Source organism: Streptomyces silvae (genome assembly GCF_016745505.1).
Classification (GTDB): Bacteria; Actinomycetota; Actinomycetes; order Streptomycetales; family Streptomycetaceae; genus Streptomyces; species Streptomyces silvae.
Window position 1 is genome coordinate 1 of the sequence record NZ_JAERUC010000145.1, and the last position, 57,083, is coordinate 57,083.

Here is a 57,083-nt window from a genome sequence, read left to right on the forward strand (position 1 = left end):
AAGCCCATCACGTACTCGATGTGCTGCCAGGCGCCGATCATCGTGGAACGGTTGCCGACCTTCGCGTTGCCCGCGACGGCGCCGATCCCCGGGTCGGCGAACGGCTGGACGAGCTGGTGCACCGCGTCGGGCTCGAAGACGGTGTCGCCGTCCATCATCACGACGATGTCGTGACGCGCCTGCCGCACCCCGTTGTTGAGCGCCGCCGGCTTGCCCGCGTTCTCCTGCCGGATCACCCGGACGTTGGGCAGGCCGAGCGATTCGGCGATCTCCGCGGTGCCGTCCGTCGAACCGTCGTCGACGACCACGATCTCGAGCGGATGCGTGCTCGCGGCCAGGGAGTTGAGGGTGGCGGCGATGCACTCCTTCTCGTTGTAGGCGGGAACGATCACACTCACCGGTCCGGTCACCTCAGGGCCCCAGGTGAATCTGCGCCGGTTCCGCTGCCGGTGGTGGCGCCGGGCCAGTACGAGCATCAGGCCGAAGCGGCCCAGGACCGCCACCCCGACGACCCCCAGCATCGTGGCGAGGCCCGGCACGGTCCACTCCGCGACCCTCACCGCGGCGAGCAGGGCGCGGCCCTCCCACAGGCTCGCGGTGTCCGCCGTGCGGTGGGCGGCCTGCGCCGGGTTGCTCCCCGTACCGCCGGCCTGCGCGGGGCCGGGCGGCACGGCACCGTCCACCGCGGCTTCGTCCTCCGAGGCCCCGTTCTTCGAGGCGGCGGCCGCGTCCTGCTGTTGCGCACCGCTGACGGTGGTGAAGGTGTAGCCCTTCGCCTTCATCTTCTTGATGTACTTCGGCAGCGCGGCCAGCGTCTCGGAGCGGTCGCCGCCCGCGTCGTGGAACAGCACCGAGGCCCCCTCGCCGTCCTCGGGGGTCGCCCACTTGATGATCTTGGAGACGCCCGGCTGCTGCCAGTCCTCACTGTCGGTGTCGATGAACACGCTGGTGTAGCCCATGGCGCCGAGACGTTCGTAGACGGGCCAGCTGTAGTCGTCGATCGCGTCGGTCTTCGAGGAGTACGGGGCGCGGAACAGCGTCGTCGTGATGCCGGCGGCGCCCGCCAGGGCGAGCTGCGTCTGGGCGATCTCCCGCTTGACGCGCGCCTCGCTCTGATAGGAGAGGTCGACATGGGTGAAGGTGTGGACCCCCACCTCGTTCCCCTCGTCGACCATCCTGCGGACGACGTCCGGATAGCGCGAGACCATCGAGCCGACGAGGAAGAAGGTGCCCGGGACGTCGTGCTCGTCCAGGATGTCCATCACCTTCCCGCTCCACTCGGGATCGGGGCCGTCGTCGAAGGTCAGCACGATGGTCTTGTCCGGCACGGACTGGGTACGGGCGGTGCCGCCGGGGAAGCTCAGGATCGGCCCGCCCTCCAGCACGTCGTCCGGCACCGAGTCCGCGGACGCGCCGGTACGGACCCGCTGGTCGTCACCGACCTCCGCGCGCAGATAGCCGTCGAGCAGCAGCATGCAGACGAGCCCCAGCAACAGCAGCAGGGCCATGATCACGCGGGGCCGGGGGACGGCCTGGCGCCCGACCCGGCCGATCCTGCCGGGCGTGGCGTGCCGGCGGCGGGACGAGGCCATCAGTTCGCCCCGCCCGACGCCGATGCGGAAGCCGGGGCCGACGCGGACGCCGAGGCCTGGCCGGACGGCGTCGCCCCGCCGGACGCCGGCGGTACGGGGGCGCCGCTCGGGGGCGCGGAACCGCTCGGCGGCACGCCGTACCCGGGGCGCATCCCGCCGCCCGGGCCGGCCTCGGCGGCCGGGCCGCCGTCGAACGGCAGCAGCTGGGAGGGGGTCAGGGAGATGCCGCCCATGAAGGCGAGCCCCAGCACGCCGGCGTAACCGACGCAGACGGCGCCCAGCAGCATCCCGGCGCGGCGCAGCAGCCTGGCCCGGCGCCCGGAGCTGTCCACGAAGACAGGCCCCTCCTCCTGCGGCCGGCCGGCCGGGCGGCGGCGCTCGGCCGAGCGGGCCGGGCCGGCGTGTGCCCGGCGTCGGCCGCGCGGCGCCGGGTCTTTCTCGATGACGGGGTCGGATTGCATGTGCGCATGGTGGCGAAGCTTGATGTGCGAAGTCTGGAGCTTTCCTGGCCGCACGCTGTGAAAGGGGCCCGAACCTGTCGGGCCGCTGAGAGTGCGCGGGGTTCCCCGGGCCCGCTCCGTACGCCTCGCACCGTCCGGAGCAGGGGAGTTGGCCACGGCCCACGGTGCCCGTCCCTCCCTCCCCATGAGTTTCCTGTGGCTTCGCGCAGGCTCCCGGTGTGAGAGGTTCATGGTGTCCCGGCAGCACCGGCTGCCGTTGCGGACCCTTTTCCCGAGAGCAGGTGCACACACGACATGCAAAGGCGCACACGGGTTTCCTCGGCCGTCGCCGGGCTGATCGCACTCGGCCTCGCCTGCTCGGCCTGCTCGACGGGCGGAGTCGCGGACCAGGCGAACGGGTCCGCGCCGCCTCCGCGGGAGGCCGCGCGGACCGCGTACACGCCGTACGTGAGCTCCACGACGGCCGCCGACACCGACAGCGCGGGGTCCCCCGACACGTACAACCTGGCCTTCGTCACCACCTCCGGCACGTCGGACTGCACCCCCCTGTGGGGCGGCACCACCGCGGTCGGCAGCGGCTCGGTCGCGGCCCGCGCCGACGCGCTCACGAAGACCGGGGCGGACCTCCGGGTGTCCTTCGGCGGCGCTGCGGGCACCGAGGCGGCACTGGCCTGCGACAGCGCCGAGGAACTGGCCGACGTCTATGCCCAGGCACTCGACGCGGTGGGCGCCACGAAGGCCGACTTCGACATCGAGGGCGACGCGCTCACCGACACCGCCTCCGTCACCCGGCGCAACGAGGCGCTCGCCCTGCTCCAGAAGAAGCGCGACCTCGACGTCACCTACACGCTGCCCGCCATGCCCGAAGGGCTGGAGGACACCGGGCTCGCCGTCCTCCAGGACGCCGTCGACCAGGGCGTCGACCTCTCGGCGGTCAACATCATGGCGATGAACTACAGCACCTCCCACGACGGCGACATGGGCGACTACGCGGAGCAGGCGGCTACCGCGGCCCACGGCCAGCTCGTGGACCTGCTCGGGCTGTCGCAGGACGAGGCGTGGAAAGCCCTGCACATCACCGTGATGGTCGGGGTCAACGACGTCGAGGGCGAGACCTTCACCCTCGACGACGCCGCGTCCCTGCGGTCCTTCGCCACCCGCCAGGGGGTCGGGGCGCTCTCCCTCTGGGCCGCCTTCCGCGACCAGGAGTGCGCCGCCGGCGAGGACGCGACCACGGCCTCGGACACCTGCAGCGGAGTCGACCAAGAGGCGGGCGCCTTCGCCGAGGCACTGAGCGGCTGAGCGCCACGCGCCGAGCACCCAGAGCTGAGTACCCAGTGCCGAGCGCCGCAAGCGCCGAGCGACCACAGCATCCAGGGGCCCAACTCAGCGCAGCGGTGCCTCGCGCACCAGCGTCATCAGCGCCTTCGCCCCCGGGCTCATGGCCTGGGCCGGCGGGAGCACCACGACGCTCTCGTAGACATGCGCCCCGTCCAGCTCCACCGCCACCAGGCCTCGTGCCTCCGGCTTACGCGCGAAGTGCTGCGGCACCACCGCGATCCCGAGGCCCTCGTGCACCAGCTCCAGCAGGCTGTGCACATCGCTGACCTCCAGCGCCACCGTGCGACGGGCCCCCGCCGAGGCGAACGCCCCGTCCGCCGCGCGCCTGGGCCCCCAGTCCGGGTGGAAGTCGATGAACGACTCGCCGCGCAGCTCCCCCCACGCCACCCGCGCGCCCTCCCGCGCCAGCCGGTGGCCGGGCGCGCACAGGAGGACCATGGGCTCCCGCGCGAGCGGCACCAGCTCGCCCCGCCACTCGGGCGGGTGCACCGTGGCGGCGAACGCGAGGTCCAGCCGGCCGCCGGCCACGCCCTCCAGCAGGCTGGACGTCCCCTCCTGCCGGAGCCTGATCTCCATGTGCGGATGCTCCCGGTGGAAGGCCGCGAGCAGCCGCGCCGTACTGACCCCGGCCACACACTGCTCCACCCCCAGCGTCAGCGTCCCCCGCAGCAGCCCCCGTACGGCGTCGACGGCGTCCCGTGCGGCCCTGGCCCCCGCCAGCGTGCGCTCCGCCTCCACCAGCAGGGCGGCCCCCGCCTCGGTGAGCCGCACCGTGCGCGTCGTACGGCTGAACAGCGGCGTCCTCAGCTCGTGCTCCAGCGCCCGCACGGACGCGGACAGCCCGGACTGGGACACGGCCAGCCGCTCGGCCGCACGGGTGAAGTGCTGCTCCTCGGCGACCGCGACGAAGTGCTCCAGCTGACGCAGTTCCATGATTGAGCAATCTAACCGATGAATCCCAGCGGAATCTCCTGTTGGACCGCTGGATCGATCTCCGCCAGTCTTGAGGACGCGCACCAGACCTGGCGCGCTACGCCGTGCCCCGTGGAGTGCCCGCATGTACCTTCCGTCCGCCGACCGCTACACCGCCATGCCCTACCGGCGCACCGGACGCAGCGGCCTGCTGCTCCCCGCGCTGTCGCTCGGGCTCTGGCACAACTTCGGAGGCGACCGGACCCCCGAGAGCCAGGGCGAGATCCTGCGCAGGGCCTTCGACCTCGGCATCACCCACTTCGACCTCGCCAACAACTACGGCCCGCCGCCCGGCTCCGCCGAGACCGCGATGGGCCGCGCGCTGAGGACGGACTTCGCCGGGCTCCGGGACGAGATCGTCATCTCCACCAAGGCCGGCTACCACATGTGGGAGGGGCCGTACGGGGAATGGGGCTCCCGCAAGAGCCTGCGCTCCTCGCTGGACCAGAGCCTGACGCGCCTCGGCCTCGACTACGTCGACATCTTCTACTCCCACCGCTTCGACCCCGACACCCCGCTCGAGGAGACGATGGGCGCCCTGGACACGGCGGTCCGCCAGGGCAAGGCCCTGTACGCCGGCGTCTCCAACTACTCGGCCGAGCAGACCCGTGAGGCCGCCCGCATCCTGAACGAGCTGGGCACCCCCCTCCTCATCCACCAGCCGCGCTACTCCATGCTCGACCGCTGGGTCGAGGACGGACTGCTGGACGCCCTGGACGAGCTCGGCACCGGCTCCATCGCCTACTCCCCGCTGGAGCAGGGCATCCTCTCCGACCGCTATCTGAACGGCATCCCGGAGGGGTCGCGCGCCGCCGGCAGCAGCCCGTTCCTGTCGGCCGAGGCCGTCACCCCGGACCTGGTGAGCCGGCTGGGCGCTCTGAACGAACTGGCCCGCGAGCGCGGCCAGTCCCTCGCCCAGCTGGCACTCGCCTGGGTGCTGCGCGGCGGCCGGGTCACCTCCGCCGTCGTCGGCGCGAGCAGCGTCGCCCAGCTGGAGAACAGCGTGGCGACGGTCGCGAACCTGGAGTTCACCAAGGACGAGCTCACGCGCATCGACGAGCTGGTCAAGGGCACGACCCGCCCCTGACCCCCGGGCCGTCCGCCGCCCGGCAGCCACGCGGCGGACGGCTTCACCGGACTGGACCAGTGACAGATCACGAAGGCTCTGGCCCGGTGCTGTCCCGGCGCGTACCGTGATGCGGCACGAAGATCCTCTTCCCGGTGACGGGCGGGGGAGCGACCGACCAGCGACAGGACCGCGCACGTGAAGATCCTCGTCAGTGCCGACATGGAGGGTGCCACCGGGGTGACCTGGCCGGCCGATGTGCTGCCCGGCACCCCGCAGTGGGAGCGGTGCCGGTCGTTCTTCACCTCCGACGTGAACGCCGCCGCCCTCGGCTTCTTCGACGGCGGCGCCGACGAGGTCCTCGTCAACGAGGCCCACTGGACCATGCGCAATCTGCTCCTGGAGCGGCTCGACGAGCGCGTCCAGATGCTCACCGGCAAGCACAAGTCCCTCTCCATGGTCGAGGGCATCCAGCACGGCGACGTCGACGCCGTCGCGTTCGTCGGGTACCACACGGGAGCCGGCACGGAGGGCGTGCTCGCCCACACCTACCTCGCCAACTCCATCACCGGGGTCTGGCTCAACGGCGTCCGCGCCAGCGAGGGCCTGCTCAACGCCCATGTCGCGGCGGAGTACGGCGTCCCCGTCATCCTGGTCACCGGCGACGACCTGACCTGTGAGGACGCGAAGGGCTACGCCCCCCGGGCGCGTACGGTGGCGGTGAAGGACCACGTCTCGCGGTACGCCGCCGTGTGCCGGACGCCGGCCCGTACCGCCGCCGACATCAGGGCGGCAGCGGCCGGGGCCACCGGGCTGGCCGGGCGCCTGGCACCCGTGACGAGCGGCTCGTACACGGTGGAGCTGGAGTTCGACGCCGAACATCTGGGGGCCGCCGCGACCGTGGTCCCCGGCGTGGCGCCCAGCGGCGAGCGGCGCGTCGTCTATACCAGCGGGACGATGTACGAAGGTATTCGCACATTCAAGGCGGTGACGACGATCGTGTCGGCCGCTGTGGAGGAGCAGTATGGCTGAGGCGAGCAACCCCACCGGACCGGTCGACGAGCGCGCGCTCGACGAGTCGGTGACGTTCACCTCCGAGCTGATCCGCATCGACACCACCAACCGCGGCGACGGCACCTGCCGGGAGCGCCCGGCCGCCGAGTACGTCGCCGAGCGGCTGGCGGACGCCGGACTCGAACCGGCCCTCCTGGAGCGCACACCGGGGCGGACCAACGTCGTCGCCCGGATCGCGGGCACCGACCCGTCGGCCGACGCCCTCCTCGTCCACGGTCATCTGGACGTGGTGCCCGCGGTGGCGGAGGACTGGACCGTCCACCCCTTCTCCGGCGAGGTGCGCGACGGCGTGGTCTGGGGGCGCGGGGCCATCGACATGAAGAACATGGACGCGATGGTCCTCGCCGTCGTCCGGGCCTGGGCGCGCGCCGGTGTGCGACCGCGCCGTGACATCGTCATCGCCTACACCGCCGACGAGGAGGCCAGCGCGCACGACGGCGCCGGTTTCCTCGCCGACCGGCACCCCGAGCTCTTCGAGGGCTGCACGGAGGGCATCAGCGAGTCCGGGGCGTTCACCTTCCACGCCGGACCCGGCATGTCGCTCTACCCCATCGCGGCGGGGGAGCGCGGGACGGGCTGGCTGAAGCTGACCGCCGAGGGCAAGGCCGGCCACGGCTCCAAGGTCAACCGGGCCAACGCCGTCAGCAGGCTCGCCGCCGCCGTCGCCCGGATCGGCGCGCACGAGTGGCCGGTACGGCTGACCCCGACGGTCCGGGCCGCGCTCGTCGAGATCGCCGCGCTCCATCACATCCGCGTCGACCCCGACGCCCCCGGATTCGACGTGGACGAGCTCCTCGGGAAGCTGGGCCCGGCCGCCGCGCTGATCGAGCCGACCGTGCGCAACAGCACCAACCCGACGATGCTGGACGCCGGTTACAAGGTCAACGTGATCCCGGGCCACGCCACCGCGCAGATCGACGGACGCATGGTGCCCGGCGGCGAGGACGAGTTCCACGCGACCCTGGACCGGCTGACCGGCCCCGGTGTCGACTGGGAGTTCCACCACCGCGAGATCGCCCTCGAAGCCCCCGTCGACTCACCGACGTACGCGAAGATGCGCGCGGCCATCGAGCTGTTCGACGCGGACGCCCATGTCGTCCCGTACTGCATGTCGGGCGGCACGGACGCCAAGCAGTTCTCGCGCCTGGGCATCACCGGGTACGGCTACTCGCCGCTGAAGCTGCCCGTCGGCTTCGACTACCAGGCGCTGTTCCACGGCGTCGACGAGCGGGTGCCGGTCGACGCCCTGCACTTCGGCGTCCGGGTCCTGGACCACTTCCTGCGCAGCGCCTGACACACGACCGCCCGACCGAAGAGGGGGAACCGACCATGGCGTCCACAGCGGCGTACGGCACATGGCCGTCACCGATCGACGCGGCACTGACCGCCTCGCACGACGGCCGGCCGGAGTTCGTCGGCACCGTCGGCGACGAGGTGTGGTGGACGGAGCCACGCCCGGCGGAGGGGGGCCGACGCGCCCTCGTACGCCGGCGGGCCGACGGCACCACCCGGTCGGTGCTCCCCGAGCCGTGGAACCCCCGCAGCCGTGTCATCGAGTACGGCGGGGTGCCGTGGGCCGGGGCGCCGCGCGAGGAGGGCGGACCGCTGGTCGTCTTCGTCCACTTCCCCGACCAGCGGCTGTACGCCTACGCGCCGGACGGTCCCGACGAGCCGTGGCCGCTCACCCCCGTGTCGGACCTCGGCGGCGGGCTGCGGTGGGTGGACCCTCAGCTGCACCTGGCGCGGGGTGAGGTCTGGTGCGTGCTGGAGGAGTTCACGGGGGAGTCGCCCACCGATGTGCGGCGGGTGATCGCCGCCGTGCCGCTGGACGGATCGGCGGCGGACGACCGGGGCGCCGTGCGCGAACTCACCGACGACCGGAACCGGTTCGTCACCGGGCCCCGGCTCTCGCACGACGGCCGCAGGGTGGCCTGGATCGCCTGGGACCATCCGCGGATGCCGTGGGACGGCACCGTCGTGAAGATGGCCGAGGTGACCGAGGAGGGCGACTTCACCGGGGTAAGGCCCCTGGTCGGTGACGTCGACGAGTCGGTCGTCCAGGTGGAGTGGGACCGCGACGGCTCGCTGGTCTTCGTCTCGGACGTCGGAGGGTGGTGGGAGCTCCAGCGGCTCAGGCCCGACGCCGTGGCCGGCGCGGTCGTGCCCAGCAGCCGGCTCTGCGGCGGCCGGAGCGAGGAGTTCGGCGGACCGCTGTGGAAGATCGGCCTGCGCTGGTTCCAGCTCCTGGACAACGGGCTGATCGCCGTCATCCACGGCCGGGGCACCACCGCGCTCGGTGTGCTCGACCCCGAGACCGGTGAACTCGTCGACGCCGTGGGCCCCTGGACCGCGTGGGCGGAGACCCTCGCCGTGCAGGACACCCGGGTCATCGGTGTCGCCGCGAGCCCCCACACGTCGTACGAGGTGGTGGAGCTGGACACCGCCACGGGGCACACCCGGACGATCGGCGTCCCGCACCAGGACGCGGTCGACCCCGCGTACCACCCCGAACCGCTGATCCGCACCTTCACCGGGCCGGCGGGCCGCGAGATCCACGCCCATGTGTACCCGCCGCGCCATCCCGAGCGCACCGGACCGGACGGTGAGCTGCCGCCGTACGTCATCTGGGCGCACGGCGGCCCCACCGGCCGTTCCCCGCTCGTACTCGACCTGGAGATCGCCTACTTCACCTCCCGGGGCATCGGCGTCGCGGAGGTCGACTACGGCGGCTCGACCGGCTACGGCCGCGCCTACCGCGAACGGCTCCGCGAACAGTGGGGCGTCGTCGACGTGGAGGACTGCGCGGCCGTCGCGCTCGGGCTGGCCGAGGAGGGCACGGCCGACCGGGACCGGCTCGCGATCCGGGGCGGCAGCGCCGGCGGCTGGACCACCGCCGCCTCGCTCACCCTGACCGATGTGTACGCCTGCGGCGCGATCAGCTACCCGATCCTCGACCTGGAGGGCTGGGCGACCGGCGAGACCCACGACTTCGAGTCGCAGTACCTGGAATCGCTCGTGGGCCCGTACGCCGAGGTGCCCGAGCGCTACCGGGAGCGCTCGCCCGTCCACCACACGGACCGGCTCACCGCGCCGTTCGTGCTGCTCCAGGGGCTCGACGACCCGATCTGCCCGCCGGTCCAGTGCGAGCGCTTCCTCGCCGCGATCGAGGGGAGAGGGATCCCGCACGCCTACCTCGCCTTCGAGGGGGAGGGCCACGGCTTCCGGCGCGCCGACACCGTGCGGCGCGCACTGGAGGCCGAACTCTCCCTGTACGCCCAGACGTTCGGCATCGACCGCCCCGACGTGCCCCGGCTGGAGCTGAAGCGGTGACCCTGGAGCCCCTCGCCCGCCCGGCCCGGCTGCGGCCCGGCGCCAGGGTCGCGGTCGTCGCCCCCAGCGGCCCCGTGCCGCCCGAGCGGCTGGAGCGCGGCCTCGACCTGCTGCGCGGCTGGGACCTCGACCCCGTCGTCGCCCCCCACGCGCTCGACACGCATCCTGAGCTGGACCATCTGGCCGGCACGGACGAGGACCGGGCCCGGGACCTCCAGGAGGCCTGGTGCGACCCGTCCGTGGACGCCGTGCTGTGCGCCAGGGGAGGGTACGGCGCCCACCGCATGGTCGATCTCCTGGACTGGTCCGCGATCCGCGCGGCCGGCCCCAAGGTGTTCGTCGGCTACAGCGACATCACCGTGCTGCACGAGGCGTTCGCCCTGCGGGCCGGATTCTCCACCCTGCACGGCCCGATGGTCGCCACCGAGGTCTTCCTGAAGGACGCGGCCACGCAACAGGCCCTGCGGTCCACCCTGTTCGAGCCCGAGACGGTGCGGACCCTGGGGCTGGACGGGGCGGTCGCCCTGGTCCCCGGCACCGCCCGGGGCATCACCTACGGCGGCTGCGTGAGCCTTCTGGCCGCCGACGCCGGCACCCCGCGCGCCCGGACCTCCGCCGAGGGCGGGCTGTTCGTGATCGAGGACACCGGGGAGGAGCCGTACCGGCTCGACGGCATCCTCACGCGGCTGCTGCGCATCGGCGCCCTGGACGGGATAGCCGGGGTGGTGTGCGGCTCCTGGGAGGCATGCGGGCCGTACGAAGGGGTGCGGGCCGTGCTCGCCGACCGGCTCGGCGGCCTCGGCGTCCCGGTGGTCGAGGAGCTGGGCTTCGGCCACGGCCCCACGACCCTGACCGTCCCGCTCGGTGTGCCCGCCGTGCTGGACGCGCCCGCCGACGGCGGCCGGTGCACCCTCACCTCCGAGGTGTCGGCGCTGCTCTGACGGAGCGTCAGGTCAGGTGCCGGTCCGTGCGTCACGCCGAAAACTCCGCTCCCGTACGTTGACAGCGGTATGACCTGTGTCACAGCATGGGCCTGGCCCGGTACTTACCGGTCGGTAATGTGTCCTCGGTGTGGAGGTCCATGTGTCGCGTGCTGTGCCCAGATTCCGCCGTCCACTCACCTTGCTCGCCGGGGCGGCGCTTCTCGCCCCGCTCGCCCTGACCGGAGTCCCTCAGGCGGCCGCGGCCGACCGGTACACCGTCACCCCGCTGGAGTTCACCGTGCGGGCCGGCGACCGGTCCTGCACGGTCGACGCCGACCTCTACCGCCCGGCGGGGGTCGACGCGCAGCACCCGGCCCCGGCCGTCCTGGCCACCAACGGCTTCGGCGGCAGCAAGTCCGACGGCTCCACCGACGCGATCGGCAAGGCTTTCGCCGAGCGCGGCTACGTCGGACTCGTCTACTCGGGCCTGGGTTTCGGCAGGTCGGGCTGTCTCATCACGCTCGACGACCCCGCGATCGACGGCAAGGCGGCCTCCGGGCTCGTCGACTTCCTCGCCGGGACCCGAGCCGCCGACGACGGCACCAAGGCCGACTTCGTCACCACCGACGCGCCGGGCGACCCGGTGGTCGGCATGATCGGCGGCTCGTACGGCGGAGCCATCCAGATGGCGACCGCCTCCGCCGACCACCGGGTGGACGCGCTCGTCCCGCTGATCACCTGGAACGACCTGGCGTACTCGCTCGCCCCCAACGCCACCGGAGCGGCCACCGGTGTCTCGTCGGACACGCCCGGTGTCTTCAAGTGGCAGTGGACCAACGGCTTCTACCTCATGGGCGAGGGCCAGCCGCTGCTGGTCCCGAGCCTCGACCCGTCGCGCATCGGCGGCGTCGGGTGTCTGCACTTCGCCGCGCAGGCCTGCGACACCATCCGTCTGCTGAACTCCGGCCGCTACCCGGCCGCCGCGACCAAGGACATGCTGACGTACGCCCGGAGCGTCTCGCCGGCCTCCTACCTGTCCGGTGTCACCGCGCCCACGCTGCTCGTCCAGGGCCAGGCCGACAGTCTGTTCAACCTCAACGAGGCCACCGCCACCTACCGGACGCTCAAGGCGCAGGGCACCACGACGAAGATGATCTGGCAGGCCTGGGGCCACAGCGGCGGCTCCGTCCCCGGTGAACTCGACCTCTCCTCGGGCAATCTGGAGACCAGTTACGTCGGGCAGCGCATCCTCGCCTGGTTCGACCGCTACCTCCACCACGACGAATCCACCGCCACCGGCCCCGAGTTCGCCTACTACCGCGACTGGGCGGACGGCTACGGCACCGCGGCCGCCGTCCCCGCGCTCTCCCGGACGATGTACCTCTCCGGGGACGGGGCGCTGGTGGACAGCAGCTCCAAGGTCACGCGGGGCAGCCGCCAGTACACCAACTGGCTCCTTCCGACCAGCCACTCCGAGAGCTCCCTCGCCGGGCTCATCGGGCTGCCCGACCCGGCGCCGTACGACACCAAGGGCACCTACCTCGGCTGGACCAGCGCCCCGCTGACCGCGCCGGTCGACGTCGTCGGGGCGCCGAAGGCCACCCTGAAGGTCGTCTCGCCGAAGGCGGAACGGGTCCAGAACAGCGGTGACGCCGCGGACAAGCTGGCCCTCTTCGCGAAGGTGTACGACGTGGCGCCCGACGGGACCCAGAAGCTGGTGAACCGCCTGGTCGCCCCGGTGCGCGTCCCCGACGTCACCCGCCCCTTCACCGTCGAGCTGCCGGGCATCGTGCACCGGTACGAGGCCGGGCACCGGCTGCGGTTCGTGATCGCCGCGAGCGACACGGCGTACGTCGGCAACCGGGGCCTCAAGCCGGTCACCGTGGTCAGCGCCCCGCAGGACACCGGCGTCCTGGAGCTCCCCGTGATCGGCTGACCGTCACCCGTACGGCCCTGCTCCACCGCTCCCCGGACCCGGGACCGAGCCATCCTGGGGTCCGGGGACCGCCGTTCCCGGCCCGCCACCAGGACCAGCGAAAGGGCCGCTCATGAGCCCCAAGGACGTATCCAGCGGCACCACGAGCGCCTTCACACCGGCCAGGATCGCCGTCACCGTACTGGCGGTGCTGGCGATCGTCTTCATCTGTGTGAACACCGCCGAGGTGACGATCCGCGTGATCATCCCCAAGGTCACCATGCCGCTCTGGGCGGCGCTGCTGGGGGTCTTCGTGGCGGGTGTCCTCGTCGGGGCCTACCTGTTCCGCCGGCGCCCGGCCCGCTAGAGCGCAGCCGCCGGACCGCCCCGCGGCTGCCTGAAAGGCGCCGCCGGGGGTACGTGCGTCCCAGCGCGCCTCGGAGCGCGGCAGGCGGCGGAGAGGATACGAGCGTGCGGACTGTCGGTGTCGAGGAAGAACTCCTGCTCGTCGACGCGGAGAGCGGGGATCCCAGGGCACTGTCGACGGCGGTGCTGGCCCTCGCGGAGCGCCGGGCCGAGGGGGAGGCCGTATTCGAGTCCGAACTGCACAACCAGCAGCTGGAGTTCGCCACCGAGCCACGCAGTGCGATGGGGGACCTGGCGGAGGAGATCCTGCGCTGGCGGGCGGAGGCGGCCCACAGCGCGGCCGAGGCGGGCGCGGCCGTCGCGGCCCTGGCGACCTCGCCGCTGCCGGTCAGTCCGTCCATCGGGGAGGGGGAACGCTACCGGTGGCTGGCGGAGCGGTTCGGCCTCACCGCGCAGGAGCAGCTGACCTGCGGCTGCCATGTGCATGTGTCGGTGGAGTCGGACGAGGAGGGCGTCGCCGTGCTGGACCGGGTGCGTCCCTGGCTCCCCGTGCTGCTGGCGCTGAGCGCGAACTCCCCCTTCTGGCAAGGACAGGACACCTCGTACGACAGTTACCGCAGCCGGGTGTGGGGCCGCTGGCCCTCGGCCGGCCCGGTGGAGATATTCGGCTCCGCGGACCGCTACCACGAGCAGGTGCGGACCCTGGTCGGCACAGGCGTCCTGCGCGACGAGGGGATGATCTACTTCGACGCACGGCTCTCGCACCGCTACCCCACCGTGGAGTTCAGGGTCGCGGACGTCTGCCTTGACCCGGCGGACCCCGTGCTGCTCGCCACGCTGGCGCGCGGTCTCGTCGAGACGGCGGCACGCGCCTGGCGGGCCGGTGAGCCGCCGGAGCCGGTCCCGGTGAGCGCGCTGCGCATGGCCGCCTGGCAGGCCGCCCGCTCGGGCACCGGGGGCCGGCTGCTCCACCCGCTCACCCTGCGCCCCGAACCGGCCGAGGACGTCCTCCACGCCCTGCTCGCCCATGTGCGCGACGCCCTGGAGGACAGCGGTGACCTCGCGTCGGCGGACAAGGCGCTGCGGGACGTGCTGACGCGGGGCACCGGGGCCCGGATCCAGCGGGAACTGCTCGCGGGCTCGGACAGCCTGCGGACCGTGGTGACCGAGTGCGCGGCCAGGACCCGCGGCTGACGACAGCCCGTCAGCCCTTGATGTCCGCCTCCGTGTCCACCACCGCCGCCAGCCGCCCCAGCATGGCGCGGTGCCTGATCTGCAGCACCGCCTCCAGGGCCACGTTGTGCAGGGCGCCGCCGAGCCCCTGCAGCGGGTGCTCGTCGATCAGGAGCAGCGTCTCCTCACCCCAGGGGCGGATGTCGAACGCGATGCGCGCGGTGCCCAGGAAGCCGCTGTCCACCTCGAGTTCGAGCGCCCTCGGCCGCTCCAGGCGGCGCACGGTGGTACGGCCCCGCACGTCCTTCGGACCGAGGCGCAGGGTGTATTCGATGGCGGACCCGACCTCGGGCCACTGCCCCGCGAGCAGGCGGGAGTCATGCGTCCCCACCACCCACTTCCCGTACTGCTCCGGTTGCTCCAGGACCGACCACAGGACCGAGGGCGGCTGATGGATGAGCTGATGGCGGATGGCCATGGACGCCTCCACGCAGGGGGTACGGCGACAGTGGACGGGTGGGCACGGCGGCGCGGTCACCAGCCATGCTACGCGGGACGCCCCGTACCGCCAGGCGGCCGGGAACCCGCCGGAAGGCCGCACCGGGATGTCACCCGAACGGCCCAACGGGGCCGGCCGGTCCCACCGGACCGCCAGGGCGCCCCGACGGCCCGGCAGCCCGGCGCTCCGCCGGAATCCGCTGTTCACGGTGCGGGCGGACGGGAGGTAGAACGGATGGGCAACCTGCGGGGCGACCGAACCCAGTCGGACGAGTGAGGAGAAGGCACATGCGCGCACTGACCTGGCAAGGGCGGCGGGACGTCCGGGTGGAGACGGTCCCCGACCCGGTGATCCAGGACCCGACGGACATCATCGTCAGGGTCACCTCCAGCGGTATCTGCGGATCGGACCTGCACCTGTACGAGGTGCTCGGCCCCTACCTCGAACCGGGCGACATCCTCGGCCACGAGCCGATGGGCGTGGTGGAGGAGACCGGACCGGACGTCACCGCCGTCAAGCGCGGCGACCGCGTGGTGGTCCCGTTCAACATCTCCTGCGGCGACTGCTTCATGTGCGACCAGGGACTCCAGTCGCAGTGCGAGACCGCCCAGGTCCGGAAGTACGGCAGCGGCGCCGCCCTGTTCGGCTACACCAAGCTGTACGGGCAGGTGCCCGGCGGGCAGGCCGAGCTGCTGCGCGTCCCCTTCGGGAACACCCTGCCGGTCAAGGTGCCCGACGGCCCGCCCGACGACCGGTTCGTCTATCTGTCGGACGTCCTGCCGACCGCCTGGCAGGCCGTCGAGTACGCGGCCGTACCCCCGGGCGGCAGCGTCACGGTCCTGGGACTCGGGCCGATCGGTGACATGGCCGCGCGGATCGCGCTGCACCGCGGCGCCGGTCTCGTGATCGGCGTCGACCTGGTCTCCGACCGCCTGTACCGCGCCTCCGTACGGGGTGTGAAGACCCTGGACCTGCGGGAGTACGGCAAGAACCTGGGGGACGCCGTACGCGACCTCACCGACGGCCGGGGCACCGACGCGGTGATCGACGCCGTCGGCATGGAGGCCCACGGCGCGTCCGTGGCCAAGGCGGGGCAGTGGGCCGTCGGCATGCTCCCCGACGCGGCGGCCCGCCCCCTGATGGAGCGGGCGGGCATCGACCGGCTCAGCGCCCTCCACGCGGCGATCGACCTGGTGCGCCGGGGCGGCACAGTCTCCGTCTCGGGTGTCTACGGCGGCGCCGTGGACCCGATGCCCCTGCTCAAGATGTTCGACAAGCAGATCCAGCTGCGGATGGGGCAGGCGAACGTCAGGAACTGGGTGCCGGCCATCCTGCCGCTGCTCGTCGACGAGGACCCGCTCGGCGTGGACGGCTTCGCCACCCACCACCTGCCGCTGGCCGACGCGCCCAAGGCGTACGAGACCTTCCAGAAGAAGGCGGACGGCATGGTGAAGACGCTGCTCAGGCCGTGACCGCCCCCAGGAGCCGGCGTCCGGCGGGCGGCCGTCGCACGGGACAGGAGAAGCGATGACGAACACAACCCGGGGCCTGCGCGTCGTGGTCACCGGCGCCACCGGGAACGTGGGGACCAGTGTCGTCCGGGCGCTGGCCGATGACCCCGCCGTGTCCTCGGTGCTCGGACTGGCGCGGCGACGTCCGGAGCTGACCGTACCCGGAGTGGAGTGGGGCACGGTGGACCTCGAACACGGGGACAGCCCGCGGCGCCTGGCGGAGCACCTCCCGGGCGCCGACGCCGTGATCCACCTGGCCTGGCGGTTCCAGCCCACGCACGACCCCGTCGTCACCTGGCGGAGCAATGTCGAGGGCTCGCTGCGGGTCTTCGGCGCGGTCCGGGACGCCGGCGTGCCGGTCCTGGTGCACGCCTCGTCGGTGGGGGCGTACTCGCCGGGGCCGAAGCAGGAGCCGGGGGTGGACGAGCAGTGGCCCACCCACGGGTGGCCGGATGCGGCGTACTGCCGGGAGAAGGCCTACCTGGAGCGCGTGCTCGACACCTTCGAGCTGCGGAATCCGCAGATCAGGGTGGTGCGCATGCGCCCGGGGTTTTTGTTCAAGAGGACGGCGGCCAGCGAACAGCGCCGGATCTTCGGCGGACGCCACCTGCCGGGCTTCCTGCTCCGTCCCGACCTGCTGCCGTTCGTCCCCGACCTCAAGGGGCTGCGCTTCCAGGTGCTGCACACCGACGACGCGGCCGAGGCGTACCGGCTCGCCGTCACCACCGACGTCCGGGGTGCCTTCAACCTGGCCGCGGACTCCGTGACCGACGCCCGGCAGCTCGCCGGACTGCTGGACGCCCGCGTCGTACCCGCCCCGGCGGCACTGGTGCGCACCGCCCTGGCCGCCGCCTGGCGCACCCACGCCGTACCCGCGTCCCCGCACCTGTTCGACGCCGTGCTGCGGCTCCCGGTCATGAACAGCGGCCGGGCCCGTGAGGAACTGGACTGGCGGCCCGCGTACTCGGCGACCGACGCTCTGCGCGCCTTCCTCCACGGCGTCTCCCACGGCGAGGGTGAGGACACCCCGCCGCTGGCCGGCCGGCAGTGGGGCTGAGCACGGCTGAACGGCCGGGGCTGAGCGGGCCTTCGGAGAATCATGGGGGCAACGGCCCGCCGCGGCGGTAAGGATGGGCCGCATGCGCACTCTCGTCGTCCTCGACGCCCCCTCGAACCTCGGGCTGCGGCCCCCCGCCCCCGGCACCGTCCCCGGCTGCTACAAACTGGCCGGCGCGCTCCGCGAGCAGCGCATCGTGCAGCGGCTCGGAGCGCTGGAGGGCGGTGTCGTCGTACCGCCCCGTTACGACCGCGGTGACTGGCAGGAGGGTGACGGGGTCTTCAACGCCGCCGCCCTCGCCCGCTACACCCGTACGCTCGCCGACCGCATCGAAGGGCACGTCAGGGCGGGCGAGTTCCCGGTCGTCCTCGGCGGCGACTGCTCCATCCAGCTCGGCGCCACCCTCGCCCTGCGCCGCATCGGCCGGTACGGGCTCGCCGCGATCGACGGCTCGGCGGACTTCCGGCACCCGGGCAACAGCGACCGGATCGGTGCGGCGGGCGGCGAGGAACTGGCGCTGTCCACCGGACGCGGGCAGGCGGACCTCACCGACCTGGAAGGGCTGGGGCCCTACCTCAAGGACGAGGACATCCGGCTCTTCGGCATGCGTGACCAGGACGAGGACCGCACCGAGATGGCCGCGCTGAAGATCTCCAACGCGACGGTGGGGGAGATCAGGGAGTGGGGGCCCGCCGAGATCGCCCGGGCCGTGGTGCAGTCCCTGGAGATCCCGGTGCTCGACGGCTTCTGGGTCCACCTCGACGCCGATGTGCTCGACCCGAGCGTGATGCCCGCCGTCGACAGCCCCGACGAGGGCGGCCTGCTCCCCGACGAACTCGCCCCGCTGCTGCGCACACTCGTCCGGTCACCGCGCTGTGCGGGCCTCAACGTCACGATCTACGACCCCGACCTGGACCCCGACGGCACGGCCGGCGCGCTCCTCACCGACCTGGTCGTCGGCGCCTTCGCCGAGACCAGGCCGGAAGGGCCGGTGACCCTCCGGACGCCCTAGACCGTCACGTTCCGGTCGACGTACTCGAAGACCGAGCCGTCCGGATGCAGGGCTATCAGATTGCGGCCGGCGGGGGTGGGCACGGGGCCCGCGACGACCTTCGCGCCCACCCGCGTCAGCGCCGCGTGTGCCTCGTCGACGTTTTTGACCGCGATGGTCGCCGACACCTTGCGCAACACCTCCAGCTGCGACTCCGGGCCGCTCATCAGCAGGAAGCAGCCGATCGCGGCCACCGAGACCCCGCCGCGCTCGAAGCGCTGTGCCGGAGTGCTGGTCAGGCCCTCGTAGAAGGCCACCGCGGCCTCCAGGTCGTCGACGCAGATACGCAGCGTGGTTCCCAGGATTTCCATGCCCACGAGGGTAGTTGCCGACCACGCCCGATGTGATCGGTTCCCCGTCCGCACCGGATCACACCCGGCAGAGCACCTCGCCGTGGGGCACCATGAACCAGGCGTCGGGCTCCGCGCCCCACGCGTGCCAGGCCTCCGAGATCGCGGTCAGCTGCCCGGCGGTCGCGTGCCCGCCGTCCACGGCCAGTTCCGCGTACACCGACGCGATCGTACGGTCCGCCCACAGACCGCTCCACCAGGCGCGGTTCTCCGGGGTGGCGAAGCACCAGGCCCCCGCGGTGGGCGTGATGTCGGTGAAGCCCGCCTGCCGCGCCCAGGACAGCAGCCGGCGTCCGGCGTCGGGCTCACCGCCGTTGGCCCGGGCCACCCGGCCGTACAGCTCCTGCCACTCGTGCATCCCGGGCACCTCCGGGTACCAGGTCATGGCCGCGTAGTCGCTGTCGCGGGCGGCGACGACACCGCCGGGACGGCACACCCGCCGCATCTCGTGCAGTGCCTGCACCGGGTCGCTGACGTGCTGGAGCACCTGATGGGCGTGGACCACGTCGAAGGAGTCGTCCGGGAAGTCCAGGGCGTGCACATCGGCCGTGGCGAACTCGACGTTCTCCACGCCGCGTTCGGCGGCGTTCGCAGCCGCGCGCTCCAGGACGTCATGGCTCGCGTCGACCGCGGTCACCCGGCCGGGCGCCACCAGCGACGCGAGGTCCGTCGTGATGGTGCCCGGCCCGCAGCCCACGTCCAGGACCGCCTGGCCCGGGCGGAGTTCGGCGATCAGGTAGGCCGCCGAATTCGCGGCGGTGCGCCACTGGTGCGAACGCAGCACCGACTCGTGGTGGCCGTGGGTGTAGACAGCTGTTTCCTTCGGCATGGCCGTACGTCCTCTCTCGGACCTCAGTCGCAGGCGATGGAACGACGGTACGCCGCGATGTCGGATCCTGAGATGGGCGTCTCATGATGTGGTCGTCGCTACACCGGCATCGGGCAGTACACCGTCAGCGCCTCGGGCAGCTTGTCGATCATCAACTCCGTTCCGGAGTGCGCCACTTCACCGTCGTACGCATACGGCGTCCCCGGTGCGAGACCGGCGATCCGCACCCTGCGGCGCCGTACCGCCGCATGGACGGGCGACCGGCTCAGCGGTCCCGCGACCGCGGCGGCGAGCAGCCGCAGCGCCGGGGTGCGGCCGCCGTGCACCACGCGTACGTCGAGCAGGCCGTCCGCCAAATTGTGGCGGCGCCCCGGCGCGGGACCCACCCGCTGGAACAGTCCGTTGCCCACGAAGAGCAGCCACAACGGCCGCCGACGTCCCTGGAGTTCCGCGGTCAGCGGCCGGGAGCCGCGCAGCGCCTCGAAGGCGGCGAGCACCCCGGCGGGCCAGCCGCCGATCCGGGGCGCCCAGTGCTCCCGGGTCCGTACGAGCTCCGGATACACCCCCAGGCTGAAAGCGTTGAGGAAGTACCCGTGCGCCCCGCCCGGCCCCTGCGGCCCCGGCCGGAAGCGGCCCAGGTCGACACGGACCGCGTCGCCCGTGGTCAGCGCCGTCACCGTGTCGTGCACGGTCTCGATGCCGAGGTCGTACGCGAAGTGGTTGAGGGTCCCGCCGGGGAAGACGGCGAGCGGCAGGCTGTGGGTCGCCGCGACGGCCGCCGCCATGTTGACCGTCCCGTCGCCCCCGCAGACGCCCAGGGCCTTGCCCTGCCGTGCCGCCTTCTCCAGGCATCCCGGCAGGTCGGCGGGCGCGCACTCGATCGTCTCCGCGAGCGGCAGCGCGTCGCGGATGACGGTCGCCGCCGCGGTCGCCGAGCCGGACTCCCGGTTGACGACCACCACCAGATCCTGTCCGGCGGGCAGCGCCGGGGCCTCGGCCGGCGGCCGGCCCGGGGCCGGGAGCTGTCCACGCGTCGGTACGACGCCGCGCAGGGCGAACGCGGCCCCGATGCCGAGCGCCGCCCCGGCCACCACATCGCTCGGATAGTGGACGCCGGTGTAGACGCGGGAGGCGGCCACCGCCGCCGCCACCGGGGCGACGACCGCGCCCCAGCCCTTCGACTCCATGGCGACACCCGTCGCGAAGGCCGCGGCCGAGGCGGCGTGCCCCGACGGGAAGGACGTGGTGAACGGCTGCCGCTTCAGCTGCCGGATGACGGGAACGAGATCCACTATCGGGCGCTCCCTGCGCACCGCTCCCTTGCCCACGGTGTTGATCGCGGCCGAGGCGACGGCCAGCGAGGCGATCCCGCGCAGCGCCGCTCTGCGGGACCGCGCACTGGAGCCCAGCGCCGCCATGCCCGCGGCGGCCCCGACCCACAGCAGCCCGTGATTGGCGCTGCGGCTCAGCCGTGGCAGGACGTGCTCGGCGCCGGGCCAGTGTCTTTCGGCCACGCGCTGGAACGCGGCGAGATCGCGCTGGTGGAACCAGTCCCGCCAGCGGCCGGGGGAGGAGAGGCTGCTCGTTGTCGACATGGGACAGCGAATACCCTGCGACCGGGCCGTGAACCAGGAGGCGCGCGTGGCGCGCACCACCGAATCCCGGCGGAATCGGATGGATGTGGTGAATTGCCCCCGTCCCGCCCGCTCCGTCTCGCCGAGGGCGTTGCCCGGACAAGTTCCCTGCCGCTAGCCTGCGTTCGTGATTCCGGCCATTGACCGGAGTGTCGAACGAGATTGGCGGGCGATCATGGGGCGACTCGTCCCTGCGGTGACCAGGGCGCTGGATGTTCTCGAGCTCTTCCTCCAGGGCGAGGGGACCCTGTCCGCTCCCGAAGTCACCCGCAAGCTCCAACTGCCGCGGACCACCGTGCACGAACTGCTCACCACGCTCGCCGCGCGCTCCTACCTGGTGACGGTCCCGGAGCAGCCGGGCCGCTACCGCCTCGGCGTACGCACGTACCAGCTCGGCAGCCGCTACGCCGAGAAGCTCGACCTCGCCGCCGAGGGCCAGCAGGTGGCCCGTGAGGTCGCCGAGACCTGCGGCGAGACGGTCCACGTGGCGATCCTGGAGGACACGGAGGTCATCTACATCGCCAAGGTGGACTCCACCCACGCCGTCCGCATGGTCTCCGCCGCCGGCCGGAAGCTGCCCGCCCACTGCACCTCGGTCGGCAAGCTGCTGCTCGCCGCGCTGCCGGAGGCGGAGCTCGACGCCCGCCTCGACGGACGCGAGCTCGTCGCCATGACCGACAACAGCCTCACCGACGCCACGGAGCTGCGGGCCGCGCTCGCCGTCGTCCGCAAGCGGGGCATCGCCGTGGAGCACCGGGAGTCCAACCCCGATGTGAGCTGTGTCGCCGCACCCGTCCGGGACCGGTCGGGGCGGGTCGTCGCCGCGCTCTCCATCTCGGTGCCGATGATCCGCTGGACCGAGGAGCGTGAGGAGGAACTCGCGCAGCTCGCCGCGGGCGGCGCCGACGCGCTGTCCGGCCGGCTCGGACACCACCGGCCCCAGATATGAGGCCGGCCTGGGAGGTGGCCGTGCGGGAGCGGGCCGAGCTGGGCGAAGGCCCCACCTGGGACCCGGCCACCGGGCGGCTGATCTGGGTCGACATACTCTCGGCCCGTGTCCACACCTACGACCCGTCGACCGGCCGCCGTACGGTCATGGCCACCGGCCAGCACGTCGGTGCGGCCAAACCCCGGGCGGGCGGCGGCCTCGTGGTCGTCCTGCGGGACGGCGTGGGGCTGTACGACGCGGGCGGCGCCTTCTCCTGGCTGTTCCACGACCCCGTCCCCGGGCGGCGGGGCAACGACGCGGCCGTGGCACCGGACGGCGCGCTCTGGGCGGGCACCATGCGCTACGACGAGGCGGAGGGCGGCGGCACCCTGTCCCGGATCGCCCCGGACGGCACGGTGCGCCGGGTCCTGGACGCGGTGACGGTCAGCAACGGCACCGGATGGAGCCCGGACGGCCGGCTCATGTACTACATCGACACCCCCGCACGGCGGATCGACGTCTTCGACGTGGACGGGGAGCACGTCCGGAACCGGCGGACCTTCGCCACCGTCGGGGACGGCGCCGGATGGCCCGACGGGCTGACGGTGGACGCCGACGGCTGTGTCTGGGTCGCCTTCTGGGACGGCGCGGCGATCCGCCGCCACACCCCCGACGGCCGGGTGGACCGGGTCGTGGAGCTGCCGGTCCGGCGGCCCACGGCGTGCGCGTTCGGCGGGCCAGGCCTCCGCGACCTGTACGTGTCCACCGCCCGTACGGGCCTGGACGCCCCCCACCCGCTGTCGGGCTCCCTGCTGGTGCTGCCGGACGCGGGCCAGGGCCTGCCCGGAACGCCGTTCGCCGGCTGAGCGGGGCGGGGGCCGGCGTGCGTATTTCCGGCACCTTCCTGCGCCGGTGCGGGGGCGGACCCCAAGGAACCTCCGTATAAAGGCCTAGAGCGACCCAGGCGGAGGGAGGCGGCATGCACCGGAGCGAGCGGACGCGGCGCCACCCCCTCCAGGAGGACCACGGTCCCGTCCGCTACGGGCCGCCCGCACCCGACCCGGGCCTCCCCGTGCTGCTCGAGCTGGCCGGCGTACTGGCCGCGTCGGCCGCACGGACCCGTCCCGAACCGCCCGGTGGCGGAACGATCCTGCGGGAGGCGGCCTGCGGCTACTGGGAGCGGCGGGGCCTGCACGGCGGGCCCGGGAGCGTCGCCGCGGCCCCGGGCGCCCAGCCGCTCCTGCTCGCGCTGATCGCCGCGTACGGCGGCGACGTGCTCATGCCCCGGCCCTGTCCCGCCACCTGGATGCCGCAGGCCCGGCTGCTGGGCCGGCTCGCCTACCACGTGCCGACGCCCGCCGAGTGCGGCGGCATCCCCGACCCGTACGCCCTGCTGGAGACCGTACGCAGGGTGCGCGCCGAGGGCGGCAGGCCCCGGTTGCTCCTGATCTCCGTGGCCGACGACCCGACCGCTACCCTCGCTCCGCCCGAACTGGTCCGCGAGGCGTGCGAGGCCGCCGTCTCCGAGGGTCTGCACATCGTCAGCGACGAGACCTGGCGCGACACCCTGCACCGCCCCCAGGACACCGTCCTCCTCAGCCCCGCCGAGATGTGCCCCGACGACGTCACCGTCCTGTCCGACCTGGCCGGAGCCCTCACCCCGTCCGCCTGGCCGGTCGCCGTCGCACGCTTCCCCGCGACGGCACGCGCCGCCGCGCGTCACGCCCGGGTCCTCGACATCCTCACCGCCCTCGGCGCCCTCGTCGCGGAGCCGGTCGCCAGGGCCGCCGCCCACGCGCTGGGCGAGCCCGAGGCCGTCAGGGAGCGGATCCGGCAGGCGGCGCGCCTCCAGGCCCACGTCGCCTCCGCCGCCCACCGCGCGGTGCTCACGGTCGGCGCCCTGGCCAGGCCGCCGCAGGCCGGGCGCCATCTCTACGCCGATCTCGGACCCCTGCGCGCCCGGCTGGCCGCCCGTGGGGTCACGGACTCCATGGAGCTGGAGGAGTACCTGACGGAACGTCTCGGCGCCCCCGCCCCCGGCGGGCACCGCTTCGGGGACGAACTGGGGGCGCTGCGGGTGCGGCTGAGCACCGGACCGCTGCTCGGCTCAACCCCGGAGCAGCAGACGGAGTCCCTCACTGCGGTGGAGCCCCTGAAATTGCCCCATGTCGCCCGGGCACTGAGCATGTTCGCAGCAGCCCTCGATGAACTCCGATGACAGGAGCCTCTCGATGACGGAACAGACCGAGCGCCCGTTCGCCGGATCCGGCCGCACGCCCGCGGACCCCGCCGTCGCCGCTCCGCGCCCCCTCGGTGAGCTCCGGACCTGGCCCCGCAGCTTCGCCGACCGGCTCACCGCGCCGCTGCCGGGTGTCAGGGGCATGACCCGTCTGGCCAGGGAGCGCTCGCTGCGGCCCAACGCCGAGGGGCTCCGGGGCATCCACCGGCTGCCGTACGCCCCCCGGCCCCTGCCCGTCACGGACACCGACACGACGGCCGTGACCTGGGCCGGACACGCCAGCTGGATCGTCCGCATCGGCGGGCTCACCGTCCTCACCGACCCCGTCTGGTCGCGCCGCATCCTGGGCACCCCCGCCAGGATCACCCCCGTCGGGGTCCGCTGGGAGGCCCTGCCGCCCGTCGACGCGGTCCTCATCAGCCACAACCACTACGACCACCTGGACGCCCCCACGCTCCGCCGGCTCCCCAGGGACACCCCGCTCCTCGTCCCCGCCGGCCTCGGCCGCTGGTGCCGGCGCCGTCGCTTCACCTGCGTCACCGAGCTGGACTGGTGGGAATCGGCCGAGCTGGGCGGCGTCCGCTTCGACTTCGTGCCCTCGCACCACTGGTCCAAGCGCACCCTCCTGGACACCTGCCGGTCCCTGTGGGGCGGCTGGGTGCTCGGTGACGCCCGGGGACGGCGGCTCTACTTCGCCGGCGACACCGGCTACGGCCACTGGTTCAAGGAGATCGGCCGCCGCTACCCCGGCCTGGACCTCGCCATGCTGCCGATCGGGGCGTACGAACCGCGCTGGTGGCTCTCGGACGTGCACACCGACCCCGAGGAGGCCGTCCAGGCGTACGAGGACCTCGGGGCCCGTGCGATGGCGCCCATGCACTGGGCGACGTTCCTGCTGTCCGCCGAACCGGTGCTCGAACCGCTGACCCGGCTCCGTACGGCCTGGCAGCGGGCCGGACATCCGCGCGCCGACCTCTGGGACCTGCCGGTCGGCGCCTCACGCGTCCTGGAAGCCTGACCGGTGCCCGGCCGGCCCACCGGTCCCTCAGTCCGCCACCCGCGCCATCCGGGCCCGCAACCGCCGCCAGAGCGCAGGCGTCCCGCTGATCAGCAGCGTCAGCACCACCGCCGCGAGCACCCCCTCCCACGGCTCCGGGAACAGCGAACCGCCCAGGATCCCGATCAGCTGATACGTCGCCGCCCAGGCCAGACACGCGGACACATCACCCCGGGCGAACTGCCGCAGCGGCATCTCGCCGAGCAGACAGGCCAGCATCACCGGTATCCGCCCGGCCGGCACCAGCCGGGACAGCACCAGCACCATCGTGTCGTGCTCGTCGAGCTTCCGCTGCGCCTGCTCCAGCCGCTCCGGAGCCGCCCTGCCGGTGATCGCCTCCAGCCACTTCGAACCGTTCTTGGAGCGCACCCCGCGCTGCCCCAGCCAGTACAGGCAGACGTCCCCGAGGAACGCAGCGGCGGACGCCACGGCGAACACCACGAGCAGGGCGAACGGTGACGTCTGGTGCAACGTCACCACGGCCGCCGTACTCACCAGCGCCCCCGTCGGCACCACGGGCAACAGGGACCCCAGCGCCACGAGCAGGAACAACGTCGGGTAGCCGACGGCCTGCTGCGTCGACTCCGTCGGCAGCTGCCCCAGCACTTCCTCTATCACCTACGGGCCTCCGGCCTCACATGCTCGCCGTGCCCCAGCCGGTGCACCGCCACTTCCGGTGCCACCCGCGCGGCCTGCCGGACGAACTCGTCGCCCGGCGCGTGGAACTCGTGCGGCTTGACCCCGTCCATCCCGATCGGCCAGTACGTGCCGTAGTGCACCGGCACCGCGGACCGCGGCTCCAGCAGGGTCAGCACCTGCGCCGCGCGGGCCGCGTCCAGATGGTGATGGCCCAGGTTGGGCCCCCAGCCGCCGACCGGGAGCAGCGCCACGTCCACCGGGCCCACCGCGTCGGCCATGCCGTCGAAGAGCCCGGTGTCACCGGCGAAGTACGTACGGGCCTCGCCCTCGACGACGTACCCGAGAGCGGGCACCCGGTGCGGGCCCACCGGCAGCCGGCGTCCGTCGTGCAGCGCCGGGACCGCGCGCACCAGGACCTCGCCGACCCGCACCACGTCCCCCGGGGCGACCTCGGCGATCCGCAGCCCGCGCGCCCGGCGCAGCAGCCGGAGGCGCGGGACGGCCCCCACCGCGCCGCGGGGCACGATCAGCAGGCTGCCGGGCGCGAGCCGGGCCAGGGAGGGGAGATGCAGATGGTCGGAGTGCAGGTGGGAGATCAGGACGGCGTCGGCGACCGCGGCCTCCGGCGGCGGGACCTCGCCCCGTCGCCGCCGCAGATGCGCGAAACGGCGTGCGAACAGCGGGTCGGTCAGCACCCGGACCCCGGTGTCCTCGATCGTGCAGGTGGCATGACCCCACCAGGTGACCTCCACCGCCCCGCCTCCTCGTACGCGCCCCCGCCGTCCCCGTTCCCGTACGAGGGTATGCGGTCCGCGCCCTCCCCACGCCGGAGTGCTCCTTCACGCCTGCTCCGGTGCGGTCACGGGCGGCTACGGAGGGCTACCGCGGGGGTAGGCTCGTGGCCAGTATCCGAGTGCGGGGGGATCCGTCCATGGACGACGTCGGCGCAGACGTACGGGTGGCGGCCATCGCCAGTCTCACACCGCTGGAGGAGCTCGACGGCGATCCGTTCCTCGTCGACACCCGCAGCCAGCACGCCATGTGCGCACGCTGGGCCGCCGGCCAGGGGTACGTCGTCACCCGCCAGCTCCGTGTCTACGGGCTCCGCCCCGATCACCACGCCCTGTGGTCCGGCGTCGGGGACGAGCGGGTCGAGCTGTTCGTGGCACCCAACGACCGGGTGCTCGCGCGGGCGGTCGTCTCGGTGCCGGACTTCGCCGCGGAGTGCGCGCGACGGGGCGTACGGCTGGAGTTCGCCGGCCTGGAGGAGCCCGTCTACACCGCGCGCACCAAGGCCAGCGTCCACCGCAGGCTCTCCATGCCGACCGCAGGATACGACGGCTGCTGATGCCCGGAGAGGCCCCGGGGCCCGGCAGGAGCCTGAGGGGGCTATGACAGGCTTGACGCGGGCCCATGACGGACACCGGGCCCGGACGTGAGGTGGAACGGCGTGAACGACGGGCGATGGCGCAAGGCGGGGGGAACCCTCATACGCGTGATCTCGGTGTGGGCCGTCTCCACGCTCACCATGCTGGCGCTGGCGGGGATCCTCCCCGACTTCCAGCTCCAGGCCGACGACGGCGACACCGTCACCAGGACCGCCTTCACCGCGGCCTGGGGCGCGGGCGCCTTCGGCCTGCTGTCCGCCCTGGTGTGGCCGGTGCTCGTCAGAGCCCTGCTCATCGTGCCCGCCCTGGTGCTGGGCGCCCTCGTCTTCTTCCTCAACGGCTCGCTGCTGCTCATCGCCCTGCGGCTCATCCCGGACGGGCGCGGGGACGCCAACCCGGAGACCGCCGTCGTCGTGGCGGCCGTCATGTCGGCTGTTGCCTCCGCGACCTCCACGGCACTCGCGGTCCGCGACGACGACGCGTACCGGCGAAGACTCTCCCGCCTCGCCGACCGGCGCCGCAGACGCAGCGGCACGCCGCAGACCGCCGACCGGGGCCGCAACGGCCCGCCCGGGATCGTGTTCCTCCAGCTCGACGGCGTGGGCCACGACGTGCTCGCACAGGCGGCGGCGGACGGCCTCATGCCGACCGTGGCCGGCCTGCTCGCCGACGAGGCGGGCCACCGGCTCACCCCGTGGACCACGGACTGGTCCAGCCAGACCGGCGCCAGCCAGCTCGGCATCCTGCACGGCAGCAACCACGACGTCCCGGCCTTCCGCTGGTTCGAGAAGGAGACCGGCACCGTCATGGTCTCCAGCAGACCGGCGAGCGCCCTCGAACTCCAGCGCAGAGCCATCGCCCGCACCCATGACGGCGGCCTCCTCACCGTCGACGGAGCGAGCCGGGGCAACCTCTTCAGCGGCGGCGCCGACCAGCTCGCCCTGGTCCTGTCGATGGCCGCGCGACGCGGCAAGGGGCGCCGCTCGCGCGCCGGCTACTTCGCCTACTTCTCCGACCCGGCCAACGCGGTCCGTACGGCCCTGTCCTTCGTCGCCGAGGTGGGCCGCGAGATGGGCCAGTCCGTCCGGGCCCGGGTGCGGAAGGAATCGCCCCGGGTCAAGCGCGGCGGGCTGTACCCCTTCATCCGGGCCTTCGCGACCGTCGTCGAACGCGATGTGGTGGTCTCCGCGGTGATCGGCGACATGTTCGCGGGCCGCACCGCGGTCTACGCGGACCTGGTCGCCTACGACGAGGTCGCCCACCACTCCGGGCCGCACAGCAGGGACGCCGAGAAGGTCCTGACACGGCTCGACCGCTCGCTGGGCCTCATCCTGAAGGTCGCCGACCACACCCCGCGCGCCTACCGGATCGTGCTGCTCTCCGACCACGGGCAGAGCCCGGGGGAGACCTTCGCGGGGCGGTACGGCCTCACGCTCAAGGACCTCGTACGGGCGGGCTGCGGGCTGCCCGTACCCCGCCGGGCACAGCGCACCCGCAGCGCCTCGGAGGCCCGCGACGCCGTGCGCATCGCGCTGCACAGGCCCGTCGTCGGGGTGTCGGAGGCCGAGCACCCCGCCAAGCCCTCCGACCCGGTGGTGCTCGCGTCCGGGAACCTCGGGCTGCTGTCGTTCCCGGACATCGAGGGACGCGCCACGCGCGAGCAGCTCGACCGGCGCTATCCCGCACTCCTCGGGACGCTCGCCGCGCACCCCGGCATCGGCTTCCTGCTCGTGAAGAGCCAGAAGCACGGGTCGGTCGTCCTCGGGCCTGGAGGGGCCGAGATCCCGCTGGCGGAGCTGAGGGACGGGGAAGGGCCGATGGCCGTCTTCGGTCCGGGCGCGGCGGACGCGGTGCGCCGCACCGACTGCTTCCCGCACGTCGCGGACGTCATGGTCAACTCGATGTACGACCCCGAAACCGGCCGCGTACACGCCTTCGAGGAGCAGATCGGCTCGCACGGCGGGCTCGGCGGCGAACAGTCACGGCCGTTCCTGCTGTGGCCGCGGACGCTGACGGACCCGCTCGACGCCATGGCCGCCGACCTGCCTCCCGGGACGTCCGAGGCCGGTCCGGCGGGGATCCCTCAGGCCGGCCCGGTGGGGGCGGAGGCCGTGCACCGGGTGCTGGCACGCTGGCTGAGGGAGCTGTCCGGACCGCAGGTGCCTCTGCAGCAGGAGGGCTTCACCGGTGCGGTGCGGGTGGACGAACCGTTCCCGGAGGGGGTGGCGGTTGCCGGGACGCCTGTCTCTGCCTCTGCCGATGTCCCCGTCCCCGCCGAGGTCGTCCCTCTGCCTGCCGATGCCCCTGACCCCGGTGACGCCGTCCCCGGAGCGCGTGGCTGAGCGACCGGCCGGCAGCCGGATGCGCGGCGTGCGCGGTGTGCGTGGGCGGCCGTGGGCTCCGGCGTGCTCCGGCTCCGGTCGTCAGGCGGACTCGCGGTGCACCAGGGTCGGGTGGAAGACCACGGACGGAGCCGGACCGTCGCCCGGTTTGCCGATCTGCCTGAGGAGGAGCCGGGCCATCTCGGAGGCCATCTCCTCCACCGGCTGACGGACGGTCGTCAGCGGCGGATCGCACGCCACCGCCGCGTTGCTGTCGTCGAAACCCACCACCGCCACGTCCGCCGGCACGTCCTTGCCCGCCCGCAGCAGCACGGGCAGCGCACCCAGCGCCATCAGGTCCGAGGCGATGAACACGGCGTCCAGATCGGGCCGTTCCTTCAGCAGCTGGCGCATCGCCGAAGCCCCGCCCGACTGGGTGAAGTCCCCCTCGGCGGTCACCACGTCACCGACGCCGTGCTGCTCCAGCGCGTCCAGGAAGCCGGTCAGACGCACCTGCCCCGCCGGCATGTCCTGCGGGCCCGCGACCGTACCGATGCGCCGGCGTCCCAGGGCCGCCAGGTGGTCGGCCGCCATCTGGGCCCCGGCCCGCTGGTCCGCCTCGACATAGGTGAGCGGGGAGGGGCGCCGGGGGCGGCCGGCCAGCACGGCGGGCAGCCGGGTGTCGTGGATCAGCCCCGGCAGCGGGTCGTCGGCGTGCGAGGAGATCAGCACCACCCCGTCGACATGCCCCTGCCGCAGATACGACAGCAGCTGATCGCGGGAGCCCTCGTCGTCGGCGAGCATCAGCACCATCTGGATCCCGGCGGGACGCAGGACGTCCATCAGCCCGGCCACCACACGGCCGAAGTGCGGGTCGGAGAACATCCGGCCGATGAACGGCTCGGAGACCGGGCGTCGTTCACGCTCGGACACCACCAGGGCGACCGAGTCCGTACGCCGGGTCACCAGCGAGCGCGCCGCACGGTTGGGGACGTACCCCGTGGTGGCGACCGCCTCCTCCACGACCCGGCGCAGGGCCGGGTCGACGGTGGTCGCGCCGTTGATCACACGGGACACGGTCGCCCGGGAGACGCCCGCCACCGCGGCCACGTCCTCCAAGGTGGCGGGGCGCAGGGGCGGCGATACGTCGGCAGTCATGCAGTCTTTATACCGGGTGATCCGACGGGCACGCGAAGGGTTCCGGCACGTCAGCGGCCTTGCCCGCGCACAACGCCGCCAGGTCGGCCAGCTGTTCCCCGCGTGCGGTGACGAGTGCCCGCGCCCGGGCGGTGGCCTCCGCCCGGGTCCCCGCCGTCGTCTCGGAGCGGGAGACCTGCTCCGACTGGCGCAGATGGTCGCGGATCTGTGCGACCAGCAGGCGGTCGAAGGCGGACCCCTCGGCCGTACGGGCGTCGTCGAGGTCCGCGGCCGTGACCATGCCGGGCATGTCGTGTCCTTTGTGCAGGTCGGTGTCCGGCAGCCCCATCCGGTCCCGCAGCTTCCGCAGCTCCGCCAGTTCGGTGGCCTGGGCGGTCCGCAGGCGCGCCGCCCAGGCCCGGAGCCGGGGGTCGGCCTTCTCCGCCGCGAGGCCGAGCAGGGTGACGGCCTGTTCGTCCATCGGGATCATCAACTGGAGCCAGGCGGCATCGGTCGGGTCCGCGACGGGGGAGGGCGCGGACGTCGTCGGCGGGAGAGCGGACGGGGAGGACGCGGTACGTGCCTCTTCCGTGGCCCCTCCCCGGGCGCACGACGTGAGGGCGGTGAGCAGGAGGAGCAGCGCTGCGGTGCGACGAGCCGGCATCGGCGGGTGGTCCTTGCGCGAGGGCGCCTGCCCGGGGCACACGGCTCCGGACAGGCACCGGTGGACAGGGAAGTGACGATCGATCAGGGAGTGCCGTCGGCGCCGCACTTGATGATGGCGTTGATGCAGTCCCGCACCCGCTGTGCCATCTCCGCCTCGGGCCACACGTTGAAGAAGTCACCGTGCATCGTGTAGCCGCGCCCGGAGGCCAGCCGGAAGCGGGCCGGGTCCCCGTTGACCGGGTAGCGCAGGACCTGCCGCAGCTTGGGCACCGCGACCGGATGGGTCGACGGGCACTCGCCGCCCACCGGATAGGCCATGTGACTCTTGTGGTTGGGCGAGTCGAGGTCCGTGCCGTTCCAGCACTGGGGGAAGTCGAGGTAGCTCTCCATCATCGAGCCCGCCGGGCAGTTGACGAAGTCGTGGGACGGGTTGACCTCGCCGTGGTGGAGACACGACCAGCGCGCGATGGTGTTGTCGTCGGGGCCGGTCGCCACGGCGTTGCCCGCGACGATCCGCAGCCCGCGGGGGAACGGCTTGATCGTACGGATGACGTCGTCCCGTACGCCCTCACCGAGGTAGTAGAACGTGGTGCCGGTGGGCTCCACCTCCTTGTCGCCGTCGTACAGCGTGGGCACCCAGTACGAGGACAGGTCGGTCGTGGGTGCGCAGGTGGTGCGGCCCTTCTCCAGCGAGGCCAGGTCGGAACGGGCGTTGGTGGTGTCGTTGCCGAAGAAGCTGTGCATGTGCGAGGCGCCGGGCAGGCCGGGGAAGACGATCGGGTCGTCGGGGGCCCGGTGGGTGTAGGGGCACTCCGCGAGGAACTCGGCGACCCGCACCACGTCGGCCGCGGCCTTCGGTCCGGCCTGTGAGGTCGCGTCACCGGCCGCGTTGCCCGCGTTGGCCTGGATGAAGGACAGCGCGAGCGCGGCGGCGGCCAGCCCCGCGATCCGGTAGCGCCACGGCGGCAGGGATCTGCGTCCGCGGTGTTCGGTCGTACGTCTGCTGAAGAAGAGCACGGCACTCCTGTTCTGAGGAAGTGGGGTTCCTCTGGCCGGTCGTCCGACCAGGGTAGAGAGCGCTCTCTCGATGAACGTAGAAGTGTGATGCAGGCATGTCAATACTCCGCGTCAGTGCCTCAATTACCTGCCATTTGCACGGAGTTACTGACGGCAATCTTGGGAGAGCGCTCTCTCAGTCATGGCCCCGAACGGGTGTCGGAAGGGATTGTCAGTGGTGGGCGGCAGGATGGTGGTCATGACGACGAACTCAGCTGGAGTGCTCGCCGACACCGCCGCCTACGCGGCCGCGGTGGAAGAGGCCAAGCGTGCCGCCGCCGCGTATTACACCGCAGGTGAGAGCAGGCTCGACGACGACGCGTACGACCGCCTCGTGCGCGGGATCGCGGCCTACGAGGAGGAGCACCCGCAGGAGGTGCTGGACGCCTCGCCGACCGGGAAGGTGGCGGGCGGGGCGGCATCGGGGGACGTGCCGCACACCGTCCCGATGCTCTCCCTGGACAACGTGTTCTCCGCCGAGCAGTTCGTCACGTGGACGGCTTCCGTGGAGCGGCGGATAGGCAGGCCCGTGGCGGCCTGGAGCGTGGAGCCCAAGCTCGACGGCCTGGCGGTCGCCGCGCGCTACGAGCGGGGCCGCCTCGACCGGCTGGTCACCCGGGGCGACGGGACGGCCGGGGAGGACGTCTCGCACGCGATCGGTACGGTGCTGGGGCTGCCCGAGCGTCTCGGCGCCCCCGCCACCCTGGAGGTGCGCGGCGAGATCCTCATGACCCAGGAGCAGTTCGAGCGCGCCAACACGGTGCGCACGGAACACGGCGCCGCGCCCTTCGCCAATCCGCGCAACGGGGCCGCGGGCACCCTGCGGGCCAAGGACCGTGCGTACCGCGTGGAGATGACCTTCTTCGCGTACGGCGCGCTCGCGCTGCCCGGGTCCGGCGAGCTGACGGACACGCTGGCCGAGCTCCCGCACAGCGAGGTCCTGGAGTACGTCGCGGGCCTCGGTGTGCACACGGCGGCGGACACCGCGGTCGCCCCGCGCACCGTCACCACGGTGGAGGAGGTTCAGGCCGGGGTCGAGGACATCGCCGCCCTGCGCGCCACACTGCCGTTCGGGATCGACGGCATCGTCATCAAGGCGGACCTCGCGGCCGACCAGCGCGACGCGGGATCGGGGACGCGCGCACCGCGCTGGGCCATCGCCTACAAGCTCCCGGCCGTGGAGAAGGTCACCCGGCTGCTGGACGTCGAGTGGAACGTCGGCCGGACCGGCATCATCGCGCCGCGCGCCGTGCTGGAGCCCGTCGAGATCGACGGATCCACCGTCGGCTACGCCACCCTGCACAACCCGGCCGACATCACCCGCCGCGATCTGCGCCTGGGCGACCACGTCATGGTCTACAAGGCGGGCGACATCATTCCCCGGATCGAGGCCCCGGTCGCGCATCTGCGGACGGGTGAGGAGCGGCCGGTCGCCTTCCCCGAGGTCTGCCCGCAGTGCGGGTCGGAGATCGACATGAGCGAGCAGCGCTGGCGCTGCACCCGGGGCCGCGACTGCCGTGTGGTCGCCTCCATCTCCTATGCCGCCGGCCGGGACCAGCTCGACATCGAAGGTCTCGGCGCCACCCGCGTCGTCCAGCTCGTCGACGCGGGTCTCGTGCGGGACTTCGCCGACCTCTTCACACTGGAGCGGGAGCAGCTGCTCGCCCTGGAGCGGATGGGGGAGACCTCCACCGACAATCTGCTGGCGGCCATCGAGACGGCCAGGACGCAGCCGCTCTCCCGCGTCTTCTGCGCCCTCGGTGTGCGGGGCACGGGGCGCTCCATGTCCCGGCGGATCGCCCGTCACTTCGCCTCGATGGACCGGATCGTCGCCGCCGACGCGGAGGCGTTGCAGCAGGTGGACGGCATCGGGAAGGAGAAGGCGGCGGCGGTCGTCACGGAGCTGGAGGAGCTGGCGCCGCTGATCGGCAAGCTGGTGGCCGCCGAGGTCAACATGACGGAGCCCGGTGCGACGCCGCCGCCCGAGCCCGGTGCCGAGCCGGAGGAGGGCGCCGAGGACGGGGCGGCCGGGCTGCCGCTCGCCGGTATGACGGTCGTGGTCACGGGCGCCATGACCGGGGCCCTGGAAAAGCTCTCGCGCAATCAGATGAACGAGCTGATCGAGCGGGCCGGCGGAAAGTCCTCCTCCAGCGTCTCCAAGCGCACGAGCCTGCTGGTCGCGGGGGAGAAGGCCGGCTCCAAGCGGAGCAAGGCCGAGGATCTCGGCGTCCGGATAGCCGCGCCCGAGGAATTCGCCGAGCTGGTCGAGACTTATCTGACCCCGGTGGCGTGAAAGGTACTCACGCGCGCACGCCTTGGAATTAGCAAGGGAGTGGCCTTTTCATTCCTTGTATTGCATAGTGAGGGATCAATCATGCCTCGCTATCAGCGGTCGACGCGGAGTAGCTGCTGAGGCGGCAGACCCGAGGGTGAGGGCCGATGCGTTCTTCGCGTGACGGACGGCGGCGTGGCCGGCCCGTCCTCCGGCAGCGGGACGCACACGCGGCTGCGGCGCACCGCCCCGGCCCCGTCAGGGGGCTGGCCATCGACCTGGGCAGCTCCGGGACCCGTGCCCGGGTCCCGGGGCGGGGCCCCGTCGCCTGTGGGCCGGCGGGATGCGAGGGCGGCGCCGGCCGGCCCGTCCGGCGCGGACGCATCGTCGACCCGGCGTCCTGCGCGGGGCTGCTGGACCATCTCGCCGACGCCGCGCTGGGCGAGCACCGCCAGGACAGCGTGATCGTGCTCAGCCACCCGGTCCTGGCCGGACGCGAACACCGCGTGCTGGCGGGTGAACTGCTCGCCGCCCTGGGGGCGTCCGGCGCCGTGGTCCTCAACAGCGCCAGCGCGGCCGCCGCGTGCGCCGGGCTGCTCGGCGGTGGCCCTGTGCTGGTCGTCGACATGGGCGCCGAGCTGACCGAGGTCGCGCTGCTGGTGGACGGCAAGGTCGCCGACGCCCGCCAGGCCGACGCGGGACTCAGCGATCTCGAACCGCGGTCGCTGGCTGCCGAACTCGCCTGGAGCGTCCTCGATATGATCACGTCCATGTGGCATGAGGACCAGCACGGCGCGGTGCGCGGGGCGTTGCGCCGTGGGCCCGTGCTCACCGGCGGCGGAGCGTTCCGCCGCGATGTCACCGACCTGATCGCGAGCTGCCTGGGTGCGCCGGTGCGCGTCGTTCCCGACCCCTCGACCGCTGTCGTACGGGGTGCCGCGCTGATCCTGGACTCCGTCCTGGCCTCCTCCGGCGCGGGCGCGGTGTCCGTGCGCCCGGTCCGGCTGAGGTGAGCCCCCTCCCGGGGGCTCCCCGGGGGAACGCGCCCCCGCGGGGGACACACGGCCCACCACCGCACGACGTGCGGTACTTCCTCGCCGCGCTGCTCCTCGCGGTCCTGACACTGCTCGGCGGCACGCCCGCGGCAGCCGGAGCGACACTTCCCGCCCCGCTCCCCGGCGCCGCGCCTGCCACGGCCGGGTCTGCTGATCTCCATGTCCGCGGCGCGCCCGGGCCCACTGATTCCGATGCCCGCGCCGCGCAGGGCGCCGTCGGGTCCGCTCATCCCGATGCCGGCGCCGCGACCCGGCCCGCTCATCCCGACGACCATGCCGCGTACGGCACGGCCCGCGCCGTCCCGCCGTACTCAGCCGATCCCGATGTGCGCGCCTCCCTGCCGGAGGCGACCGTCGGGCCCGGTCCCGTCTGGTGGTCGGAGGCGGGGCGGGCCTCCGCCTTCGGCCCGGGGCAGCGGGCGGGTGCGGACCGTCCGCACGGCCCGCACCACGTTCCCCTCCTCGGCCATGGCGCCCTGCCCCCGCGCCCGCAGGGCCTTCCCCTGCCCCGGGGCACCTCGCCGGGCGGGGGCGCCGCGGCGCCCTTCGCCGTCGTACGGGCCGGGGCCGCGCTCCCCGGGGTGCGGGGTCCTCCAGGGGTGACGGCCGGTCAGCCGGTCCTTCGCCGGTCCTGCTCCACAGACCCGTCGCCCCGCCCTCCCCGCTGAGGCCAGGGCGGACGACGCCCACCCAAGGGGATTCCCATGACTCGCGCCACCACGGTGCGAGCGGTTCTGGCTGCCGCCGTGCTGCTCGTCTCCGTGCTCATCACGCTGACCACGTCACCCAGACTCGGCCTCGACCTCCAGGGCGGCACCCGGATGGTGCTCCAGGCCAAGGACTCCGAGACCGCGAAGGCGGACCGGGAGAGCACCGACCGCACCCTGGAGGTGCTGCGCCAGCGCATCGACTCCCTCGGCGTCGCCGAACCGGTCCTGACCCGCTCGGGCGAGGACCGGATCATCGTCGAGCTGCCCGACGTCCAGGACCCGCGCCAGGCCGCCGAGGTCATCGGCAGGACCGCCCAGCTCAGCTTCCACGCCGTCCAGGGCCCCGGGGCCGAGGAGAAGAAGCAGGCAACGGCGAAGGACGGGCCGACACTCCCCGACGAACAGGGCGGTCTGCTCGACCTCGGCCCGGTGCGGCTCTCCGGAGCCGGTGTGAAGGACGCCACCGCGGACTTCGACGCCCAGCAGGGCACGGGCTGGAGCGTCTCCCTCGACTTCCACAAGGACGCGGGCAAGAAGTGGACCGGACTGACCGGGAAAGCCGCGTGCCATCCCGCCGGTGACGATCGGCGTCGCGTCGCCATCGTCCTGGACGGGAAGGTCATCTCCTCGCCGCAGGTCTCCCCTTCGGTCGGCTGCGACGTAGGACTCCCCTCCGGATCCACCCAGATCACCGGTTCGTTCAGCGCCGACGAGGCACGCGATCTCGCCCTCCTCATCAAGGGCGGCGCGCTCCCCCTCCCCGTGGAGATCGTCGAGCAGCGGACCGTCGGCCCGACGCTCGGTGCGGCCGCCATCGATGCCAGTGCCCGGGCCGCGCTCATCGGCGCCGCGGCCACCGCCCTCTTCATCACCGTGATGTACCGGCTGTTCGGTGCGCTCGCCGCGACGGCCCTCGCCGCGTACGGCGTGATCTCCTACGCCGCCCTCGTCGCCCTGGGGGTCACGCTGACCCTGCCGGGCCTCGCCGGTTTCGTCCTCGCCATCGGAATGGCGGTCGATGCCAACGTCCTTGTCTTCGAACGGGCCCGCGAGGAGTACGCGGACCGGCGGAACGGTTCGCTGCGCTCGGCGCTCGGCGCGGGATTCCGTAACGCCTGGAGCGCCGTCGCCGACTCCAACGTCACCACGCTCATCGCCGCCGGGCTGCTCTTCTTCCTCGGCTCGGGTCCGGTCAAGGGCTTCGGTGTCACCCTCGCCATCGGTGTCCTGGTCTCGATGTTCTCCGCACTGGTCATCGCCCGCGCGCTCACGGAGATCGCGGCCGGGTCCCGGTTCGTCGGCGACTACCGGGGCGTCAACGGCATCGCGCGGCCCGGCAGGATCCGTACCTGGCTGAACGAACGCGACCCCCAGCTGTTCCGCTCGCCGCGCCGCTGGCTGATGGTGTCCACCGCGCTCGTCCTCCTGGCCGTGACCGGCATCCTCGTGCGCGGCATCGACCTGGGGGTCGAGTTCACCGGCGGGCGGCTGGTCGAGTACTCCACGAGCCGCCCCGTCGACGTCGAGACCGCCCGCGACACGATCGCCGCCGCGGGCTTCACCGACGCCGAGGTCACCACCGCGGGCGAGAACGATCTCTCCGTACGCACCGGGAAGCTGGACAACGACGGGGAACACGCCCTGCGGGCCGCGCTGGCCGAGGAGGGCGGCGGGGCCACCAAGGTGCGCGACGAGCTGATCGGCCCCAGCCTCGGGGACGAGCTGCGGCGCAACGCCCTGATCGCCCTCGGCGTGGCCGTGCTGGTGCAGCTCGCCTACCTCGCGGCCCGGTTCCGCTGGACGTTCGCCGTGGCCTCGGTGGGGGCGCTGGTCCACGACGTCGTCATCCTGGTCGGCGCCTTCGCCTGGCTCGGCCGCCCCGTCGACGGGATCTTCCTGGCCGCTCTGCTCACCGTCATCGGCTACTCCGTCAACGACTCCGTGGTGGTGTTCGACCGGGTACGGGAGCTGTGGGCCCGCAACCGGCGCGCCCCGATCGCCGACGTCGCCAACCGTGCCGTCCTGCAGACCGTCCCGCGTACCGTCAACACGGGGATGGGAGCCCTGTTCATCCTGATCGCCCTCGCCGTGCTCGGCGGCGACTCTCTGGCGGACTTCGCACTCGCCCTGCTCATCGGCATCTGCGTGGGGACGTACTCCTCGGTGATGACCGCCGTACCGGGGGCGCTGCTCCTGGAGAGGAGCAGCAAGGCTCCGCCGCCCGCCCGCAAGCGGGCGCCGGGGCGCAAGAAGTCGGTCGGCGGACCACGCCGGGACCCGGCCGACAACGGGGCGCGCGTCTAGGGCCGGTTCCGGACATAGTGCCGCCGAAGGTGCCGGGGCCGTGTGCCCGGCACCTACGGCGCGCCGGGCGGGGCGGATGCCGTCCTGCCCGGCGTGTACGGGGAGCGCGGGCGCCGGTCCGGGGCACAATCCTGATCACATCGAGTGATCGGAGTGTGCCGCCCATGCTCCAGGTGCTGCGGGAGGCCCGGGACACGCTCGTACCGGACATGAGCGGCCCGCACGGTCCGCTGCCGCCCGTGATGCTGATCCTGACCGTGGTCACCGGGCTGGTCGACGCGTTCAGCTATCTGCTCCTCGGGCACGTCTTCGTCGCCAACATGACGGGCAACGTCGTGTTCATGGGCTTCGCCTTCGCGGGCGCGGCGACCTTCTCCACACTGGCCTCGGCGGTGGCGCTCCTGTCGTTCGGGGCAGGGGCGCTGGCCGGAGGCATCGCGGTCCACCGGGCCCGGGCGCACCGGGGCCTCCAGTTGCAGCACGCGCTCCTCGTCGAGACCGCCTTCGTCACCGCCGCCATGATCGTCACGCAGATCTCGGGCGGGCCGTACACCGGGGGCGTCCGCTACGCGCTCATCATGCTGCTCGGCGTCGGGCTCGGTGTGCAGAACGCGGCCGTCCGGGCGCTCGCCGTGCCCGACCTCACCACGACCGTGGTGACCCGGACCCTCACCGGGGCGGTGGCCGACAGCCGACTGGCCGCGGGGCCCGGCAGCCGGGCGGGGCGCCGCCTCCTCTCGGCCGGCGCACTGCTGGTCGGCGCCTTCCTCGGCGCCCTGGTCCTGCTGAACGGGCACCCGTCCCTGCCGCTGATCCTCGCCGTGATCCTCCTGGTCGTCATGACCACGGCGACGACACCGCTCGCCCGGAGCGACGCGCCCTGGACGCGGCCGGCCGGGGCCTGAGCGGGGCCCGGTGGCCCGCGCCGCCCCGTGTCACGCGCGACAGGCGGCGGGCCAGGACCGTAACGTCACGGGCACCCGTCGACCGCACCGATACGCCCAGGAGTCGCCGTATGCCCACCGAACCGCTGTCCGCAGCCGACATCGAGGCCGGTCTGCGCGAGTTGCCCGGCTGGCAGCTGGAGGGGGACCGGATCACCCGCACCTACCGGCTGCCGAACCACTTCGCCGCCGCCGGGCTGACCGTCCACGTCGCCCAGATCCAGGAGGAGCTCAACCACCACTCGGACCTGACGCTGGGCTACAACACCGTGGCCCTCGCGGTGAACAGCCATGACGCGGGCGGTGCCGTCACCCGCAAGGACCTCGCGCTGGCCGCCCGGGTGGAGGCGATCGCCGCCGGGCACGGCGCGCAGTAGGCGGCCCTCACGGGGCAGGCCCGAAGCGGGGGTGTGCGGCCAGCCAGCCCGCGTAACTGTCGCTGCGCCGCACGGCCTCCGTGTACGCCGCCCGGGTGTGCCCGCTCACCGCGGCGCTCGCCGCGGGGGACCGCGGATGCCGGCCCAGCAGATGACGCCAGCTCAGCGGCGAACCCGTGAGCGGCCGGGTCACCAGGCCCGGGGTCGGCGGGAACGTCGCCCTGCACAGCCCGATCGCCCGCCCCACCTGGACCAGGTGGACGACGGACGCCGTGTCCGTCTCGTACACCGACGCCGGGGTGAAGCCGGCCCGCGCGCACGCCGCGGTGAAGCAGTCGGCGAAGCAGCCGTCGCCGGGCACGTCGGCCCAGCACTCGTCCGCCAGCGCGGAGAGTTCGAGCTCCGGCCGGTCCGCCAGCGGATGGCTCTCGGGCAGCATGACGAACACCGGGTCGACCCCGATCACCTGCCAGACGAGCCGGTCCGCCATCGGCGGCGGGCTCTCCCCGCAGGCCCCGATCAGCGCGAAGTCCAGCCGGCCGTCGATCAGCAGCGAGGCGATCTCCGCCACCGACCACGAGGTGTACGTCGACACGGGCGCCGTCGGGTGCGCGGCGGCCAGCCGGTCGACCAGGCCGCCGAGCAGCGGGCCGTGCGTACCGCCGAGGCGGAAGCGCTCCACGGTCGCCCAGGCGTTGGCGAAACGCACCGCCTCCTCCTGGAGGCCGCTCACCGCGGGCAGCACCACCCGGGCCCGCTCCAGCACCAGTTCGCCGAGCAGGGTGGGCCGTGCGCCCGTGTGGTCACGGTCGAAGAGCGAACCGCCGAGCGCTTCTCGATCCGCCGCAACTGGGCGCTGAGCGCGGGCTGGGCGAGTCCCAGAGCCGCCGCGGCCTTGGTGAGACTGCCGGTGTCGGCGATGGCCCGTACGGTACGCAGGTGACGTAACTCCAGCTCCATGCGCGCACGTTATGGCCGCGGGCACCCACCGGCAATACATGGGGCGCGGCCGTCTCGACGGGTGGTCCGCCACGCCCGCCCGCCGCCCGCGCCGGACCGCTGTCCGTTCCGCGCCGCCGCGTACCGGACCGCTATCCGTTGCGTCCCGCCGAGTACCGCAGCGCGTCGACGACCAGGTCGAGGAGCGGGCCGGTGCGCTCCGGCGAGTCGCTCGCCGTCGTGGAGAGGAAGACCCCGAGCAACATCGTCGTGACGTCCTCCGGCCCGACGTCCGCACGTAGCGAACCGTCCCGCACACCCCCGGCCAGGATCACCGCGATGGCCGCCGTGATCCGCTCCCGCGTCGCGGGCGTGGCGATGCTGCCGGACGCCCAGCCCGCGCGCAGAGTGGCGGACATTCCGCGCTTGACCTGGGAGAACTCCGCGTACCGGTCCATCCAGGCGCGGAGCGCGGCTTCCGGCGGCAGCTCGGCGAGCAGTGCGGGCGCGCTGGAGACGACCTCGTCCAGCTCCGCGGAGTAGAGGGCCTCCACGAGCGCTTCCCGGGTGGGGAAGTGGCGGTAGAGCGTGCCGATCCCGACCCCGGCCTCGCGGGCGATCGCGTCCAGGGGCACGGTCTCGGCCGTCGAGGCGAAGGCGGTACGAGCGACGGAGAGGATCCGGTCGCGGTTGCGCCGTGCGTCGGCGCGCACCGGACGCCCGGACGACGCCGTGCCGGGGCCCGTGGCCGGGGATTCGGGCTCGGACAAAGCGGAGGCCCTCCGTTTCTGCTAGGTTGAAATAAGCGGAGAGACTCCGCTTACCTCATCGTCTCACGAGAACGGGGGACCGTCATGGCCTCTCCCACCCGATCTCTCCAGCACACGGCATCCGGCGCACCGCGCGCCGGCGGGCCCGGGCGGCTCGCGGGCCGCACCGTCTCCCGCGTCGGCTTCGGTGCCATGCAGCTCGAACGTCTGAGGGGCGACCGCAAGGCGGCCGTGGCCCTCCTGCGCCGCAGCGTCGAGCTGGGAATCGACCACATCGACACCGCCCAGTTCTACGGCCACGGCTTCGTCAACGACGTGATCCGCGAGGCCATCCGCCCCGAGGACGACGTGATCGTCGTCAGCAAGGTCGGAGCCGACCCCGAGCCCGACGGCCCCGTTCCCCTGCGCTTCGCGCAGCGCCCCGAGCAGCTGCGCGCCAGTGTCGAGGACAATCTGGCCGCCCTCGGTCTCGAACAGATCCCCCTCGTCAATCTGCGCCGGCCCGACTCCGGCCCCGGGCTGCGCGCCGAGGGCGACCAGATCGTCGCGCTCGACGACCAGCTCGCCGTGATGACCGCCCTGCGGGACGAGGGCAAGATCGGTGCGATCGGGCTCAGCAGCGTGACCGCCGACGGATTGCGCAGGGCCCTCCCCGCGGGCATCGCCTGCGTGCAGAACGCCTACAGCCTCCTCACGCGCGACGACGAGGACGCGCTCCGGCTCTGCCTCGCCGAGGACATCGCCTGGGTGCCGTACTTCCCCCTCGGCAGCGCCTTCGAGGGCCTGCCGAAGGTGTCCGAGGAGCCCGCCGTGATCGCCGCCGCCCGTGACCTGGCGGCCACACCCGCCCAGGTCGGCCTGGCCTGGCTGCTCCACCACGCCCCGAACCTGCTGCTGATCCCCGGCACGGCCGACCCCGGTCACCTGAAGGAGAACGTCGACGCGGGAGCGCTCACGCTCGACGAGGCGACGCTCGCCGTGCTCGACGCCGTCCCGCCGCGCTCGGGAGACATCGCGCTGGGCTGAGGGAGGGCCGGGCGGGCGCTCCGTGGCCCCGGCCTACAGTGGCGTCGTGCTGGATTACGACGAGGAAGCCGCCCGGTACGACAGGACGCGGGGCGGGGAGCCACGGGTCGAGGCCGCAGCGGGCGCGGTCCTCGGACTGCTGCCCGACTCCGCCCGTACGCTGCTGGACATCGGCTGCGGGACGGGGCTGGTCACCCGGCGGATCGCCCAAGGCCGCCCGGGGACACGGGTGTTCGGCGCGGACGCCTCGTACGGCATGGCACGGCTGGCCCGGCGGCGGATCGGGGCGGTCGTCCTCGCCGACGTACGGCGGCTGCCCCTGCCCGCCGCCGCCGTCGACGCGGTCAGTGCCGTGTGGCTGCTGCACCTGCTGCGCGGTGACGGGGCCGTCCGTGAGGTGGTGGCCGAGGCGGCCCGGGTGCTGAGGCCCGGCGGAGTGTTCGTCGCCACGGTCGACAAGGACGCCGGGCACGACGTGGGCAGTGACATCGACGCGGTGCTCGCCCCTTACCGCAGCTCGCGGCCGGCCGACGCGGCGGATCTGGTCACCCGTCACGCCCGGACCTGCAGCCTGGAGCCCGTCGGCGAGGCCGGCTTCGCCGGGCACGGACAGGGGCGTTCACCGCTGCGCACCGCCCGGGCGGTGCTCCGGGGCGACTACGCCTCACGGCTCGCCCTGCCCGGGACGGCCGCCACCCGGCTCGCGGCCGAGCTGACCGCGCTGCCCGACCCGGACCGCCCACGGGCCGACCCCTCGTACCGGCTGCTGGCCTTCCGGGCACGCGGCTGACGGTGGACCGAACGGCGGTGCGGGGGGAGGGGACTTCGGGGAACCGCCGCTACGCCGCGGGGCTGTCCACGCGGATCAGGGTCTGCTGACCGGCCGCCACGAGCTTGGGCCGGCCGTCCTGTACGCCGAACACCTCCAGCCGGCACACGGTGAGCGTGCGTCCCGGCCGCAGCACCGTGCCCACCGCCTCCACCCGGTCGCCGACGGCGGGCGAGAGGAGGTTGAGCTTGTACTCGACGGTGAGGACCTCGGTGTTCTCCGGGAACAGGGTGAGCGCGGCGTAGCCTCCGGCGCTGTCCGCGATGGCGCTGGTGGCGCCGGCGTGGATGTAGCCGTGCTGCTGGGTGACTTCGGGACGGCTCGGCAGGACGATACGGACGCGGCCAGGCGCGATCTCCGTGATCCGGGCGCCGAGATGGCCCATGAGTCCCTGGCGGGCGAAGCTGTCGCGGATACGGGCCTGGGTCCCGGGGCTCGACTCCGCCGCTTCCGCCGCTTCTTCCGGTTCCTCCGCGGGGTGCTCCTGCATCAGATCTCCTTCCGTGGCTCCACGGGCGGCTCGCTCACCAGCCGGCCGCACGCTCCAGCAGCAGGAAGCCGCCGATCGCGATCATCATGACACCCGAGATCCTGGTGACCGCCCGGGCGGCCCCGGGCCTGGTCCCGAGCACGGTGCGGGCCAGCAGCCCGACCGCGAGGTACACCACCGCGCAGGCGGTCACATGGACCGCGCCTAGCAGGCCGGTCTGTCCGGCCACCGGCCACCCTGCGGTCGTGTCGACGAACTGGGGGAAGAGGGAGAGGAACAGCAGCAGCGCCTTCGGGTTGAGGCCGCTGACCCCCGCCCCTCTCAGCAGCACCTGAAGCCGGGAGGGGCCTGCTTCCCCGCCCGACGCGGCCACGACCGGGGGCCGGCGCAGCACGCCCCAGCCCAGCCACATCAGATAGCCGGCCCCGGCGACGGTGAGCGCGGTGAGGACGGGCGCGGAGCCCGCCACGATCACCGCGAGGCCCGCCACGGCCAGCAGCGCGTACGCGACGTGGCCCGCCAGCAGTCCGGCGACCGCCGGGACGACCGACCGCTCCCTCAGCCCCGCGGAGATCGCGAAGGCCCAGTCCGCGCCCGGCGTCAGGACCAGCAGCAGATCCACCGCCAGGAAGGCCGCCAGCGTGGTCGTATCCATGAAGCCCATACCTCTCACCTGCGATTTCTCAGAAGAAAGGCTAGGCCGAAAGGGCCCGAAGGTGTTTGCGTATCCACCCCGGAAAGCGGTGATGTGGGGGAGAATCTTCTCCATGGATGCCATGGACCGGAAGATTCTTGCCGAGCTGCAATGCGACGGCCGCCTGACGATCACCGAGCTGGCGGCGCGGGTGCAGCTGAGCGTCTCGCCCTGCCACCGCCGGCTGCGCGACCTGGAGCGGCAGGGCGCGATCCGCGGCTACCGGGCGGTCGTGGACCCCTCGGCTCTGGACCTCGACTTCGAGGCCCTCGTCTTCGCGACCCTGCGCTGGCAGGCGCCCGACACGGTCACCGCCTTCGAGGAGGCGGTGACCGCCATCCCCCATGTCCTCCAGGCCCAGCGCCTCTTCGGCGAACCCGACTACCTGCTCCGGGTGGCCACCACCGACCTGGCGGCCTTCCAGCACCTGTACGACGAGCAACTGGCCCGTCTGCCGGGCGTCCAGCGCCTGACCTCGACCCTGGTCATGAAGCACGTCGTCGAGGACCGGCCCCTCCCGGGGTGACTCTCCGGTCCACGACGGCACTGCGACGGCACGGCGGGAGGGCCGGGCCTCACAGGCAGGCACAGTCCGTGGCGTAGAGGAGCAGGAACACCGCCGTCGCGGCGGCCAGGGTGAAGCCGGCCGCGGCGACCGCTGCCCAGCCCCGACGGCGGCGACGCACGGGTTCGCGGAAGGTCTGCCAGGCGCCATGCGCGAGGAACAGGCCGAGCAGCGCGGCACCGGCGACCGTCAGACGCGGGCTGAAGGACCAGCTCAGGTATGAGGTCAGCAGGAGTCCGGTGAGCAGGGCGCAGGCGAGCAGGCCGAGGACCATCTCGGCGACCGCTTCCCCGACCGTTTCCACCAGGAATTCGGCGATGCCCTTCGTTGCCCTGCGGATTCCCACGACCTGCCTCCGGCCTCACGAGCGAGCGGGAGCCTGCGCGGGCCCCTGGGTACAGGACCCGAGAAGGGCCGGAACGGTTGCCGAGAGGCTCAGGAGTGAACACCCGGCGGAGGAACGGGAGGTTGCCCCGCCGAAGTCGGCCCCGTCCCCTATCCGTCGCCCCGGGCCGCCGCCGTGCTGCCCCGTTCGATCAGCCGGGGCAGCGGGACCTGCACCGTGCGGGCCGGGCCGCCGTCGAGCAGTGCCGTCAGCTCCCGGGCCGCGAGGCGGCCGAACGCGACCGGGTCGCGGGAGAGCGCGGTCAGCCACGGCGCGGTCAGCCGGCAGAGCGCGGAGTCCTCCCACGACACCACCGACACATCGTCCGGGACCGTCAGGCCGAGGCCCGTGGCGACCGCCGAACCGGCCGCGGCCATCACGTCGTTGTCGTAGATCAGGGCCGTCGGGCGGACCGGCCGCTCCAGCACCCGCCGGGTGACCGCCGCCCCCTCGATGTCGGAGTAGTCCGTGGTCACCGAGTGCGCCTCGGCCAGACCGCGCCGGTCGGCCTCGGTCCGCAGGGACTCGATGCGGCGGTCGGTGTGGGCCAGGGTGGAGAGGCCCGCGATGTGCACGATGCGCCGGTGCCCCAGCTCGTACAGCCGCCCGACGACCGCCGCCATCGCTCCCGCGTCGTCCGCCCGGATCTGTGAGAGCCCCGGGTGCGGGCCGGTGTCCTGGCCGGGCAGCGTGCCGATGACGACGGCGTGCAGGCCCAGTTCGTCCAGCAGGGCGGCGCGCGGATCGTCCGTACGCGGATCCACCACCAGCACACCGTCGACCCGGTGCTCGGCCCACCAGCGCCTGTAGACCGCGCACTCGGCCGCCACGTCCTCCACCACCTGGAAGAGCAGGCCGAGTTGGCGCTCCGCGAGCACCTCCTGGATTCCGGAGATCAGCTGGAGGAAGAACGAGTCCACGCCCAGGTGGGCGGCCGGGCGTGCCAGGACCAGCCCCACGGTGGCCGAACCCTCTCCGGAGAGCGCCCGCGCGGCCGTGCTGGGCCGCCAGCCCAGCTGTTCGGCGACCCGGCGGACCCGGTCACGGGTGAGCTCCGAGACGCCCGGCCGGCCGTTGAGCGCGAACGAGACGGCGCTCTCCGAGACTCCCGCGCGCTGGGCGATGTCCTTCATGGTCGGCCGTCGTGCCGGTGTGCGTCTGGCCGGTGAAACGTCCTCGGCCGACGGCCCCTTCGGTGTCACCCGGTGCCTCTCTCCCGCGTACCCGTGGTCCCCCACGTGAGGCCGGCGCGTTCGCCCTTGCCCCCGGCATTCTAAGCCGTGCGGAGCGCCCGGGTCGAGAGAACTCGGGGGAGACTAATGCGCTTGAGCTGTTGCATCCTAATGCGCTTTAGCTTCTTTCTTCAGAGGGCATGCTGAACCGTCCTGACCTGTGTGTATGCCGAAAGACTTGGTCGATCTTCGGTGAATGTATTGACTTTCCCCCAGGTGCCTTGCAGTCTCAGCCGAGCGAAGGCGGCCGAAGGGTTGTCCACTCCGCTTGCCTTCGCCTGCCTGGTCCGAGCAAAGGAGCCGTTCACCGTGCGCATCTCCCGCAGAGCAGCCGTCGCTGCCGTCGTCCTCGCCACCGTCCTGCCGTTGAGCGCCTGCGGGGGCGGCTCCGGAGCCGACTCCACCGACGCCTCGGGCAAGGTCGAAGGGGAGATCACCTTCCAGACCTGGAACCTGCAGGCGAACTTCAAGGACTACTTCAACGGCGTGATCGCCGACTTCGAGAAGAAGTACCCGGGCACCGAGGTCAAGTGGGTCGACCGGCCCGGCGAGGGGTACGCCGACAAGATCAGCGCGGACGCGGCCGGCGGCACCCTCCCCGACGTCGTGAACGTCTCGCCCGACCTGGTCGCACCGCTGGCCGAGGCCGGCATCGCCCTCGACCTCGACAAGGCGGCGTCGAAGTACCGCGAGGAGTACCTGCCGGAAGCCTGGGCGAGCCACCAGGTGCCGGGCGCCGAGGGCACGTTCGCCTTTCCCTGGTACCTCAACACCGGGCCGATGTTCTACAACAAGCGGCTGCTGGAGAAGGCCGGACTCGACCCGGCGAAGCCCCCGGCCACGTACGACGAGGTCTTCGCCGCCGGGCTGAAGCTGGCCGGTGCGAGCGGCGGGAAGGTGGCGGCCCTCGCCAACGTACCGACCATCGAGGACTTCGGCCGTTACGGCGGCGCGCTGATGAACGACGAGGGCACCGGCTTCGCCTTCAACGACGCCAAGGGCATCGAACTCCTCACGAAGTACAAGGAGTTGTACGACGCCAAGGCGCTCGACCCGCAGGCGCTGACCGCGACGCCCGAGTCCTCGGGCCACAAGTTCCTCACGGAGTCCGTGGCGATGAACCCCGGCAGCGCGCTGGACCTGGCCAACTTCAAGAAGCAGGCCCCCGGGCTCTACAAGAACATCGGCATCACCGACCAGGTCAGCAACACCGGCAAGGCCAACATGTACGTCATGGGCGTCATGGTGAACGCGCAGTCGAAGCGCAAGCCCGCCTCCGTGGCCTTCGCGCACTACGTCACCGACGCGACCCGGCAGATGGAGTTCGCCAAGCAGGTCGCCATCTTCCCGAGCACCGCGGGATCGCTCGACGACCCCTACTTCACCGAGGAGGACGGCACGGACGAGACCCGCGTCCGGGTCGCCGCCGCCAAGTCGCTGAAGACGGCGGTCAATTACACCCCGGTGCTGTTCAGCGAGCAGATGAAGACCGAGCTCCGCAACCAGATCGCCAAGGCGCTCCAGGGGAAGCAGAGCCCCAAGGTAGCTCTTGACAACGCTGTCAAGGCCTGTGACCGGCTCCTGCAGCAGAGCTGAGACCTGATGAAGACCCCAGTCACCCCCTCGACCGCCACCCGCCCGACGGCGGACGGTGTCCCCGGGCCCCGCTCCCGCCCCGCGGCGAGCGGGCCGGGCGCCCCGGGCGGCAGCCGGCCGGGACGCCGGATCAGCCGCCATCTGCCCCTCAGCCCCTGGCTGTTCGCGGCCCCCGGGCTCCTGGTCGTCGGCGCCTTCAGCCTCTATCCGTTCTTCAGCACCCTCGTCAACGCCTTCACCGACCGCCGGACGCTCGTCCCCGGCACGTTCGTCGGCCTGGACAACTTCCAGGAGCTGCTGCACGACGAGATGTTCTGGATCGGACTCCGCAACAGCACGCTCTACGTCCTCGGTGTCGTACCCGCGCTCGTCATCCTCCCGCTGCTGCTGGCGATGCTCGTCCAACGGCAGATCCCGGGCATCACCTTCTTCCGTTCCGCCTTCTACACCCCGGTCGTCGCGTCCATCGTGGTCGTCGGCCTGATCTGGGTGTGGATGCTCGACGACCGCGGGCTCATCAACTCCCTGCTGGAGGCGGTGGGCGTCGGCAAGGTCGGCTTCCTCAGCGACCAGTGGCTGCTGCTCATGAGCGCGATGACGGTCACGGTCTGGAAGGGCCTCGGCTACTACATGATCATTTACCTGGCAGCCCTGGCCAACGTGCCCCGTGAGCTGCACGAGGCGGCCGCCGTCGACGGCGCCGGAGCGGTACGCCGCTTCCTCACCGTCACCGTTCCCGCCGTCCGCTCCACCATGGTGCTCGTCGCGGCACTGGCCTCAGTCTCGGCCTTCAAGGTCTTCTCCGAGGTCTATCTGATGGCGGGACCCTCAGGCGGTCCGGCCGGTGAGGACACCACCCTCGTGATGCTGGTCCAGCGCGTCGGCACCGGACTGACCGGACGCGTCGGGTACGCCTCCGCCATCTCGGTCGTCATCTTCGTCGTCACCGTCGGGCTGATGCTGCTGGTGCTCCGCGCCGACCGCAAGGAGGACGCGTGAGCATCCTGAGGACCACCGACGCCGAGGGCCGCCGCATCCCGCCCTGGCAGCTCGTCCTGCGGTACGCGCTGCTGCTCCTCGTGCTGGCGCTGACCGTCGGGCCGTTCCTGTGGCAGCTCTCGACCTCGCTCAAGGGCCCGGGCGAGGACATCTTCAGCTCCCCGCCGAAGTTCCTCCCCAGCGATCCGACCCTGGACAACTACACGCGGGTCGCCGACACCATCCCGGTCTGGGAGTACGCCCTGAACTCCCTGAAGGTCGCCTCCGCCAACGTGGTGACCAACTGCGTGGGCGCGGCGCTGGCCGGCTACGCGCTGGCCAGGCTGCGCTACCGGGGGCGCCGGGCCGCCACCCTGGCGTTCATCCTCGCGATGCTGGTCCCCGTGGAGGGCATCATCATCGCCCAGTTCACCACCATGCGGGATCTCGGCCTCAACAACACCCTGCTCGGAGTGCTCCTGCCGGGCTCCATCGGCGCGATGAACGTCCTGCTGATGCGCAACGCCTTCCTGAACCTCCCGCAGGAGGTGGAGGAAGCCGCGTACGTCGACGGCGCCAACGTCTGGCAGCGCTTCCTGCGGATCGCGCTGCCCTCGGTCAAGGGCACCCTCGCCGTCGTCGCGATCTTCGCCTTCATGGGCGCCTGGGACGACTTCCTGTGGCCGCTGATCGTGCTCAGCGACCCGGAGAACTTCACCCTGACCATCGGACTGAACTACCTGCACGGCACCTTCGCCAACGACGAACGGCTCGTGGCGGCGGGCACGATCATCGCCGTCGCCCCGCTCATCGCGCTCTTCGCCTGCCTGCAGCGCTTCTTCTTCCGCGGCGTCGGTGAAGGCGCCGTCAAGGGCTGACCCGTCCGCCGCCCCCACCACAGAACCAGGATCACCCCCTTCCATGAGCTCCACCGCGCCCCGCTTCGGCGCCAACTACACGCCCAGCCAGGGCTGGTTCCACCACTGGCTGGACTTCGACCTCGACGCCGTACGCGCCGACCTGGACTCGATCGCCGGCCTCGGCCTCGACCACATCCGGGTCTTCCCGCTCTGGCCGCTCTTCCAGCCCAACCGCACGCTGATCCGCCCGCGCGCCGTCGAGCAGCTCGTCGAACTCGCCGACGCGGCGGCCGAGCGCGGTCTCGACGTCAACGTGGACGGACTGCAGGGGCATCTGTCGAGCTTCGACTTCCTGCCCGCCTGGACGCAGACCTGGCACCGCCGCAACCTCTTCACCGATCCCGACGTCGTGGCCGCGCAGGCCGCGTACCTGCGGACCCTCGCCGCCGCCCTCGCCGACCGGCCCCACTTCATCGGGATGACGCTGGGCAACGAGATCAACCAGTTCTCCGGGGACCCGCACCCCGACCCCGACCCCATCACACCCGGGCAGGCCGGCGACTGGCTGCGCACCCTGCTCGACGCCTGCGAGGAGGGCGCCCCCGGCAAGCTCCATCTGCACGCGGAGTACGACGCCTCCTGGTACCAGGACGACCACGCCTTCACCCCCGCGCACGCCGCCCGGATCGGGGCGGTCACCGCCGTGCACTCCTGGGTCTTCAACGGCACCGCCCAGCGGCACGGCCGCGACGGAACGGCCACCGAGCACCACGCGGCGTACCTGATCGAGCTCTCCAAGGCATGGGCACACGACCCGCACCGGCCGGTGTGGCTCCAGGAGGTGGGCGCCCCCGCGCCCCTGATCCCCGCCGGGCACGCCGCCCCGTTCACGGAGGCGACCGTCGCGAACGCCCTGGACTGCGAGGACGTGTGGGGCGTCACCTGGTGGTGTTCCCACGATGTCTCCCGCTCGCTGGCGGACTTCCCCGAACTGGAATACGGGCTCGGACTGCTCACCAACGACCGGCAGGTCAAGCCCGCCGGGCGGGCCATCGCCCGGATCGTCGAGGACCAGCGCGCCGCCGCGCACCGCCCCAAGCTCCGTACCACCGCGCTCGTCGTCGACACCGGGGACGACGACAGCGCGCCCCGCCGCTCGGTGTGCGCCCCCGGCGGCGAGGTCTTCGAGGCGTTCGCCCGGCTCACCGCGGACGGCGCCCGCCCCACCACGGTCCTCGCGAGCCGCGCCGAGGACCGGGACCACCTCGCCGGACGCGGTATCACCGAGGTGGTCACCCCCGCCCAGGTCCTCTGACCCCCGGCGCACCCCGCGCCCCGCCCCCGCCCGCACCCACACCACAACGGAGTTCACCCTCATGCACGACGACCGCACTCTGGTGGAAGCCCGTCTGAAGCGAGTCCTGGACGAGCGCATCCGGCCCGCAGTACACCCGGAGTCCGTACCCCTGGACGTCGCCGTCTGGAATGCTCCCGGCGAACCCGTCCCCGTGGCCGAGGGCCTGGCCGGCCCCGTCGAGCCCATCGCGGTCGGCGACCGGTGGGGAGCCCCGTGGAGCACCTGCTGGTTCCGCGTCTCCGGGACCGTCCCCGCGCACTGGGCGGGCCGGACCGTCGAGGCGCTCCTCGACCTGGGCTTCGACGAGAACATGCCCGGCTTCCAGTGCGAGGGCCTGGTCTACCGGCCCGACGGCACCCCGGTGAAGGGCCTCAACCCGCGTAACCAGTGGGTGCGCGTGGGGGCTCCCGCCGAGGGCGGCGAAGAGGTCCTGCTGCACATCGAGGCCGCCTCCAACCCCGTCATCCTGGACTACCACCCCTTCCTGCCGACCCGGCTCGGAGACAAGGAGACGGCCGGCAGCGAGCTCCAGTACACCCTCGCCCGGATGGACCTCGCCGTCTTCGACGAGCACGTGTGGAACCTCGTCCAGGACCTGGAGGTGCTGGGGGAGCTGATGGCGGAGCTGCCCGTCGAGGGGGCCCGTCGCTGGGACATCCTGCGCGCGATCGGCCGGGCCCTGGACGCCGTCGACCTCCAGAACGTCAACTCCACCGCGGAGGCCGCCCGCGCGGAGCTGGCCGGGGTGCTCGCCACCCCCGCGCAGCCGTCCGCCCACCGGATCAGCGCGGTGGGACACGCCCACATCGACTCCGCCTGGCTGTGGCCGCTGCGCGAGACGGTCCGCAAGGTCGCGCGTACGACGTCCAACATGACGGCCCTGCTGGAGGACGAGCCGGACTTCGTGTTCGCGATGTCCCAGGCCCAGCAGTTCGCGTGGATCAAGGAACACCGCCCCGAGGTGTACGCCAAGGTCAAGAAGGCGGTCGCGGACGGCAGGTTCGTCCCGTCCGGCGGCATGTGGGTCGAGTCCGACACCAACATGCCCGGCTCCGAGGCGATGGCCCGTCAGTTCGTGTACGGCAAGAGGTTCTTCATCGACGAGTTCGGCATCGAGAACGACGAGGCGTGGCTCCCCGACACCTTCGGCTTCGCCGCCGGACTGCCGCAGATCATCAAGGCGGCGGGGTCCAAGTGGCTGCTCACGCAGAAGATCTCGTGGAGCCAGACCAACAAGTTCCCGCACCACACCTTCCGTTGGGAGGGCATCGACGGCACGAGGATCTTCACCCACTTCCCGCCCGTGGACACGTACAACTGCTCCATGAAGGGCAGCGAGATCGCGCACGCGGCCGACAACTTCAAGGACAAGGGCGTCGCCCGTCACTCGCTCGCCCCGACCGGCTGGGGCGACGGCGGCGGCGGGACGACCCGCGAGATGATCGCCAAGGCCGCCCGGATGCGCAGCCTGGAGGGCTCGGCCACCGTCGAGTGGGAGAAGCCCGCCGACTTCTTCGCCAAGGCCGAGGCCGAATACCCCGACGCGCCGGTGTGGGTCGGTGAGCTGTACCTCGAACTGCACCGCGCGACCCTCACCAGCCAGGCGAAGACCAAGCAGGGCAACCGGCGCAGCGAACACCTGCTGCGGGAGGCCGAACTGTGGGCCGCGACCGCCGCCGTGCGCAGCGGGCACCCCTACCCGTACGAGCAGCTGGACCGGATCTGGAAGACGGTCCTGCTCCACCAGTTCCACGACATCCTGCCGGGTTCGTCGATCGCCTGGGTGCACCGCGAGGCCGAGAAGACCTATGCGGCCGTCGCCGGCGAGCTGAGCGGCATCGTGGACGCCGCGCAGCGCGCCCTGGCCGGCGACCCCGCCGCCGGGCGTGAGCTCCTCTTCAACTCCGCCCCGCACACCCGCGCCGGAGTCGGCGCGGGCGCAGCCGGTGCCGCGCACCGGGGCAGCGAGGGGCAGCTCGCCCCGCGCGAGGGCGGCGGCTTCGTGCTGGACAACGGGCTCCTCCAGGTCGAGATCGACGCCAGGGGACTGGTCGTCTCGGCGTACGACATCGGCGCCGAGCGCGAGACCGTCGCACCGGGACAGGCCGCCAACCTCCTCCAGATCCACCCCGACTTCCCGAACATGTGGGACGCCTGGGACGTCGACGCGTTCTACCGGAACACCGTCACCGACCTCACCGGCCTCGACGAGCTCACCCCGGTCGAGGACGGGGACACGGTCGGCGTCCGGATCGTACGGAGCTTCGGCCGCTCCAAGGTCACCCAGCTGCTGACCCTCACCTCCGGTGCCAAGCGCCTCGACATCGACACCGAGGTCGACTGGCACGAGACGGAGAAGTTCCTCAAGGCCGCGTTCCCGCTGGACGTGCACGCCGAGCGCTACGCCTCCGAGACCCAGTTCGGGCACTTCTACCGGGCCACCCACACCAACACCAGCTGGGAGGCGGCCAAGTTCGAGGCGTGCAACCACCGGTTCGTCCACGTGGAGGAGCCGGGCTGGGGCGTCGCGCTCGTCAACGACTCGACGTACGGACACGACGTGACCCGCACCGTGCGCGCCTTTGACGCGGGGACCACCACCACGGTCCGCGTGTCACTGCTGCGCGCCCCGCGCTTCCCCGACCCGGAGACCGACCAGGGCGTCCACCGCTTCCGGCACGCCCTCGCACCGGGCGCGGCGATCGGCGACGCGGTCCGTGAGGGCTTCCGCATCAACCTGCCCGAGCGCCGCGTCACCGGCGAGCACGAGGTCGCACCGCTGGTCACCGTCGACAACGACGCCGTCGTCGTCAGCGCGGTCAAGCTGGCCGACGACGCGAGCGGTGACGTCGTCGTACGGCTCTACGAGTCCACCGGCGGCCGGGCCAGGGTCCGTCTCGGCACCGGCTTCGCGGCCACCGGCGTCGCGGTGACCGACCTGCTGGAGCGGCCGCTGGACGGTGTGACGGCGCCCGAGCTCACCGACGAGGGTGTGAGCCTGTCGCTGCGCCCGTTCGAGCTGGTCACCCTGCGGCTGACCCGCGGCTGAACCGGCGCGCGGGGACCGGGCGGTGTCCGGTCCCCGCGCACCGCCGCCGGCGCCGTGCCCTGCTCTGAAGCCGGCGGACGGCACGGACACACACCGGCGCCCGCACCGCGCGTGGCGCGGTGCGGGCGCCGGGGGAGACGCGGAGTCAGGAGCTGACGGTCAGGAGTTGACCTCGGCCGGGTTCGAGCCGATGCGCTTGCCCTCGTCGAGCGCGGCGAACGCGGCCAGGTCGTCGGCGTCCAGCTCGAAGCCGAACACGTCGATGTTCTCCGCGATCCGCGACGGCGTCACGGACTTGGGGATCACCACGTGGCCGGTCTGCAGGTGCCAGCGGAGCACCACCTGGGCGGGGCTCCGGCCGTGCTTGCGCGCGACGGCGACCACGGTGGGGACCTCCAGGAGGCCCTTGCCCGAGCCCAGCGGCGACCAGGCCTCGGTGACGATGCCGTGCTCGGCGTGGAAGGCGCGGGCCTCGGCCTGCTGGAGCTGGGGGTGCAGCTCGATCTGGTTGACCGCGGGGACGACGGACGTCTCGCCCAGCAGGCGCTCCAGGTGCTCCGGGAGGAAGTTGGACACGCCGATGCACTTCGCGCGGCCGTCGGCGAGGATCCGCTCGAAGGCCTTGTACGTGTCGACGTAGGCGTCCTTGGCCGGCACCGGCCAGTGGATGAGGTAGAGGTCGACGTAGTCGAGGCCCAGCTTGTCCAGCGACGTGTCGAAGGCGCGGAGCGTCGAGTCGTGACCCTGCTCGGAATTCCACAGCTTCGTGGTGACGAACAGCTCCTCACGGGGCACGTCCGTGGTGGCGAGGGCCTTTCCGGTGCCCGTCTCGTTCCCGTAGATCGCGGCGGTGTCGATGCTCCGGTACCCGGCCTCCAGGGCCGTGGTCACGGCCGCTGTGGCCTCGTCGTCCGGCACCTGCCAGACACCGAAGCCGAGCTGCGGCATCTCGAGGCCGTTGTTGAGGGTGATGGTGGGGACCTGGCTCACGAGCAGTCGATCCTTACGTTGTGGGTGGGTACTCCCAGAGGGAACGATCGGCACAGCGTAAGCATTCCCGGCCGCCTTGATCCGGTGAACCGGAGAACCGGGGGAAAGGCCTGCCTCCGACCGCCCGTCAGGAGCGGCACGGGCTCAGCGGTAGAGCGCGTCGACCTCGGCCGAGTACGCCGTCTCGATCGCCTTCCGCTTCAGCTTGAGCGACGGGGTCAGCAGACCGTGCTCCTCGCTGAACTGGTGCGCCAGGATACGGAAGGTGCGGATGGACTCCGCCTGGGAGACCGCCGTGTTCGCGGCCACCACCGCCCGGCGCACCTCCATCTCCAGGTCGGGGTCGCGCACCAGCTCGGCGGGGCGCATCATCGTACGGCCCTGCATGGCGAGCCAGTGCTCCACCGACTCGTGGTCCACCGTGACCAGCGCCGCGATGTACGGCCGGTCGTTCCCGACGACGATGCACTGCGCCACCAGCGGGTGCGCGCGCACCCGCTCCTCCAGACCGGCCGGGGACACGCTCTTGCCGCCCGACGTCACCAGGATCTCCTTCTTGCGCCCGGTGATGGTGAGGTAGCCGTCCTCGTCGAGCGCCCCCAGGTCGCCGGTGGCCAGCCAGCCGTCGTGCAGCACGGCGTCGGTGGACTTGGGGTCGCCCAGGTACCCGGAGAAGACGTTCGCGCCGTGCACCCACACCTCGCCGTCGCGGGCGATGTGCACCGTGGAGCCGGGGATCGGCTGGCCGACGGTGCCGTAGCGGGTGCGCTCGGGCGGGTTGGCCGTGGCCGCCGCGGTCGTCTCGGTCAGGCCGTAGCCCTCGTAGACCGTGACGCCGGCACCCGCGAAGAACAGCCCGAGCCGGCGGTCCATGCCGGAGCCGCCCGACATGGCGTGCCGCACCCGGCCGCCCATCGCGTCGCGGACCTTGCGGTAGACGACCTTGTCGAAGAACTGGTGCTGCATCCGTAGCCCGGCGGACGGCCCGGGACCGGTGCCGAAGGCCCGCTCCTCCATCGCCTCCGCGTACTTCACCGCTACGTCGACGGCCTTGTCGAACGCCCCGGCGCGGCCCTCCGACTCCGC

At 72.7% G+C, this 57,083-nt stretch carries 51 protein-coding genes and 1 pseudogene (1 of these 52 running past the window's edge); 32 read left to right on the forward strand and 20 right to left on the reverse strand.

Annotated features, from left to right (window positions below):
* Both JKV81_RS22250 and JKV81_RS22255 read right to left on the reverse strand, forming a co-directional pair.
* Positions 1 to 1,592 (reverse strand): polysaccharide deacetylase family protein (locus tag JKV81_RS22250; RefSeq protein ID WP_202077413.1); only part of this gene is annotated, 1,592 nt, incomplete at its 3' end.
* Positions 1,592 to 2,053: a hypothetical protein gene (locus JKV81_RS22255; protein WP_202077415.1), complete on the reverse strand. Its 462-nt coding sequence runs from the start codon at positions 2,051 to 2,053 to the stop codon at positions 1,592 to 1,594. The genes JKV81_RS22255 and JKV81_RS22250, both read right to left, overlap by 1 nt.
* Before the next feature lie 294 nt (positions 2,054 to 2,347).
* On the opposite strand from JKV81_RS22255, the gene JKV81_RS22260 reads away from it, so the two are divergent.
* Positions 2,348 to 3,355, forward strand: a complete 1,008-nt coding sequence (locus tag JKV81_RS22260; protein ID WP_202077417.1) for a chitinase — start codon at positions 2,348 to 2,350, stop codon at positions 3,353 to 3,355.
* Positions 3,356 to 3,439: 84 nt separating this feature from the next.
* Here the strand turns inward: JKV81_RS22260 and JKV81_RS22265 are convergent, their stop codons facing one another.
* Positions 3,440 to 4,327, reverse strand: a complete 888-nt coding sequence (locus JKV81_RS22265; protein WP_147984308.1) for a LysR family transcriptional regulator — start codon at positions 4,325 to 4,327, stop codon at positions 3,440 to 3,442.
* Between the two features lie 124 nt (positions 4,328 to 4,451).
* On the opposite strand from JKV81_RS22265, the gene JKV81_RS22270 reads away from it, so the two are divergent.
* The 8 genes from JKV81_RS22270 to JKV81_RS22305 all read left to right on the forward strand — a co-directional run bounded on the left by JKV81_RS22270 (position 4,452) and on the right by JKV81_RS22305 (position 14,234).
* Entirely contained in the window at positions 4,452 to 5,453 is a 1,002-nt protein-coding gene (locus tag JKV81_RS22270; RefSeq protein WP_202077419.1) for an aldo/keto reductase, read from the forward strand.
* A gap of 177 nt (positions 5,454 to 5,630) precedes the next feature.
* The gene (locus JKV81_RS22275) at positions 5,631 to 6,464 is read left to right on the forward strand and encodes a M55 family metallopeptidase (RefSeq protein WP_099175250.1); all 834 of its coding nucleotides are present in this window, start codon (positions 5,631 to 5,633) and stop codon (positions 6,462 to 6,464) included.
* Entirely contained in the window at positions 6,457 to 7,800 is a 1,344-nt protein-coding gene (locus tag JKV81_RS22280; RefSeq protein ID WP_202077421.1) for a M20/M25/M40 family metallo-hydrolase, read from the forward strand. Before JKV81_RS22275 ends, JKV81_RS22280 begins: the two co-directional genes overlap by 8 nt.
* A gap of 35 nt (positions 7,801 to 7,835) precedes the next feature.
* Positions 7,836 to 9,836, forward strand: coding sequence for a S9 family peptidase (locus JKV81_RS22285; RefSeq protein ID WP_202077423.1), 2,001 nt, complete (start codon positions 7,836 to 7,838; stop codon positions 9,834 to 9,836).
* Entirely contained in the window at positions 9,833 to 10,777 is a 945-nt protein-coding gene (locus tag JKV81_RS22290; RefSeq protein WP_202077425.1) for a S66 peptidase family protein, read from the forward strand. Before JKV81_RS22285 ends, JKV81_RS22290 begins: the two co-directional genes overlap by 4 nt.
* A 130-nt stretch (positions 10,778 to 10,907) precedes the next feature.
* Positions 10,908 to 12,695, forward strand: a complete 1,788-nt coding sequence (locus JKV81_RS22295; protein WP_202077427.1) for a CocE/NonD family hydrolase — start codon at positions 10,908 to 10,910, stop codon at positions 12,693 to 12,695.
* Positions 12,696 to 12,807: 112 nt separating this feature from the next.
* Positions 12,808 to 13,041 carry a LapA family protein gene (locus JKV81_RS22300; protein ID WP_129266451.1) on the forward strand — a complete coding sequence of 78 codons (234 nt, stop codon included), beginning with the start codon at positions 12,808 to 12,810 and terminating at the stop codon, positions 13,039 to 13,041.
* 104 nt (positions 13,042 to 13,145) lie between these two features.
* A complete protein-coding gene (locus tag JKV81_RS22305; RefSeq protein ID WP_202077429.1) occupies positions 13,146 to 14,234 on the forward strand; it encodes a glutamate--cysteine ligase 2 in 1,089 nt (362 codons plus the stop codon).
* A gap of 10 nt (positions 14,235 to 14,244) precedes the next feature.
* Here the strand turns inward: JKV81_RS22305 and JKV81_RS22310 are convergent, their stop codons facing one another.
* A complete protein-coding gene (locus tag JKV81_RS22310) occupies positions 14,245 to 14,691 on the reverse strand; it encodes an SRPBCC family protein (RefSeq protein WP_129266453.1) in 447 nt (148 codons plus the stop codon).
* Positions 14,692 to 14,999: 308 nt separating this feature from the next.
* Between JKV81_RS22310 and JKV81_RS22315 the strand changes: the two genes are divergently transcribed.
* From JKV81_RS22315 to JKV81_RS22325, 3 genes are all read left to right on the forward strand, one after another.
* Positions 15,000 to 16,184: an alcohol dehydrogenase catalytic domain-containing protein gene (locus JKV81_RS22315; RefSeq protein ID WP_202077431.1), complete on the forward strand. Its 1,185-nt coding sequence runs from the start codon at positions 15,000 to 15,002 to the stop codon at positions 16,182 to 16,184.
* Between the two features lie 55 nt (positions 16,185 to 16,239).
* On the forward strand, positions 16,240 to 17,280 hold the full coding sequence (locus JKV81_RS22320; RefSeq protein ID WP_202077433.1) for an NAD-dependent epimerase/dehydratase family protein: 1,041 nt from the start codon (positions 16,240 to 16,242) through the stop codon (positions 17,278 to 17,280).
* An 82-nt stretch (positions 17,281 to 17,362) separates the two neighbouring features.
* Positions 17,363 to 18,292: an arginase family protein gene (locus JKV81_RS22325; RefSeq protein WP_202077435.1), complete on the forward strand. Its 930-nt coding sequence runs from the start codon at positions 17,363 to 17,365 to the stop codon at positions 18,290 to 18,292.
* On the opposite strand, the gene JKV81_RS22330 is transcribed toward JKV81_RS22325, so the two are convergent.
* The 3 genes from JKV81_RS22330 to JKV81_RS22340 all read right to left on the reverse strand — a co-directional run bounded on the left by JKV81_RS22330 (position 18,289) and on the right by JKV81_RS22340 (position 21,105).
* Positions 18,289 to 18,642: a VOC family protein gene (locus JKV81_RS22330; protein WP_202077437.1), complete on the reverse strand. Its 354-nt coding sequence runs from the start codon at positions 18,640 to 18,642 to the stop codon at positions 18,289 to 18,291. The two genes, JKV81_RS22325 and JKV81_RS22330, sit on opposite strands and share 4 nt — an antisense overlap.
* Before the next feature lie 58 nt (positions 18,643 to 18,700).
* Complete coding sequence (locus tag JKV81_RS22335; protein WP_202077439.1) at positions 18,701 to 19,510, reverse strand: methyltransferase domain-containing protein; 810 nt, start codon at positions 19,508 to 19,510, stop codon at positions 18,701 to 18,703.
* Positions 19,511 to 19,608: 98 nt separating this feature from the next.
* Positions 19,609 to 21,105, reverse strand: coding sequence for a bifunctional phosphatase PAP2/diacylglycerol kinase family protein (locus JKV81_RS22340; RefSeq protein WP_129266457.1), 1,497 nt, complete (start codon positions 21,103 to 21,105; stop codon positions 19,609 to 19,611).
* Positions 21,106 to 21,319: 214 nt separating this feature from the next.
* On the opposite strand from JKV81_RS22340, the gene JKV81_RS22345 reads away from it, so the two are divergent.
* The 4 genes from JKV81_RS22345 (at position 21,320) to JKV81_RS22360 (ending at position 25,329) form a co-directional block, all read left to right on the forward strand.
* Entirely contained in the window at positions 21,320 to 22,093 is a 774-nt protein-coding gene (locus tag JKV81_RS22345) for an IclR family transcriptional regulator (protein ID WP_147984316.1), read from the forward strand.
* A complete protein-coding gene (locus JKV81_RS22350) occupies positions 22,090 to 22,938 on the forward strand; it encodes an SMP-30/gluconolactonase/LRE family protein (RefSeq protein ID WP_202077441.1) in 849 nt (282 codons plus the stop codon). The genes JKV81_RS22345 and JKV81_RS22350 overlap by 4 nt, the downstream gene beginning before the upstream one ends.
* 113 nt (positions 22,939 to 23,051) lie before the next feature.
* A complete protein-coding gene (locus JKV81_RS22355) occupies positions 23,052 to 24,290 on the forward strand; it encodes an aminotransferase class I/II-fold pyridoxal phosphate-dependent enzyme (RefSeq protein WP_129266460.1) in 1,239 nt (412 codons plus the stop codon).
* A gap of 13 nt (positions 24,291 to 24,303) precedes the next feature.
* On the forward strand, positions 24,304 to 25,329 hold the full coding sequence (locus JKV81_RS22360; protein WP_129266461.1) for an MBL fold metallo-hydrolase: 1,026 nt from the start codon (positions 24,304 to 24,306) through the stop codon (positions 25,327 to 25,329).
* 27 nt (positions 25,330 to 25,356) lie between these two features.
* Here JKV81_RS22360 and JKV81_RS22365 read toward each other — a convergent pair whose 3' ends face one another.
* Together JKV81_RS22365 and JKV81_RS22370 are read right to left on the reverse strand one after the other, a co-directional pair.
* Entirely contained in the window at positions 25,357 to 25,986 is a 630-nt protein-coding gene (locus JKV81_RS22365) for a DedA family protein (RefSeq protein WP_129266462.1), read from the reverse strand.
* A complete protein-coding gene (locus JKV81_RS22370; protein WP_124275714.1) occupies positions 25,983 to 26,759 on the reverse strand; it encodes an MBL fold metallo-hydrolase in 777 nt (258 codons plus the stop codon). Before JKV81_RS22370 ends, JKV81_RS22365 begins: the two co-directional genes overlap by 4 nt.
* Before the next feature lie 179 nt (positions 26,760 to 26,938).
* Between JKV81_RS22370 and JKV81_RS22375 the strand changes: the two genes are divergently transcribed.
* Complete coding sequence (locus tag JKV81_RS22375; RefSeq protein ID WP_129266463.1) at positions 26,939 to 27,355, forward strand: hypothetical protein; 417 nt, start codon at positions 26,939 to 26,941, stop codon at positions 27,353 to 27,355.
* A gap of 102 nt (positions 27,356 to 27,457) precedes the next feature.
* A complete protein-coding gene (locus tag JKV81_RS22380; protein WP_202077443.1) occupies positions 27,458 to 29,737 on the forward strand; it encodes an alkaline phosphatase family protein in 2,280 nt (759 codons plus the stop codon).
* 81 nt (positions 29,738 to 29,818) lie between these two features.
* Here the strand turns inward: JKV81_RS22380 and JKV81_RS22385 are convergent, their stop codons facing one another.
* From JKV81_RS22385 to JKV81_RS22395, 3 genes are all read right to left on the reverse strand, one after another.
* Positions 29,819 to 30,874, reverse strand: coding sequence for a LacI family DNA-binding transcriptional regulator (locus JKV81_RS22385; protein ID WP_129266464.1), 1,056 nt, complete (start codon positions 30,872 to 30,874; stop codon positions 29,819 to 29,821).
* Positions 30,875 to 30,881: 7 nt separating this feature from the next.
* The gene (locus tag JKV81_RS22390; protein WP_129266465.1) at positions 30,882 to 31,517 is read right to left on the reverse strand and encodes a DUF305 domain-containing protein; all 636 of its coding nucleotides are present in this window, start codon (positions 31,515 to 31,517) and stop codon (positions 30,882 to 30,884) included.
* An 83-nt stretch (positions 31,518 to 31,600) separates the two neighbouring features.
* Complete coding sequence (locus JKV81_RS22395; protein ID WP_129266466.1) at positions 31,601 to 32,536, reverse strand: DUF1996 domain-containing protein; 936 nt, start codon at positions 32,534 to 32,536, stop codon at positions 31,601 to 31,603.
* A gap of 238 nt (positions 32,537 to 32,774) precedes the next feature.
* On the opposite strand from JKV81_RS22395, the gene ligA reads away from it, so the two are divergent.
* The 6 genes from ligA to JKV81_RS22425 all read left to right on the forward strand — a co-directional run bounded on the left by ligA (position 32,775) and on the right by JKV81_RS22425 (position 40,237).
* On the forward strand, positions 32,775 to 34,868 hold the full coding sequence (gene ligA, locus JKV81_RS22400) for an NAD-dependent DNA ligase LigA (RefSeq protein WP_202077445.1): 2,094 nt from the start codon (positions 32,775 to 32,777) through the stop codon (positions 34,866 to 34,868).
* 146 nt (positions 34,869 to 35,014) lie between these two features.
* Entirely contained in the window at positions 35,015 to 35,860 is an 846-nt protein-coding gene (locus JKV81_RS22405) for a rod shape-determining protein (RefSeq protein WP_202077447.1), read from the forward strand.
* A 68-nt stretch (positions 35,861 to 35,928) separates the two neighbouring features.
* Positions 35,929 to 36,570 (forward strand): hypothetical protein, encoded by a 642-nt coding sequence (locus JKV81_RS22410; RefSeq protein ID WP_129266468.1) that lies wholly within the window; start codon positions 35,929 to 35,931, stop codon positions 36,568 to 36,570.
* 36 nt (positions 36,571 to 36,606) lie between these two features.
* Positions 36,607 to 38,916 carry a protein translocase subunit SecD gene (gene secD / locus JKV81_RS22415; RefSeq protein WP_129266469.1) on the forward strand — a complete coding sequence of 770 codons (2,310 nt, stop codon included), beginning with the start codon at positions 36,607 to 36,609 and terminating at the stop codon, positions 38,914 to 38,916.
* Positions 38,917 to 39,080: 164 nt separating this feature from the next.
* Positions 39,081 to 39,821: a YoaK family protein gene (locus tag JKV81_RS22420; protein WP_202077449.1), complete on the forward strand. Its 741-nt coding sequence runs from the start codon at positions 39,081 to 39,083 to the stop codon at positions 39,819 to 39,821.
* A 110-nt stretch (positions 39,822 to 39,931) separates the two neighbouring features.
* Positions 39,932 to 40,237 (forward strand): 4a-hydroxytetrahydrobiopterin dehydratase, encoded by a 306-nt coding sequence (locus JKV81_RS22425; RefSeq protein ID WP_202077451.1) that lies wholly within the window; start codon positions 39,932 to 39,934, stop codon positions 40,235 to 40,237.
* A 7-nt stretch (positions 40,238 to 40,244) separates the two neighbouring features.
* Here the strand turns inward: JKV81_RS22425 and JKV81_RS22430 are convergent.
* Together JKV81_RS22430 and JKV81_RS22435 are read right to left on the reverse strand one after the other, a co-directional pair.
* Positions 40,245 to 41,197: pseudogene (locus JKV81_RS22430) on the reverse strand (LysR family transcriptional regulator).
* Positions 41,198 to 41,328: 131 nt separating this feature from the next.
* The gene (locus JKV81_RS22435) at positions 41,329 to 41,946 is read right to left on the reverse strand and encodes a TetR/AcrR family transcriptional regulator (RefSeq protein WP_129266473.1); all 618 of its coding nucleotides are present in this window, start codon (positions 41,944 to 41,946) and stop codon (positions 41,329 to 41,331) included.
* Positions 41,947 to 42,030: 84 nt separating this feature from the next.
* On the opposite strand from JKV81_RS22435, the gene JKV81_RS22440 reads away from it, so the two are divergent.
* Together JKV81_RS22440 and JKV81_RS22445 are read left to right on the forward strand one after the other, a co-directional pair.
* Entirely contained in the window at positions 42,031 to 42,972 is a 942-nt protein-coding gene (locus tag JKV81_RS22440) for an aldo/keto reductase (protein WP_129266474.1), read from the forward strand.
* Positions 42,973 to 43,018: 46 nt separating this feature from the next.
* Complete coding sequence (locus JKV81_RS22445) at positions 43,019 to 43,762, forward strand: class I SAM-dependent methyltransferase (RefSeq protein WP_202077453.1); 744 nt, start codon at positions 43,019 to 43,021, stop codon at positions 43,760 to 43,762.
* Positions 43,763 to 43,811: 49 nt separating this feature from the next.
* On the opposite strand, the gene JKV81_RS22450 is transcribed toward JKV81_RS22445, so the two are convergent.
* Together JKV81_RS22450 and JKV81_RS22455 are read right to left on the reverse strand one after the other, a co-directional pair.
* Entirely contained in the window at positions 43,812 to 44,186 is a 375-nt protein-coding gene (locus JKV81_RS22450; protein WP_372444244.1) for a PaaI family thioesterase, read from the reverse strand.
* A gap of 139 nt (positions 44,187 to 44,325) precedes the next feature.
* Complete coding sequence (locus tag JKV81_RS22455) at positions 44,326 to 44,946, reverse strand: LysE family translocator (RefSeq protein WP_129266477.1); 621 nt, start codon at positions 44,944 to 44,946, stop codon at positions 44,326 to 44,328.
* Positions 44,947 to 45,058: 112 nt separating this feature from the next.
* Here JKV81_RS22455 and JKV81_RS22460 point away from each other — a divergent pair, with 112 nt between their 5' ends.
* Positions 45,059 to 45,511, forward strand: a complete 453-nt coding sequence (locus JKV81_RS22460) for an Lrp/AsnC family transcriptional regulator (protein ID WP_129266478.1) — start codon at positions 45,059 to 45,061, stop codon at positions 45,509 to 45,511.
* Between the two features lie 49 nt (positions 45,512 to 45,560).
* Here the strand turns inward: JKV81_RS22460 and JKV81_RS22465 are convergent, their stop codons facing one another.
* Together JKV81_RS22465 and JKV81_RS22470 are read right to left on the reverse strand one after the other, a co-directional pair.
* Positions 45,561 to 45,896, reverse strand: a complete 336-nt coding sequence (locus JKV81_RS22465; RefSeq protein ID WP_202077456.1) for a lysine transporter LysE — start codon at positions 45,894 to 45,896, stop codon at positions 45,561 to 45,563.
* Between the two features lie 149 nt (positions 45,897 to 46,045).
* Positions 46,046 to 47,068 (reverse strand): LacI family DNA-binding transcriptional regulator, encoded by a 1,023-nt coding sequence (locus JKV81_RS22470; RefSeq protein ID WP_129266479.1) that lies wholly within the window; start codon positions 47,066 to 47,068, stop codon positions 46,046 to 46,048.
* 408 nt (positions 47,069 to 47,476) lie between these two features.
* On the opposite strand from JKV81_RS22470, the gene JKV81_RS22475 reads away from it, so the two are divergent.
* From JKV81_RS22475 to JKV81_RS22495, 5 genes are all read left to right on the forward strand, one after another.
* Positions 47,477 to 48,763, forward strand: coding sequence for an ABC transporter substrate-binding protein (locus JKV81_RS22475; protein ID WP_202077459.1), 1,287 nt, complete (start codon positions 47,477 to 47,479; stop codon positions 48,761 to 48,763).
* A 6-nt stretch (positions 48,764 to 48,769) separates the two neighbouring features.
* A complete protein-coding gene (locus tag JKV81_RS22480; RefSeq protein ID WP_236057427.1) occupies positions 48,770 to 49,762 on the forward strand; it encodes a carbohydrate ABC transporter permease in 993 nt (330 codons plus the stop codon).
* Positions 49,759 to 50,619 (forward strand): carbohydrate ABC transporter permease, encoded by an 861-nt coding sequence (locus JKV81_RS22485; RefSeq protein ID WP_129266480.1) that lies wholly within the window; start codon positions 49,759 to 49,761, stop codon positions 50,617 to 50,619. Before JKV81_RS22480 ends, JKV81_RS22485 begins: the two co-directional genes overlap by 4 nt.
* A 43-nt stretch (positions 50,620 to 50,662) precedes the next feature.
* A complete protein-coding gene (locus tag JKV81_RS22490; RefSeq protein ID WP_202077461.1) occupies positions 50,663 to 51,916 on the forward strand; it encodes a glycoside hydrolase 5 family protein in 1,254 nt (417 codons plus the stop codon).
* A gap of 61 nt (positions 51,917 to 51,977) precedes the next feature.
* Entirely contained in the window at positions 51,978 to 55,007 is a 3,030-nt protein-coding gene (locus JKV81_RS22495; protein WP_202077463.1) for an alpha-mannosidase, read from the forward strand.
* A 159-nt stretch (positions 55,008 to 55,166) separates the two neighbouring features.
* Here JKV81_RS22495 and JKV81_RS22500 read toward each other — a convergent pair whose 3' ends face one another.
* The gene (locus JKV81_RS22500; RefSeq protein WP_202077465.1) at positions 55,167 to 55,997 is read right to left on the reverse strand and encodes an aldo/keto reductase; all 831 of its coding nucleotides are present in this window, start codon (positions 55,995 to 55,997) and stop codon (positions 55,167 to 55,169) included.
* Between the two features lie 144 nt (positions 55,998 to 56,141).
* Positions 56,142 to 57,083, reverse strand: the 3' portion of a protein-coding gene (locus JKV81_RS22505) for an AMP-dependent synthetase/ligase (RefSeq protein ID WP_202077467.1). The gene runs 858 nt beyond the window's last position; 942 of the gene's 1,800 nt are visible here — the last part of the coding sequence; its start codon lies beyond the right edge, outside the window; it ends in the stop codon at positions 56,142 to 56,144.

Bases quoted from the DNA above. Each gene is read 5' to 3' on its own strand.
- JKV81_RS22255 (WP_202077415.1), bottom strand. From the start codon at position 2,053: ATGCAATCCGACCCCGTCATCGAGAAAGACCCGGCGCCGCGCGGCCGA.
- JKV81_RS22260 (WP_202077417.1), top strand. From the start codon at position 2,348: ATGCAAAGGCGCACACGGGTTTCCTCGGCCGTCGCCGGGCTGATCGCA.
- JKV81_RS22265 (WP_147984308.1), bottom strand. From the start codon at position 4,327: ATGGAACTGCGTCAGCTGGAGCACTTCGTCGCGGTCGCCGAGGAGCAG.
- JKV81_RS22270 (WP_202077419.1), top strand. From the start codon at position 4,452: ATGTACCTTCCGTCCGCCGACCGCTACACCGCCATGCCCTACCGGCGC.
- JKV81_RS22280 (WP_202077421.1), top strand. From the start codon at position 6,457: ATGGCTGAGGCGAGCAACCCCACCGGACCGGTCGACGAGCGCGCGCTC.
- JKV81_RS22285 (WP_202077423.1), top strand. From the start codon at position 7,836: ATGGCGTCCACAGCGGCGTACGGCACATGGCCGTCACCGATCGACGCG.
- JKV81_RS22300 (WP_129266451.1), top strand. From the start codon at position 12,808: ATGAGCCCCAAGGACGTATCCAGCGGCACCACGAGCGCCTTCACACCG.
- JKV81_RS22310 (WP_129266453.1), bottom strand. From the start codon at position 14,691: ATGGCCATCCGCCATCAGCTCATCCATCAGCCGCCCTCGGTCCTGTGG.
- JKV81_RS22315 (WP_202077431.1), top strand. From the start codon at position 15,000: ATGCGCGCACTGACCTGGCAAGGGCGGCGGGACGTCCGGGTGGAGACG.
- JKV81_RS22320 (WP_202077433.1), top strand. From the start codon at position 16,240: ATGACGAACACAACCCGGGGCCTGCGCGTCGTGGTCACCGGCGCCACC.
- JKV81_RS22325 (WP_202077435.1), top strand. From the start codon at position 17,363: ATGCGCACTCTCGTCGTCCTCGACGCCCCCTCGAACCTCGGGCTGCGG.
- JKV81_RS22330 (WP_202077437.1), bottom strand. From the start codon at position 18,642: ATGGAAATCCTGGGAACCACGCTGCGTATCTGCGTCGACGACCTGGAG.
- JKV81_RS22335 (WP_202077439.1), bottom strand. From the start codon at position 19,510: ATGCCGAAGGAAACAGCTGTCTACACCCACGGCCACCACGAGTCGGTG.
- JKV81_RS22340 (WP_129266457.1), bottom strand. From the start codon at position 21,105: ATGTCGACAACGAGCAGCCTCTCCTCCCCCGGCCGCTGGCGGGACTGG.
- JKV81_RS22345 (WP_147984316.1), top strand. From the start codon at position 21,320: ATGGGGCGACTCGTCCCTGCGGTGACCAGGGCGCTGGATGTTCTCGAG.
- JKV81_RS22350 (WP_202077441.1), top strand. From the start codon at position 22,090: ATGAGGCCGGCCTGGGAGGTGGCCGTGCGGGAGCGGGCCGAGCTGGGC.
- JKV81_RS22355 (WP_129266460.1), top strand. From the start codon at position 23,052: ATGCACCGGAGCGAGCGGACGCGGCGCCACCCCCTCCAGGAGGACCAC.
- JKV81_RS22360 (WP_129266461.1), top strand. From the start codon at position 24,304: ATGACGGAACAGACCGAGCGCCCGTTCGCCGGATCCGGCCGCACGCCC.
- JKV81_RS22375 (WP_129266463.1), top strand. From the start codon at position 26,939: ATGGACGACGTCGGCGCAGACGTACGGGTGGCGGCCATCGCCAGTCTC.
- JKV81_RS22385 (WP_129266464.1), bottom strand. From the start codon at position 30,874: ATGACTGCCGACGTATCGCCGCCCCTGCGCCCCGCCACCTTGGAGGAC.
- JKV81_RS22390 (WP_129266465.1), bottom strand. From the start codon at position 31,517: ATGCCGGCTCGTCGCACCGCAGCGCTGCTCCTCCTGCTCACCGCCCTC.
- ligA (WP_202077445.1), top strand. From the start codon at position 32,775: ATGACGACGAACTCAGCTGGAGTGCTCGCCGACACCGCCGCCTACGCG.
- JKV81_RS22405 (WP_202077447.1), top strand. From the start codon at position 35,015: ATGCGTTCTTCGCGTGACGGACGGCGGCGTGGCCGGCCCGTCCTCCGG.
- secD (WP_129266469.1), top strand. From the start codon at position 36,607: ATGACTCGCGCCACCACGGTGCGAGCGGTTCTGGCTGCCGCCGTGCTG.
- JKV81_RS22420 (WP_202077449.1), top strand. From the start codon at position 39,081: ATGCTCCAGGTGCTGCGGGAGGCCCGGGACACGCTCGTACCGGACATG.
- JKV81_RS22425 (WP_202077451.1), top strand. From the start codon at position 39,932: ATGCCCACCGAACCGCTGTCCGCAGCCGACATCGAGGCCGGTCTGCGC.
- JKV81_RS22440 (WP_129266474.1), top strand. From the start codon at position 42,031: ATGGCCTCTCCCACCCGATCTCTCCAGCACACGGCATCCGGCGCACCG.
- JKV81_RS22450 (WP_372444244.1), bottom strand. From the start codon at position 44,186: ATGGGCCATCTCGGCGCCCGGATCACGGAGATCGCGCCTGGCCGCGTC.
- JKV81_RS22455 (WP_129266477.1), bottom strand. From the start codon at position 44,946: ATGGATACGACCACGCTGGCGGCCTTCCTGGCGGTGGATCTGCTGCTG.
- JKV81_RS22460 (WP_129266478.1), top strand. From the start codon at position 45,059: ATGGATGCCATGGACCGGAAGATTCTTGCCGAGCTGCAATGCGACGGC.
- JKV81_RS22470 (WP_129266479.1), bottom strand. From the start codon at position 47,068: ATGAAGGACATCGCCCAGCGCGCGGGAGTCTCGGAGAGCGCCGTCTCG.
- JKV81_RS22480 (WP_236057427.1), top strand. From the start codon at position 48,770: ATGAAGACCCCAGTCACCCCCTCGACCGCCACCCGCCCGACGGCGGAC.
- JKV81_RS22490 (WP_202077461.1), top strand. From the start codon at position 50,663: ATGAGCTCCACCGCGCCCCGCTTCGGCGCCAACTACACGCCCAGCCAG.
- JKV81_RS22495 (WP_202077463.1), top strand. From the start codon at position 51,978: ATGCACGACGACCGCACTCTGGTGGAAGCCCGTCTGAAGCGAGTCCTG.